The following is a 41,268-nucleotide window of genomic DNA, read 5'->3' as shown; positions in this document are numbered from 1 at the left end:
TGGCGTCCGCCGCCGGGCGGGTCCGTTCGCCCCAATCATCCCCACCCCCCACACACCCTGCTGCGGCGAGCAGGACGAGCCCGGAGTCAGGGCCCCGGGCCCTGGCCGCCGCGGGTCGGGGGTGGTTGAGGTCGGTGGTGTCGGCGCTGGTCATGCCGTCTCCCTGGGGCGGGGCCAGACGGTGATGACGTCGCCGTCGAGGGTGACGCGCCGGCGGGTGAACTGTTCGCGTACGAGGTTGAGGTCGTCGAGGTCGAAGTCGCCGCAGGCGTGCAGGACCCAGGCGTCGCCGATACGGCTCACGTCGAGGGTGGCTGCGGGCCAGCGGTAGGGTAAGCAGTCTTCGTCGGTGCGAACGCTGATTACGGTGTTGTTCACCTGGCATCCCTGAAGCTCGCGTGTTTGCAAGGGAGATGGGGGTCGCATCTACTTCACGGCGGCAATCTAAAGCTTCGCGTGAGCAAAGTTCAAGGGTTTTTGGATGAAGCTGGCATCTTTTCGGTGGCCTGCCCGCCCAAGGCGGTGACGGGCTGCCGGGGGCAGGCGGCATCGGGCTGCCGGCGTATGGGCATCCGTCCGGAACGGGCAGCAGCCGCCGTGCCCTCGTGACCAGGCGGGCATCCGTTCACAAGGGACGCACCCGGCTGCGGGCCACCGCGACGGGCTCCGTCCTCTCAGGGGGACAGTCCGGGACCGGCCTGACGGCTGACCGCACGGGCCGCCTCGGGCAACGGCTGCCCGTCGCCGTGCCGGTGCGGCCCAGGACTTGGGACTCGGCGTCAGCAGGCGTACCCCTCGGCCGGTCCCCGTCCTCTGCAAGGAACTGCTGGTGGCGGATCTCGCATTCGGCTGCGGCCGCAGTTGCGTGAACAGCGCACTGGGCAGCGGGTGGTTTCCCTTGCCCGGTCGGTAGGCTCACGTCATGACGGATCACGGCATCGAGTTCCCGGTCTTCCGACTTCACGTCGTGCCGGCGGTTCTCGCCCTCGCGAGTCCGTCGTGGCAGCGCGATGTCTGGCTGCGGCCGGAGGAGTTCGAGGACCTGGACTACGTGGTCACTGTGCTGTTCGACGACTTCTGCAACGCAGACGATCCCGCGCCGTGGCTGGGCAAGAGCCTGCGGACCGAGGGGGAAGTCGCGCTCATGAAGGAGCTGGGCGAGGTCTACACGACCGTGCAGGAAGCGGTAGGCCGTGGTGCCCCGGACGAGGTCTATCTGGACGTCCCGGCCTGGGGCAACGTGGTCGCAGTCGCCGGCAGGCTGGCTCAGGTGATGGTCACCAACGACCTTCAGGCTGCGGCTCTCCTGCATGGACAGCTCAACCTCCCTCACCGTCACAGGCTCACTGAAGGGGCACCGTCGGCTGAGTGAGGATGCGAGTGCGGACAAAACGCGGCCGCGCCCGTACCGTCAACCGGCTGCGGGCCAAGCTGCTCGGGTACTGCCCGCCGTGGAACGTGCCTTCGGCTGCAAGACCTCCGCGGAGGCCCTGGTCCTGCTGGCAGTGCCTGACCCCGGCGGCCCTTCGGCGCGTCGGGAAGAACCAGCTGGCGGCCTGGTTGAAGAACCGCCTTCGGCCGGGTCGGCATCGGGGACTGTCGATCCGGGGCGACGTGGCGTCGGGGCATCTGCCCGGTCGGGCTCGCGCCTCTGCCCAGCCTCGCCAGGGGAGATGACCGCGATGACTGTCTTGCCCACCGCCTGTCCCACCTCATCCCGTTTCACGTTCCAGGGCAGGCGGCCGCCGTAGTGCTGCACCCGCGACAGTCCGCGGTCTTTCGGGTGAACAGGGGAGGTGGCGGTGTCGAAGTCACAGAAGGCCGGGGTCGGCGTCCTCGGCCTCGATTCACAGTTCTTCCGTCTCACCGTCAGCCGCAGGCGGAGAGGCTGGGGGATCTGCCAGCTGAGCTGCAGCCGAGCAAGCAGGCGGATACTCGCCAGCGGACACCGGTGGTGACCGTGGCTGACCCTTGCATCTGGCACGGTTGTGGCGCGAACCCCAGCCGGCGACAGTCAGCCGCGACGGCGGGTGCGCTGGCCGAGGCGCTCCGGTGGCTCGCTGCACCCCCACCATACGAGTGTGGATACGTTCATTTACCACCTTCGTGCGTTGTCAGCTTACTTGTCACATGTCGATGTCCGAGCAAGAGCCCCGCTCCGGTGTGACGCGCTACGTGTTACGACGCTCAGGAGGCACCGGGGTGCGGTACGCCATCATGCTCTCTGTCACTTTCTACGCCCTTTTCAATGGGTTCGCCGCCGTCGGGCTGGTGTTCGACGGCGGGCTTCACTGGAGGATGGCGCTCTGGTCTCTCGCCTGGTTCGCCGTCGCCGCGTTCGGGCTGGCCGTGACTGGGCCGGTCGGGCGGACCTTCGCGATGCGTATCCAACCCGTTCTGGGCTTGCCGACGGACCTCCCGACCATGACGTTCGTCCTGTACCTGCGCTCCTTCGGGATCGACCGGGAACTCGGTGATCCGAGGAGGGCGTTGGGCGCGAGATTCTGGCTGCCGAACGGGGAAATCCTGGGCTATAACGTCGCCAACGCCGCGGCCGCCGAAGAAGAGAAGTTCGCTCGATTCTTCCGCCGCTTCGGCAAATTGTTCACGATCGGCCACCCCGGTGACAAATATCCGCCACTTGGTATTGATCGGTCCTACCTCAAAACGGATGAATGGAAATCCGAGGTGAGCGAACTGATCCGACGTGCACGCCTGGTTCTCCTCGTGGCCGGAACTTCGCATGAAAAGGAATCCGCAGAAGGCACGCTATGGGAGTTCATGGAAGCCGTGAAGACCCTGCCGCCGTCCCGTCTGCTCCTTCTGGTGTGCACGGGACCGGACGCGTACCACCGGTTCCGCGACGCCGCCGCGGAATATTTTGCCGAGCGGGGCGAGGAGTCGCGCCGGGAAGGTGCTGCGTCGTCGCGTATGCCGGCACTGCCGCACTATCCGCCCCTGCGGTCGCCGCGGCTGCGGAGAGGGCCACAGCCGCTGCGCGGGGTGATCAGGTTCGCCGACGACTGGACCCCGGAGTTCGTGCTGTTCGACCCGACCGTCGAGAACGGCTGGACTGCTCAACGCAGATGGCGCGCCACGGTCAGCGCGCAGGTGGACCCACTCCTGGAGCAGTTGGAGGAACGGCTGCCGGGCCGCGCCGTGCAGCCTGACACCTTTCGCCGCGGATTCGTAACGGCTCTGGCCGCGATGGCCGCTTCGACGATCACGGTGCCGATCTACGTCATGAGACATGATCCGGTCACCGTGCGCGGCGCGGTCCTCGCCCTTGTGGTGCTGTTCGCTGTGGGATTCATCCGGACATTCGTGTCGCTGGAGCGAAACAGAGTCGCGCACGATGTCAGGGTCTTGATGAATCCCGAGGAGCAGAAAACGTACCCTGGCAGGTGAAACACCAGCGGGCGGACAGCCCCCACTCCCGCCGGTGTCGCCCAGGAAGTCTTCGCGCTGCTGGTCACCTATCAGGTCCTGCGACTGGCGATGGCGGACGCCACCGCCACCCGACCCGGGACCGACCGGGCCAGCTTCTCCATCGCTCTGAACACCGCCCGCGATCTGGTCGTCCAAGCCGCAGGCGTGTTCAGCGGCGCCGTGATCGACCTCGTCGGCACCATTGGCCGACGCATTCTGGCCGCCCTCATACCCGACCGCCGCATCCGCACCCGTCCACGCGTCGTAGCGCGAACCGTGGACTCTGGACGGAAGCCTCTGCATAGACGTCGACGAAGATCGACATCTCCGGGCGGATCGATGGCACCGCAGAACTTCACCAACTGTTCGCGCTGCTGCTTGAGCGCGGAGGTGTTGCGGTTGACGACTACTCCGCCCACCCCTGGACTCTGCAGGAAATTGAGTCCGGGACCGTGATCGACGGCCTACGCTTCTTTGACTTCCGCACCTACCGCGCACTCCACGGCAAGCGCTGAGACGGCAGGCTCGGTCATCACTGCGCCAGACCCTTCTACCTGCTTATTCGCAGGTCGGCGCGTGATTTGTGTTCCGTCGGTGTCCGTGGTTGTGCGGGGGAACCCGTCGCTGTTGCCGCCAGGAGCCGGGTGGCGGTGCTGGTGCCTTTTCTCGCGCCGCCGGTCACCGCGGAGTTTGTCGGGCCACCGTGTATGCGGTGGGGCCGGTAAGCCCTGCACCTGTGCCGTCGAGCATGTCCAGGACCTCGAAGCCGGCGCCCTCCGCGCAGCGTTCGAGCTCCTGGGGGAACAGGACGCGTCTGCGGATCTCGTCTCGGGCCTCCTCGCCCGTGGGGAGCGTCCACTGCCGGTGCAGGGCGTTGATCTGAGTGCGCAGGTCCCAGGTGTGGCGGAGGGTGACGGTCGCGGATCCCGTCGGGGTGTCGACCGTGACGGTGGTCGGCTCGGTCCGGGTGATCGGGGCGACGGGGGAGCACAGCACGAGCAGCGCTCCTGGCCGGGCGTGGGCGGCGAACGTGGTGAAGACCTGGCTGATCGACTCGTTGTCGTGCACGTAGGCGAGGCTGTTGCCCATGCAGGTCACCACGTCCATGCGGCTGCCGAGTCGCGCGGTGCGCATGTCGCCCGTGCGGATGTCCAGCCCGGGCCGGGTCCGGCGGGCGTAGTCGACCATGCCGGGCTGGAGGTCCACGCCGGTGCACTCGAAGCGCTTCGCGAGGATCTCCAGGTCGCGGCCGGTACCGCATCCGAAGTCGATCAGGGTCCGGGCGTCCGGCCGGTGCAGCTCGATCAGGGTCTGGCACATTTGTGCGCTCGTGCTGTCGGACTGGACCGCGTCGTAGAGTGCCGGGTCGCGGTACAGGAGGTTGGTGGCTTCCACGTGCTCGGCTTCCGTCTCGGGGCTGGTCATCTGAGGCTTCGCAGTCCGACCTCCAGGGCGAGCACATCGCACAGCAGGTCGGGGACGACCGGCGCGGAGTCGGCGTGCGTCCGCGCCTTGGCGAGAGCGTTGCCGTCAACGTAGCCGAGGTCCACCAGGATGGACTCCTTCAGCATGCCGTCCAGGACCGGCAGGCCGTAGGAACGTAAACCCTTCTCCAGGACGGCCAGGAAGTTCTCCGGTTCGGCCGACGCGGCCACCCAGTCGGGCAGCCCGGTCCGCCGGATCCGCTCGCGGAACAACGCCTTGCCGCGCTTGTGCTCATGTGGCAGCTGCTCCATGAACCGCACGATCCGCGGGTGCGCGAGCGGGCTCACCGGCCAGATCCCGGCCCGCAGGAATCCGGGGTTGTGCATCCCGAACGCCATCAGGGTCGGTACGGGCAGCACGGGGATGGGGGCCAGCTGCTCGTTGACTTCGGCGAGCGCTCGGACTGCTGTGCCGCCGAGCCACGGCACAGGTTGGGACGTTGGCAGTCTGGCCTGCGTCCGGCAGTGGCAGGCGTTGATCCCGTCCCTGCCGCTGCCCGTGAGCATGATCTCGCACTGCCGGGCGGCTGCCTGCTCGCGCACGACATCGAACCCCTCCTGGTAGAAGGCTCCCGCCGGATCGTGCGGCTTGCGCAGGGCGCGTACGCCTCCGGGGCAGAAGGGCGGGTGCTGCATGGCGGGAGTGGCCGTGTCCCGGAAGCCGCAGTGCTCCACAAGGGCCCGACGCCGCTCGCGCTGCTGTGGATGGCGGCAACCAGGTCGGCGAGATGTCGGCCGGCCGCGGAGTCGGGTGCGGGGCGCTGATCGTGGCGGGTGCCGCTTGGGGGCGGGCGCCGCCGAAGACGCCGTCCGGCACGTCCTCGGCGAGCAAGCGCATCGATGGACACGGTCACGAGCGGTCCTCCTTTGCTGTCGATGGACTGTGCAGCGTGGTGCGCGTCGCGGCATGCGGGAGCGCGAGCCCGGTCTTGCGACAACCGTCGTCGGGCAGGGGGAGGCGGCCGCGACGGCAGCTCGCGGGGTTCGGCATCGACACGCTCCCGCACTTGTGCGGATCGTCCCTTCCTGTGGTCAGCCCGGCGCGGCCTGCGCGTCCGGGGGGCTTCTCGGGCGAGGCTGCCTGTCAGCGTGCGGGCTGTTGCCTCCGAGGCCGGGTTCCGTGCTGCGGATCGCGCACTGTGATCGTCAGCAGCGGCGCTATGGGGGGCTTTACCGGTCAGTCCCGCGTGGTGAGGGCGGCGTGGAGTGTGGTGTCGATCAGGGCATCGGTGGCGTCGTCGGGACGCGTGAGGGCTGGTGACAGTGAGAGCCCCAGCCGCAGGCGTTCGCGCGGAGGCAGGGCTGATCCTAGGGAGCGGCCCAGTTGCTGGGCGGTGTGCTGCGGCTGGTGGGTGAGGGCGGGCAGGTCACGCAAGGTGGCTTCCAGGATCTGCAGTCCCTGGTGCCGTCGGGGCTGGTGCTGGAGCAGCTCTGCCCAGAGCTCGCCGAGCGTGTCTGCGTTCCGGGGATCTTGGGCCGCCAGCACGGCGCAGAGCAGGCGGCCGGTTGTTGCGTCGCGGGTCTGCAGCACGGTCAGTGCGGCGTCGAGGTGGCGTTCTTTATGCCGCGTGGTGTGCTGGCGGTGCCGGTTCATGACCTGGTGGGCGAGCGGCCGGAGCACCGCACCGGCGTCATGGCCGTTTTCCCTGAGGGCTGCGGCGAGTGCGGCGAGTGCAGCCGTCGCCTTCTCGGCCTGCTGCGAGCGGTCGAGCATGCGCAGCAGGGTGCTGACGGCGTCCGTCGGGAAACGCACGCCGAGCGGCCCGCTGAACGACGCCGCGGTTGTCGCGTGCAGTTGAGGTTCGGGTGCGTCGGCCCAGTCCCGGACAAGGGACAGGGCTTTCGCGGCGAGTTGGTCGTCGAGGGACATGCAGTGGACTGCCAGGACGGCCGTGGACTGGCCGCCGGGGCCTGCGGAACCTGCCGCCCAGGGGGTGAGGTAGTTCTCGGCGACCTCGTCGGAGGCGAGCCGGGCGAGCAGGGCGAGCCCGGAGGCGATGGACAACTGCATCAGTCGCGGCCGGGTCTGGCCGGCCAAGAGCGTCAGCCATTCCCGCACGCTGTGCCAGTACGCCGTCGAGCCTCTGGCCCACAGCTCCTCCATCACCCGCTGCCGGTAGTGCGGGTGCGGGAAGACGAGTGGGAAATGGTCGGGTGCGCCGCCCGTTCGCGGTGCGAGCAGCGTGTTCAAGGACGAGGGGGGCAGGCCGTCGGCGTCGTGCTGGAGGGCCTTGGCCGATTCGTCGCGTGTGGCCGGTGCAGAGAGGGTGGCGGCCATGCTTTCCTCCAGGCGCTTCATGCAGGTCACGAAGTCCTGGTGGCTCAGACCGGTGGTAAAGGCCAGCGTGGTGACCTCGATCCACTCGTGCGCAGAGCGCGTCTTGTCGAACCAGTCGCGCACAGGCTGGGCTTGGGCGGCTGTGTGCTCCTGCCAGACCTCTTCAGGGTCTGCGCCGTACGCGATCCGGTCGGCCGCTGCGGCGATCTGTGCGATCCGGCATCCGGCGGGCATGCACGAGACAGCCCTTTCGACGGTGTCTTCGACGCAGCCTGCTCCCAGGAGGCGAACGCGCAGGACGGTCGTCAAGTCGGGGAGCTGCCAGGGCAGGTGGCGTACGGATCGCAGGGTTTCACTGCCTGGCTGATCCGCGGCGGTGACCACGAGGTAGGCGCCGCGGTCGCGCACCGTGTCGCTGACCCGACGCCAGGCGTACTCTGCGGTTGAGGCCGAGTCCTCCTGCCTGTAGTCGCTGAGCAGATAGCCGACGCCGTGCTGGAACGCCAGGCGCCCGTCAGCCAGCTCTTCCAAGCTGCTGTCGGGGGAGAGCTCAATGCATTCCCTACGCTCCGTGACCGTGTTGAGCAGGGCCACGGCTGCCGACCGTTTGCCCGTGCCTGCCGGCCCGGTGAGTACTACTACATGGTCCTGCCGGAGGGCTTGTGCGGCGTCCTCGAAGCAGTCGGGCTGAACGTACCGCGCCAGGAGAGTGTCCACCGCATGGGAATCCAGGGGGCCGACCGTGCGGCCGACGGGCTCGGCTTTGACGATGCCGAGGGTAGCTCCGGAAGCGTCAAAAGGGCCGTACAGGTACGGGATGATGGGGTCATCGTCAGGGAACTCAAACGGAAACGTGGCCATGTGGCCAGTGTGCGCGGGGAGTGCGCGCAGGACTTCCTGCCCGTCTTCCGGGCCCTCGCATTCCGAGGCACTCCTGCTTCGGGCGTGCAGGAACCGGCTGCTGTCGCTGAGTTCTTCGATGTCTCGCGGTAGTGGTGGAACAGCCACTGTGTCCAGGGCCCTGATGCGTTCCAAGAGTTCTTCATCCGCCATGAGCTCGTCCATGCCGGCAGAAGGTTCCTCGTCCTCGGCCAGATGAAGGATCCGCCAGTAATGCAGCATGGTTCCGGTGATCTCTCCGCCGCCGATCGCACGAGGCCGGCTGACTTCGAAGCCTTCGTTGACGATGGGCATCAGCGGATCTCCCTGTCCTTCTCCACCAGCGCATCCAGCTTCTTCTTCGCCCGGCACAGCCGGACTCTCACCGCCCCGGGGGAGACGTTGAGTTTGGTGGCCTGATCCTCCTTGCTGTACCCGTACGCATCCATGAGGATCAGTAACTGATCGTCCGCGGGCAACTGAGCGATCAGCTCATACAATCGCGCCAGTTCTACGCAGCCTTCCGGCCTGCTCGCAGCCGATTCCGGGAGAACCGAGATCTCCCCCGACGGGTCGCAGAGCGCTTCCCTGCCCTGCTGCTTCCGCTTGCGCCAGTAGTCAAGGAACCGTTTGCAGACCCGGTCCCAGAGGTACCCATGCGGATCTCTGATGTTGCACCATTGCCGAGCGGTCTCCGCATATGCGATCGATAGAATATCCTCCGCGTCATGCTGTGAGATCTGCCCCTTCTTGATCAGACGGCGCAGAGTTCTCCCGTAGGAAGCTCGATAGAATGCGGCGAACTCATCGGGCCTCTCAGGTGCTTCATCGCTCACCGCTCCCTGACTCCGTCATCTGCTGCTCGGTCCGGCTGCACGGAGACTACGCGGGCGTGCAGGAGGAGCCCGTACAGACCCGCTCGTAGGGACAGGACGCACGGCACCCGCCGGTTGTTACAGGGCTCGACGCCGAATTTGCGTGCCACGACTACAGGCACATGCGCCCGTGCTCCGGTGGCGTAACGCACCGACCGCGATCTTCGTCTGTCTCTGAGTCCGCACGAAGCGGTGCCGTACGCAGAGCCGTTGGAGGCCATCGCCATGTCCACACTCGCACTGCTCGTCGTTCTTCTCCTGGTAGTGGTCTGCCTCATGGGCTTCGCCGGCCTGGCACTTCTGGTGCACCGCCACCCGTCCTGGGCCGAGCCTGTGGTGGTGGCCTTCGCGGGCGTGACGCTGCTCTGCGCGGCCGCGAGTGTGATCGTCGCCCGGTGACCTGCTCTGGAGCACCTGTGTCATGTTCGGGCCGTGCCGGGCCCAGCGTGCTGGTCGCTTTGACCAGGGCGAGCGGATGGAGTGTTCGGGGCGGCCGCGGGACGCGTTCAGAGTTCGGTCCATGATGGCGGCGCCGAGGGGGACGTGTGGGCGAGTGCCGCGGCGTGGGGGTGTTCGCGGTCATGGCCTGCAGGTCGTGGATGCGGTAGTTGAGGGTGTGGCGGGTGGCGCCTGTGAGGATGAAGAGGATGCGTGGGTAGACGGGGTAGCGGCGCAGCAATGCCGGCCGGGTTGTTGGGGTTGGTAGGTGTGCAGGCGGGCGTAGTCGAGGAGTTTGGTGGCGAGGCGCTCCCTGCTCATGGCGACGGGCTGCGATCAGTGGCGGTCGTCGTGGTGGCGGACGTCATGCGCGAACCCGGCCCATCCGGATCCCGATAACGCAACCTGGACTGCGACCGTCGGTGAAATTCTCGGGCACTCCACTCCCAGGTGTCCAAGGACTTCATTCGCGCTGCACCAGCTCCGGCACTTCATGGTCGCAGGATGAAATGGTGGATCAATAAGGGGGCACGCGAGATCCGTGCGGTGCGTGTGTAGTCGAGTGGTGATGCATTGTCCTGACCGATTGCTGCGAGCATCGCGGTTGTGCGCTACGCTTCCACGGGCGTCGATGGGGAGGCACAAACAATTTTGCTTGTGGTCGCACTCTACTGTTTCTATTTCTTCGGTCGACAGAATCCGGGGGAGTCATGGGGGAAATCATCCGGTTCCGGGTGTTGAGGAATCCCACGGAAGGCTGCGGTTCCTCTCCGCGTGTGCCGGTGCCTGATCCACGCAGGAATTCAGAATTTCTTGCATCTCTTCTGCGTGTGGCCGGACCGGACGTCCCGCGCGAGGACGGATACAGCGCTAGTCTTGATGCCGTCGTGACAGAGGCTCGGAGGGCCGGTGGTTTCGATCCTTACGGAGACCGCACGGTCAGGGCCGCCCGTGTGATCTCCGAGCTGGCGAAATGGCTGGCATGCCATCTTGCCGCCTCGCCGGCCGAGGCCAGGAGATGGCTGGTCGGTGTGCTCGCCGAGCACGATTTCGACGAGGTGTCGCCACGGAGCGTTTTCAGTCAGATTGTATCGGTCGGTGACTGGGCGGCTCTTTTGGCGTTGCTCGAGGACCGGGTGCTGTTCAGGCTGGCCGGGACGAGCGTGAAGGCGTTGCAGAGCGGCACCGTGGTGGTTTCGGCGGACGATGCAGCCGCCCTCGGTACGGCATTGGCGGAGCTGCGTGTGGCCGTCCTTGTGGGCGCCCTCCACGCCGGCGCGCACGCGCGCACCCGCTCGGAGCTCGACGACTGGCTGACGTGTCCCGTGAGCCTGCCCAGCCCTCCGTTCCCGCTCCTGCCGCGCGCGAAGACCGCGGGACCGCCGGTCATCGCGGACCTGCACGTGGTCCGGGACGAGTGGTCCCGTTACGTCGCCGGCGAGCTGGCCTTCATCGAGAACGTCATGCCCGGCGAGGAGCGGGAGCGAGCGACACGCACCACGAACCGCACCGAGACAGTCGCGGAGACGGAGACTGTGGATGTCTCACGGTCGCGTGAGGAGACGTACGAGTCCGAGCGGACGACCGAGGCGGACGAGACCAGCCGGCAGACCTCTTTGGAAATCGGGCTGCAGTTCAACAACGACCTGTCGGTGAAGTACGGCACGGTGGAGAACAACACGCAGATCGGCGCATCGTTGGCGTTCTCTCGCACGGATGCCCGGAGGCGGGCTGTCGAAATAGCGCGGGAATCGGGACGGCGAGCCATTGAGGAAACCGAGCGCCGCATACGTCGCCTTCGCAGGGAGACCAGAGAGACCACGGTCAGGGAACTCGATGCCCATCGTCTCAACAATGCAACGGACGAACCCGTCCGAGGTGTCTATCGCTGGGTCGAAAAGGTTCAGAGGTATCAGATTTTCACCTATCCGCACCGACTTCAGCTCGAGTTCTTCCTCCCGCAGCCCGGGAAGTTTCTGCGGGGACTGATCGACGAGCGGACTATGACCTCTCAGACGGTCCCGGTCCCGGATCCTCTCCATCTCACGCACGACGGAACGCCCCAAGGGAACCCGGTTTCCCCGCGCACCATCGACCGCGACAACTATCTGCAGATCGGTGCCGCGCTCGGAATTGCCGATCTTCCCGTCCCGCCGGACAGGGAACTCATCGTCACGGAATCTCTCTCCATAAGCAGCGGCAACCGCGACGACGACACGGACAACTGGGAACTGCTTCCCTTCCCCCCGGTCGCTTCGGGCACGAAGGACATTCAGGTCCCGGAAGGGTACGTAGCGGTGTCCTGGAGCGCCTCGGCAGCGGCTGCCCCTGAGCTGGCAAAGTGGCGGGACTTCACCGATAACAGCGACGACGGCGTCGAGGAAAAGATCGGCTATCACTCGATCGTCGCGGCCGTCACCGTCGGAGCGAGTAACGTGCTGATCCGCAACCGGGTGATGCTGAGACGAACGAAGCCTCTGCCGGACGTCCAGTCGTTCAACACGGTGCACGTGGGCGCCGCGGACTACCGCGACCGCTGGCTGGCCGAGAACGCCTTCTGGCGCGACGAATCGGGCAATCCGGCATCCCACACCGCCTTCGCCGAACCGCTGATCGGCAAGCTGAGCTTTGGGGCGACTCTTGGGGGCTCCTACAACGGCACAGTCTCCGTCACATTGCGCTGTGTCCCCGCTCAGCAGGCGATAGAGAGCTGGGCGATGGAGGTGTACGGCACACTCCGCGGGGCCGTCGCAGCACGGAAGGCGCAGATCGAGGCCGCGACCTCGGCGAACATCAGCGAGAACGGCGAAGTGATCCGCCGCTCGATATCCCCCACGGTTCGCAAGTCCTTGATTCGTACGGAACTGAAACGCCAAGTGATCGAGTGCCTGCTGGCCCAGCACTTCAGCGGCTTCGACGACGCCCCGACAGGACCCGACACGCAGGGTGTCAGCCGCCCGCTCCATCAGTTCGACCAGGCGGTCGGTCATGCTGTGCTCATCCAGTTCTTCGAGCAGTCGTTCGAGTGGGACAACCTGATGCACGTCCTGTATCCGACCTACTGGGCCCCCTCGAAGGACTGGAAGCGGGTCGTGGAATTCCAGTCCACGGATCTGGAACTCACGGAGTTCCTGGAATCGGGCGGCGCACGGGTGCTCGCACCGGCGCGTCCCGGATTCGAGTCAGCTGTCTACACGTTTCTCGAACTCGGGCTGATCGTCCCCGGGGGTGTGGTGCTATGCGGGGACCGGACTCCCTCGCTGTCTGTGGCCCAGGAGATCATGTCGCTCACCAGGCCGCCACAGGACGGGGTGCCGGGCGAGTCCTGGGAGGCCGTCGTCCCGACATCGCTGCTCTGGCTCGACACCGAACTGACCCTGCTGATCAGGAACACCGAGGCGCAGCTCGACCCGCCGGCAGGGCTCAAGCGGTGAGCGGCGACAGCACGTCGTACGCAGAACAGTACTTAACCGGGTCGTATGATCCGCCGATCTCGCACACTCAGGTGCGCCGGTTGGCGATCGAAGGCGGCGGGGGAAAGGGGAACGCGTATCTGGGTGCCCTCTACGCGCTCGACCAGCTTGACATCCTGGGCCAGTTGAAGACCGTCGCGGGTTCCTCCGCCGGGGCCATCACCGCCCTGGCTCTCGCCCTGGGCATGCGCCCCTGCGATGTGTACGCCTTCATGTCGTCGACGAACTTCGCACGCTTCTTCGACGAGCAATCGGACGCGATCCCCACACCCGCGAGGCCATATGACCGTCCGCCGCCCCCGCAGCGGGCCGGCCGACTGGTGACCCAAGCCTCCTGGGAACAGGCGATGTTCCCCGTAACCTGGGCCGGCCGCATCCTCGACGCGCTGCGCAGAGCCCTGAGAGGGGCGGGGACGACCATACTGTCGACCGTCCTCGCAGCTTTCTATCGCGTGGAAGATGCGGCTTACGCGCTCGCCACCCTCGGAATCGGCCCGATGGGGCCGCTGCGGTCTATCGGCGTCCCGGCAAGGTTTCCGTCCACGACAGCGACACCGGCCAGTACGCCTCCGCCGCAGCGTCCACTGAAGACCCAGGTGATCGAGCAACTGCTCGGCTCGATGCCCGAATACCTGACCTCGCTGTCACTCGACATGGGAATCTTCTCCGGGGAGGCCGCGCGCGACTGCCTCGCCCAGCTCATCACTGAGCGGGTGGGCCGGAACACGGATCTCATGACCGGCTCCTCGCGAGCCGGTACGGCGGTCGACGGCCGCACCCTGACCTTCGCTCAGCTGGACACCTTCTGCACCGCCAGAAAGTACCCCTTGCTGCGGGTCACCGGATCCGAATTGTGCTCGCTGCGCACCGTGGTCTTCTCCGGTGACACCACGCCGAACTTCCCGGTGGCCGATGCCGTGAGAATCTCCATGGGGCTGCCGTTCGTCTACAAGCCCTACTCGATCAGGTCCACGGGGCAGGGTCTCCCTCCGTGCGGCGTTTACGTCGACGGGGGCGTATTCAGTAACCTTCCCCTCCTTGCGTACTCGGACACGGAGGCGGCGGAGACCCTCGGGCTGCGACTGGAGATCGAGGCGCCCACGCGCATCGATGGCTTCCTAGGATTCCTGGGACAGCTGGCCAAGGCATCGGTGCTCGCCGGTGAATCCTCCGTGACGAGCGCCCGGGCCGCCCGGAGCATCCGCCTCGACACCGAGCCGATCGGTCTGTTCGACTTCAGCACGGACCAGGCGACACTGAAAACGGTGTCCGTCCGGGCTCACCTGACGACGATGCTCTTCTTCAGCCAGCACCACCGCTTCGCTCCCGTGGACCTGCGGACGGGCGAGGCTCTGCCGGAGACGCTCGCGAAGGAAGCCACTCGCGCGGCGTGGGACGATCTGAACGAATCCGTGAAACGGCGCAACTCCGCATCCGGATGTGTTTTCGGCGAGTAGTGCACACGGATTCCCGGGGGCGAGCAGCTCATTCGCGGGACTGTTCGCCTCAACTCCGTTGGCCGTTGTGCAATCAGGAGCATCGGGAGAGCAGCGGGTGTATGGCGTGTTCAAAGGTGTGTGCCAGCCGCCCGCCGGGCGCACTCGCGCCCTCCGCGGACCCCTGACCTGCACAGCGGATCCGTGCCCCGCCCGCCCTCCGCGAGACCCTCGCACGTGCGGGGTTCGCACGAGACCCCGCGACGACGACCGGGTCGTCCCCGCGCATATGCGGGAGCAACTCTCCGTGGTGGCGGGCAGGTGAAGCGCTGCAGCACGGGCTGCTCACGACGCATGGCGGACGGCGGGTCATTTCGTCGGCCCCAAGGTCTGCCGGTAGCGGTGGTTGACGCCGTAGCCGCGTTCCCGGTCGACGGCATGGATGGCGGCGGCGAGGTCGGTGAGGTGTCGTCCCGCTGCAGGGTCGGGTGTGGGGCGCATTTTGCGGCGGGTGTTGCGGGGCCGGGCGCCGCCGAAGGTGCCGTCGGGCACGCCTTCGGCGATCAACTGGTCGGCGAACTTCTTCACGGGCGGTCTCCGTTGCCGGCGATGCACTGTGTCGTGTCGTGTGCGTCGCGGCGTGAGAGGTCGGATGCCGGTCTTCAACCGGCTGCTGCGCGTCAGGCGGCAGGGGCCGTCGGGTGGCTGGCCGCACTGTGGCGGTGCGTGGTCCGCTCGGGCAGGCGGAGCTGTTCGCGGCGGGGTGCTTTGTTGTTTCTGCCGCGCGGAGCTGGGCTTTGGCGGGTGTGAGTTCGGCGGCCCCACCGGTGCTGCACGGGGCTGTTCTCCGCGCCTGCGGGGGAGGACGGACCCGGCCCGTACGGAAGCGTCATCCGCAGGACACGCTGCCGCCTGCTCCCGCGGGGGTGCCCCTATGGGTTTGGTCAAGCTGATGGGGCGGGTTGGGGTTCGTAGAAGGTGCCGTCGCGGAGCATCGCGAAGAGCACGTCGGTTCGTCGTCTGGCGAGGCGGAGGAGGGCTTGGGTGTGGTGCTTGCCCTGGCTGATCTTCTTGTCGTAGTAGGTGCGGGAGGCGGGGTCGGCCAGGGCTGCGAACGCGGAGAGGAAGAAGGCCCGTTTGAGCTGCTTGTTTCCGCGCCGGGACGGTTGTTCGCCGCGGATCGAGGAGCCCGAGCTGCGGGTTGCTGGGGCGAGGCCGGCGTAGGCGGCGAGGTGGGCGGCGGACGGGAAGCCGGACCCGTCGCCGACGTCGATGAGGATGCGTGCTCCGGTCCTGACGCCGATCCCCGGCATGGACGTCAGGACCTTGGAAAGAGGGTGTGCCTCCAGCAGTTCCTCGATCCTCGAAGCGAGGAGTTTCCGCTGTTCAAGCACCGCTTGGAGCGAGGTGGCGAGGCTGGGAACGATCAGCGATGCCGCGTCCGTGCCCGGGACGACGACCGTCTGTTCGTCCAGCGCGGTGAAGATGTCCTCGACCAGGCGCTCGGCCATGCGCGGTGCCTTCGGACGTATCAATGTGATCAGTCGGCGTCGTCCGGCCTTGCGGATCTGCGCCGGGGAACCGAACTGGTCGAGGAGTTTGAGCACGGCCGGATGCTGCACTCTCGGCCCCAGGACCCGCTCCAGCGACGGATGGATCTGCGTGAGCAGGCCCCCAGCTCAACAATCGAGCACGGGCCTGGATGTGGGGCAGACCCGCACCGCTCACCCGCCGGCTTCGCTGCCGGTACACGTGCACTGTTTGAGGAATCCAGCTCTAGAAGGGATGCCACCGGATGATCACTGCAGTTCGAAGCAAGCCAGGCCGTCGCCTGCGAGCAGGAGCAGGGCGCGGCCTGCAGGGGAGGCATGGGCGGGGATCGTGGTCAGGCTCGCCACGTGGCCTCCGAGAGGGATACGTAGGACTGCCTCCCAGGTCTCCAGATCCCAGAGGACGAGGGTCTTGTCTGTGTCCGCTGAGGCGAGGTAGCGCGGCTCGCCGCCGATCTCGACCAGCGCCACGTCGGTGACCGCACCGGTGTGTTCTCTCAGGCTGTCGAGGAAGGCGGGCTCGATCGGGTCCCAGAGCCGGATGATGTGATCGGCGCCCGCGGAGATGAGGTTGAGGCTGTCGTCCGGCCAGCGCAGGGGAAGGATCCTCCTGGCGGGGTGAGTCTGCCGCGCGAGGTCGTGGAGGTGGGTGCCGGCGATGGGGTCGTAGACGCTGATGGTCTCGTTGCGCTCGTAGGAGGCCGCGAGGAGCGTGCGGCCGTCCGGGGCGGAGAAGGGCGCGAGCTCGTAGATCAACTCGTTCCCGCCGTCGATCCTCTGGAGCACGGCGAAGGTTTCGGGATCCCAGATGAGGATGTTGCCGTCGGATGCGGAGGCCAGGAGTTGGCGTCCGTCCTCGCCGGGCAGGACAGCCAGCGCTGTGACCATCATCTCGTGTCCGGTGAAGGTATCGCGCTGGGTCATGGTGGCCGGGTCCCAGATACGGACGAGTTCGTCGTCTTCGCCGGCGGTCGCCAGCAGGGTCTCGCCTTCGGACGAGCGGAATGCCGCGCAATCCCAGATTCCGGATGTTCCGGGGTCCTGCCAGGAGGTGGTCACCTCGCCCGTCACCGGATCCCAGATCCTGATCGTGTTGTCGTCACCCGTCGTGCAGACGCGGACGGTGCCGTCGTGGGCGGTGAACGGGGTGCAGGTCCTGATCAGCCAGGGCTGCTCTGCGTCCGGCGGGATCTGCGGGGCCGAGGTGTCGCGTATCGTCACCGAGTCCCAGCCGCCGATGACGAGGCGGGCACCGTCATCGCGGGGAAGCCGGGTGAGCGCCTGGGCGCCCCCCGGATCGCCGACGATGAGGCCGTCCATGGCGACCGTGTCCAAGTTCCAGAGCGCTATGGCCCAGATGCCGTCGTGGGCTGCGGCCAGAACCAGGGCGCCGTCGGGCCGGGAGAGGAACAGGAGCGCCGCCGGGGTCCTCCAGGGCCAGCGCAGGGTCAACCGGTGGGTGTCCGAGACCGGGCCGGCCGAGCTGGTTGTGACGGCGAGGAGCGGACGGCCCTGCCCGTCGTCGAAGGCGACGATGAACCGGACCTCCGATGCCCGGTCACCGCGTGCGGGTGGCCGTCCGGATCGGCGAAGACGGCGAGGGCCGCCGCCTTCCCGTACCTGTGTTGTGAGCGTCTGCTGGGAAGGATCCGGAGGCGGGAGGCCGTGACCGGGTCCCAGATCTCGACGGAACCGTCGGTGCCGCTGACCGCGAGCGGGCGGCGCGTAGCAGGTCCCGTGCGAGCAGGGGGGTGAGGAGGCGGTCGGTGGGCCCGTTGCCGCCGGGGCAGATCCACACGATCATGCGGGTGTCCATGGCGGTGCGGATGTCGTAGACGCCGTCGCCCTGGCCGAGGAAGGCGCGGGTGACGGGGTTCGCTGCGAGCCGGGCGAGGGGGTTGAGGACGACGGCGTACGCGTCCGGGGCCAGGGTCGGGAACACCGTCTGCCACCACGCCCGGGTCTCCGCATCGAGCCGGCCGGCGACGGCGGTCAGTGCGGCATGCCGGAAGCCGGGGTCGGTGAGCAGGGCGCGGATGTGGAAGAGGGTGGCCTGGTCTTCGGGCCTTCCGGCCCGGCAGGCGGTCTGGTTGACGGCGGCCAGGACGGTGAGGGCGGCGGTGAGGAGGGTCAGCGCGCGGGGTGCGGAGGCGTCGTCCCAGGCCAGCGCGGAGGCGAACGCGTCGGCGGCGGCTTCGACGGCCTCGTGCGGCTGCTGGCCGTAGTGCAGGCCGAGCGGGTTCCACGAACTCACCCGCGGCCGGGACCCGAGGGCGTTCAGATCGACCAGCGCGATGCGGTCCATCAACTGCTCGTGGGCGAGGAAGGGGGCGGCCCGCGGCCAGGAGTCGCGGTGCGGGTCGACGAACACGAGCCCGCCCCCCGCGTGGGCCCAGCCGATCGCCTGGGCGAGGGCGCGTTCGGTTTTCCCGCCGCCGGCCTTGCCGACCCCGACCTCGAACAGCGTCTCGGCGGCGTAGGTGGCGACGGGGCGGCGGCGGCCGTCCGGGCCGTGGTGGATGCCCTGCAGCAGGAGATCGGGGTCGCCGAAGGTGAAGGTGGGCAGGTCGGCGGCCAGGACCGGCAGCCGACAGTGCACGGTCGGCGGCTTCAGCAGCCCGGTCAGCTCTTCCAGCCGCGTCCAGTTGGGGCGCGGCGGCCGGCAGTGGCCGTAGTGCCAGCGGCGTTCGAAGCCGCGGCGGGTGGGCCAGCGGTCCGCACCCAGCCGCCACGGCCCCGCCCGCCACCCCCGCATCGCCCACCTGGACCGGCCCCCGAACACATCCAGCCCGGCCTGGATCTGCGCCAGCCGCGCCTCGGCGCGGCCTTCCGTGTTCGACGCGCACATCACCAGCAGCTGCACCCGCACCAGATGATCGTCCTCGGCGAGCTTGCCCAACGCCTCCCCGGCATCCACCCGACGCGGCACCGGCGGCATCACCAGCCTGCGCCCCCCACCCGCACCGGCCCTCCGGTCGGACAGCAGTTGCTGCAGCTGCCACGTCAGGGAGTCCTCGACGCGTCCCGCGTCCTGCCGCACCCACGACGCCGCCCGCCGCGCCTCGCGTTGTTCGCGCCGCCGTGCCGCAGCCATCAGCTGCATCCTTCGGGCCCGCAGCACCCATTTCGGGGCACGCTGGACGGCCAGGCGGATCTCGGCGAGGTCCCCGAGCTCGGCCCGCAGGTCTGCCACGGCGTCGACGAGCGGCTGCAGCGGATCCGGGACGAGGGGGACGTCGCGCAGCGGGGCGGTGGGTTTGCCGCGCAGCACGAACTCCGCCCGAACCGTGTGGATGCGCGGCGCATCGGTGATCCGCCCGGCCCTGGTCACGGCGACGTCGGGCCCGAACGGCGTGACCGACAACAGGCGTTCACCGCCGGCCGGGCCCTCGATCCGATACCGCAGCGCACGCGTCCCGTCCGCCCGCAGCCGCACCTGCACACACTTCGCCCGCCGGGGCACCCACCACGGCATCGACGTCGACGCCCGCGCCAGCTGCACACCCCGCCGGAAGATCTCCTCCAGGCCGGGATCGAAATGCCGCGACGCCACCAGCTCCAACGCCATCCGCTGCGCCGACGCCCGCGCCGCCAGACGGCGCACCACCAGCTCCCCGGCCGCCCAGGCGACGCCGATGGCCAGGGCGAGGAGGTACCAGTGGCCGTAGAGCCAGTCGACCGCATCCACCAGCCCGACGACGAGGCCGATGACATCGGGGACACCGAGCGCCTGGCTTGTCGGATGCGGGGCTGTTGCCGTGGCGTTCACGCTGCTGCTCCCTTCGTCATCGTGCGGGCGAAAGAGACGCCGGTGAGGTGGCCGTTGCTGTGGGTGCCGCCGCGGTCGGGGCCCGCCCACATCGGACGCGTCACCGCCCCGCGGTCCCTGGTCCCACGGCGCGAGATGCCGTCCTGGACCCGGACGCGGGTGGCGAACGCGGGTGCCATCGGCCGGTCCCGGCCCGCGACTCGAAGGCGGGGTACGTGCTGGTCGCCCGGTCTGCGGGTCGCAGACCCTGGACCGCGGCGTCGTTCTAGGCTGGCGTTGGAGCCGGTCGGGATCAGAGGTGGGCGGGCAGCATGTCGCGGGACGGGCAGGGGGATCTGGCTGCGGCGCAGCGTGCGCACTGGCAGTACACCTATGGTGAGCATCCCGGCATGTACGGGGCTGAGCCGTCGGAGGCGGCGGTCCACGCTGCCGGAGTGTTCCGGGCGGCCGGTGCCCGCGAGGTGCTGGAACTGGGCGCCGGGCACGGCCGTGACGCGCTGTACTTCGCCCGTGAGGGCTTGTTGGTGACGGCCGCCGACTTCAGCCCGGTGGGGCTGGAGCAGCTGCGCGCAGCCGCGGCCGGCCAGGGGATGGCGGGGCGGGTGACCACGGTGGTCCACGATGTGCGTGAACCGTTTCCTGTCGCGGATGCCTCGGTGGACGGCGTGTTCGCGCACATGCTGCTGTGCATGGCCCTGTCCACCGCAGAACTCCACGCCCTGGTCGGCGAGGTCCGGCGCGTGCTGCGCCCGGGCGGCGTCTTCGTCTACACCGTCCGTCACACGGGGGACGCGCACTACGGGGCCGGCACCGGTCACGGGGACGGCATCTGGGAGCACGGCGGCTTCGCCGTGCACTACTTCTCCCGGCCGCTGGTCGATGCCCTGGCCGACGGCTGGCGCCTGGAGGAGGTGCATCCCTTCGAGGAGGGCGGCCTGCCCCGCAGGCTGTGGCGCATCACCCAGCGCCTGCCGCAGTGACCGGGGCGTTGCAGGCGGCGTGTAGTCCCATCCCGTGACCGAGGGACCGTCGTGAGGGCCGGGCAGAGCCCGTTCGGGACTCGCCGTGCCCCAGGCTGCCAGGGCGGAGCCGGTCCTGGTAGTGCCGGGCCGGGCGCGTTCGCGGCAGGCGGTACTGACAGTGGTGTCTGCCATCGTGAGTCCTATGGGTGAGTTGGTGGACCGGGTGGACGAACGTGATGTGGTGCTGGGTGTGGTGGACCGGGAGGAGGCGGTCCGCAGCCGGTGGCTGCACCGGATTGCGACGGTGGTCTGCCGCGATGGTGAGGGCCGGTTCCTCGTCCACCGCCGCCCTGCTGGTATGAGGCGTTTCCCGGGGCAGGTGAACTGGATGCTCGGGGGAGCGGCGGGTGTGGGCGAGTCGTACGAAGAGGCCGCCGCACGGGAGTTGGCGGAGGAGCTGGGCGTGACAGTCCGGCCGCGTTTCGTGTTCAAGTTCCTGTGCGACGGGGTGATCAGCCCGTACTGGCTCGCCGTCCACGAGGCCGTCATCACGCAAGCCCTGCGGCCCGACCCGGAGGAGATCGCCTGGCACGCCTGGCTGACAGAGCCCGAACTGGCGGATATGGCCGGGCGGCCGGACTTCGTCGCGGACGCCCGCGAGGCCTTCGCCCGCTACCGCGCCCTCCCCGCCCACCCCGGCGCGAGCTGAGCCACGGACGCGGCGCGCCCGACCGCGACCGCGCCCTGGCGGTCCGGCACCGGGCTACTGCAAGCCAGTGGTCGTGGCGACGTCGCCACGGTGGGCCGGCCGGAGGGCGTGGCGGTTGCGGCGGGCGGACCGGTGTCGCGTGCGGCCTGCGATGTCGCCAGAGCTTGCGGCTGTGGGCCGCTCGGCATGTCCAGCAAGGGGTCCCGGTGACGGTCAGCAGCCGTGTGGCGAGCACCAGAGCACGCAGCGGGCGTTGTCCATGGGCGATGTATGTAGGTGTGGTCATAGCAGCCGTGCGCCTCCCGCGTAGCCGGACATGGAGCTGACCGGGTCCAGGCGCACGAGGGTGCCGGGGCGGGCGGCGTTGATCATGCGGCCGCTGCCGGTGTAGATGCCGACGTGGTGGATGGTCGCGTCGCGTCCGGGCGTGTGGGCGAAGAAGACGAGGTCACCCGGCTCGAGTGCGGCGATACCCAGTCCGGCGGGGATGCGGCGGCCGACGCCTGCTTGTGCGGCTGCGGTGCGGGGCAGGCGGATCCCGGCGCGGGCGTAGGCGTAGACGGTCAGCCCGGAGCAGTCGAAGCCGTTGACCGTGGTGCCGGTTCTGCCGCCGGGGGAGCAGCAGATCCCGTAGGAGGGCCCGCTGGCGTTGCCGCCGCCCCACGAGTAGGGCACCCCGCGCTGGGCGAGCGCGGCCTCGAGGACCGTACGGACCGTCCCGGAGACGCCTGCCAGGCCGGGGTCGTTGGCGGCCCGGGTGTACTGCGCGATCCACCCCAGCACGTCGGCGACGTAGGTGGCGGAGTGGTTGTACGCGAGAATCGCGGCCTCGAGCTGCGGCTGCCTGGTGAGGTCGCGGCCGTTGCCGCACAGGTAGACCGCGGCACCGAGGGCGGCGTCGTCGGCGTTGTGCGGGTCGGCGACCTGGTCCCCGTTGGCGTCCTGGCCGGTGGTCTCCCAGGTGGAGGGCAGGAACTGGAACGGCCCCACGGCGCGTTCGCCGGTGGCGGTGCCGTCCCAGCGACCCCGGTCGGTGTCGGGGAAGGCGGTGGTGTTGCCGCCCTGCCCGGAGCCGTTGAGGAGGACCCCGTAGATCTTCGGACGGATGTCACCGCTGGCGGTGATGCTGTGTCCCACGGCGTGGTTGGACTCGATCTTCGCGATCCCTGCCAGGACGGGCCAGCGCATGCCCCGGCACCGCGGCACATACCGGCCCACCCGCTGGACCGCGTGCTTGTAGGCGGTGAGCATCCTCGGCGGGATGTCCGCCGAACTCCCGCCTCCGGCAACCGAACCGCCCGTGCCCGCCTGGGCCTGGAGTGCGGTGTAGGCGGTGATGGCGTTGCCCATGGGCACGGCGCAGGATGCCGCCGCGCCGGCCAGCAGCACGGTCGCGCATGCCCAGCGGGTGATACGCCGTCGCGTGCGGCTCATCAGTCCTCTCCTTCCGCGTCCGGGGGTTCGGGCCGGCGGTGGCGCCCGCCCGTCGACCGTGGGGGCCGTGGCGGCCGCGGTGGGGTGGGTGGGGGCTGGTTGCCGGGGTCGGTGCGGCGCAGCAGTTCCCGGAAGCGCTCCTCGGCCTGGCGGCGGGCGTCGCTGCGCGGTGTCCGCCGCCCTGGCAGAGCGGAGCCGGCTGGTCGTGCGCTGCTCTGAGGTGGTGGCGCCGTCGGGCCAGGGTCCGGCCGGCGTGGAGGCAGTGGTGTGCTGGTGGGGTCGGGCGGGGGAGGGGACGGGGGCCGTGGTGTGCTGCCTGGCAGGCGGGGAGGCGGCGCAGGGTTTGCGTTGCTTCGGCCCGGTTGCGCCGTCGGCCGGGCCCGTGGCGGTGCGGGCCGGGGCTGCGTCGGCGGGCGCCGGGTCCGGCCGACTGTGTTGGGGTGGGTCGGCGGGGCGGGCAGGGGGGAGTTGCTGTTCGGGCCGGAGGCGGGTAGGACCGGGGCTGGGTTGGGTATGCGGCGGCTGGTGAAGGGGGCCGGCCCGCTGTGGTCGCCGCCGTCCCGGACGGCGCGGGCGGTATTCCGTGCGGCGTCGCCCCAGGCACGCCCGTCCTCCCGGACGGCGTTGCCCCAGACCCGTACCTGCTGGCGGGCGTCGTGGGCGTACCGGCTGGCACCGGCCCGCGCGCGGCGTGCGGTGGTGGGCAGGCCGGCGGTGGTTGCGTAGGCGGTGCGGGTGGTGCGGTTGAGGATGCGGTAGCCGCGGAAACGCACCAGCCGGTTGTGCGCCCGTGTGGCGAGCAGGGTGCGGTCGGTGTTCTGGTCGTGGAGCACTGTGCCGGTGGTGCGGTCGACGATCTGTCCGTCCTCGTCGCGGTGCCGGTCGCCCGGCCCCCGCGGCCGCAGCGGACCACCCGGACCGCCACCGCCCGGGCCGCCCGGACCTCCTGGCCCGCCCGGTGCTCCGGGTGCGGTGGGGTTGTCGTCGCCGTCGGTGGTAGGCCGCTGCCACCGCGCGAGCTGCTCGCGGTCGGGGCGCCGTCCGATGAGGAGCCAGTGGCCGCCGCGTGCTGCGAGGCGTGCGCCGAGTCCTGCGACGGCGGCTCCCGCGGTGAGCGGGGCGAGTCCGCGGCTGGCTTCGGCGCTGGCGTCGGACAGCAGGCGTCCGGTGTTGACGGGCATACCCGTCCCGTCCGCCATCGAGGCGAGCGCGCCCATCAGCCGCTGCCGCGTCCCGAGAAGCCCGAACCCGCCCCTGCCCCCGGTGAGCGCGCGCATTCCGCCCGGTGAACCGGCCAGTGCCGTGGGGGTGTTCATGGCGAGGGCGGCGCCGAGTTCGGAGGTGTCGCCGGGCAGGTGGGTGCCGCCGATCTTCACGTACCGCATCCTCATCGCCATCCGCCGGCCGAACCCGGAGATCCCCGCCAGCAGCCTGCGGTGCAGAGCCGCGCCGACCACCGCCATCGCGACGATGAGGAGCATCCGTTCGACCATCAGGTCGGGGCCGTCGGTGATGGTGGCGTCCACGGCGATCGCGAAGAACGGGATGAACGCACACACCCCGACCACCGTGAGGCAGGCGATGCCCCACAGCGACAGCCACTTCCACACCGACTGCCGGGCCGGGCCGGGCAGCATCGCCGCCACGAATGCCACCCCGGCCGCGGCCGCGGCGCCCGCGCAGGCTGCCTGGGTGCCGAGGAGCACGAGCGCGGAGGACAGCATCATCCCGGCGATGAACAGGGCGGCGACCAGGAGCAGGAGGGCGCCGCCGATCCGCCACCAGGTCGGCTTCCCGGCGTAGGCGGCGCTGGCCTTTCCGACGTCGCCGGCCTTGTTCAGGTCGGCGAGGAACGCGGCGAACTCGCGGTCCTCCTCACTGACCACCGCGTTGGAGGCGTCCAGCAGTTCCCCGCCCGGCGTGAGCGCGGGCAGGTCGCCGGCCGCGCTGTCTCCGGCGCGCTCGCTCTCGCAGTACTTCCTCGCCGGTTTCGCCACCAGCCGGCACGGGTCGTCCTCGCCACCGTCGCTGGCGTGGGCTTGGTAGCCGCCGGTGACCCATTTCAGGTGGACGGCGTAGGCCTTGCGGTCGGCAGGTTTGCCGGGGTCGAGGATGCGCCCGTACTGCAGCAGCATGTACGGCTTCACGACCAGCGCGTTCGTGATCGAGTCCTGCAGCGGCCGCGCCACCTCCGCCGCCGGCACCGACCCCTCACCCTCACGCTCGAGGCACCTGATCTCCTGCCGTCCCGCCATCCCGTCGCACGGACCTCGACTGGCGAGTTTGCCGCCCCAGTCGTAGGAGTTGACCGACCGCTCCGCCACCTCCGCCGCCACCCGCGCCGACTGTCCCAACGGCCCGTCCGCGGCGAGCAGGGTGTCCGGGCGGATCAGGGTGGAGGCGGCGAACGCCGCGATCAGCAGCGTGAGCACCATCTCGCCGAGCCCGCGGCCGATGCGGCCGCGCACGAGCATGAAGCCGGTGAACACGAACGACCACGCCAGCAGCAGCCCCTTGAGACCGAGGGTGTCGACGACGATCGTGTTGTAGGTGTCGGCAGCCTTCTGCGCGGGCGCGACCAGCAGTTTCAGCAGCGGGAAGCGGAACGCGACCTCGACCGCCCACCCGGCCAGCCCGACCAGCAGCCGGATCAGCATGAACAGCCCGGACAGGGCGAAGGCCAGGGACTGGGTCCTGAGGCTGACGATGGAGCCGCCCTCTGCGTTCAGCTCGTACCCGTCGATCGGTACCCCCTCGGACGAGGAGATGTTCAACGGCGCGAGCAGGTCACCGGTCGCGTTGCCGTCGGCGGCGTGGACGACCTGCGCGTTGACCATCACGAAGAACACCGTGAGCAGCAGGACCGAGCCAATCGAGCGGAGGGATCCGCGGTCTGGACGCATCTCTCAGCCCTGCCTTCGTCCGGCCGTTACCCGGCAGCGCAGACCGGCGAGCAGGACGAGGCCCACGGCAGGAACGGCCGGCAGCCAGGAAGCGCCCCCGTTCTGGCGGCCGTCGTCCGCGTGGGCGGCTGCATGGCGTTCGCATGCTTCACCGGCCGCGCCCACAACCAGCGCGCATGCCGGGGACTGCTGGTGCTGGTCGGTGGGGTTGAAGGCTTTGTCGGTGTGTGGCCACCAGGCCTGCGGCAGGCCGGTGGCGAGGATCAGCGTGAGCATCCCGACTGCCGCACAGCTGAGGGCAAGGGCCAGGAGCCTTGCCGTGGTGAACTGGTGTAGGGACCGTAAGGAGGAGTTCATGACGGACGCTCCTCGGACCCGGCGGCGCCCTTGCCGCCACGCCGGCTTCGGCCGCGCGGCCTCCGGGCGGGTGGCGTGGCGGTGGGTGGTTTGGGTGTGCCGGGGGTGGTGGTGATGGAGTCGGTGATGCGGGGAACAGCGGGGATGATGACCTTGATCCGGCCGGTGTTCTGCCGGGGGCAGGTCAGCAGGAACTCGCCCTCGCGGCCGCGCTGGCCGACGGGGGACAGGCCGGTGGTGACGAGCCGTACGAGTTCGCCGTCGCCTGGGTCGAGGCCGATGAAGTCGAGGCCGCGGCGGGCGCGTTCGCGGTCGGTGGTGCGGGCGAGCGCCCGGTAGGCCATCAGGCCGCGGTCGGGGCCGAGTTCGTCGGCGTCGTGGGATCCGGCGATGAGTCCGGCGCCGTGTTTGCGGCCGTCGTGGAGGATCTCGTGCACCAGGGCGGTGCCCTCGGCCGAGCTGGTGAGCCAGTACAGCTCGTCCAGCACCACCGCAGTGAAGCGGCCCGGGTCCTCGAAGGCCGTCTGCCGGGCGATCGCGGCGATCAGGTAGAGCACGGCGCGGCCGATCAGGGCTTCCAGCGGCTGCTGGTGCAGCACCTCCGGCTTGTCGAACGCGGCCTTCGGCGGCAGCTTCAGCCCCGTCGTCGTGATCACGATCATGTCGCTGCTGCCGGAGGCATCGAGCCGCAGCGGCGGCAGGCCGGGTTCGAACACCATCGCGGCGAGCGGGTTGTCGGCGACGACCCGGATCAGTCCGGCGAGGGTGGCGGCGGCGTCCTGCCGCCTGCCCGCCTTGCGCCCGGCCATCTCGTCGAGGACGTCCAGCACCCGGGACATGGACGGCCGCCTGCCGGCGGCGGCCTGTTCGACGGCGTGGTGGAGGACGCCGCCGCTGGTGCTCATCGCGGCGATGCCCAGCTGCAGGGTGAGGTAGGACAGCGCATAGTGGCGGCCCTCCGCCCCGGGAAACAGCCGCAGCGGATCGATGGACACCTCCGCCCGGGCCGCGTCGACGACCTGGCAGCGGTCGCGGGCGGCGCTCCGGGCGAACGCGGCCCATTCCCGCACCGGGGTGCGGTCGATGCAGATCGCGCAGCCGCCACGCGCCCACACCGCCTCCGCGATCAGCTTCTGCAGCACGCTCTTCCCGGCGCCGAGATCACCGACGATGCCCATGGAGGCGGATGCGTCCTGTTTCGGGGCGTCGGCGACGTTGATCATGACAGGGCGGGTGGTGCCGCAGTCCAGGTCGATACCGAGGAACATGCCGTCGGGGTCGCCGACCTCTGTGGTGGTGAAGGCACCGACAGGGCCCAGTCCTCGCTGACCTGGTGCTGGGTGAACTCCCGCACCACACCCGGCCGCACGGCACCGGGCAGGCCGAGCGTGAACAGGGCCTCCTGCAGACCTGCAGGGCGTACGGCCCGGTAGTCGGCGCCGGCGAGGAGCGCGGTGAGCGCGCGGGCCCGCGCATCACACACCGAAGCGGTCGACCCCCACACGCTGAGCACGGTCACCGACTGCACCTCCACCTCCACGCTGGTGCGGGACAGGCGGGCATCGAGCTCGCCGAGATCGCGGGCCGCGTCGGTCAGGGAGGCGGGCATGCCGGTGGGGCGGGCGTCGTACTGGTCGGCCTGGTCGACGAGCTCGTTCTTCTTGCGCCGCACCTGATCCCGCGCCGTCTCCGCCGGCACCAGCGTCAGATCGACCGCGTAGTCGACGGGAAAGTCCAGCAACTCCAGCTGCGCGAACAGATCCGCCGCCTCCAGCCCGACCGCGGGCGGGCACTCCGCCAGCACCAGCTGCGCCTGATAGCTGGTTCCGGTCTCGGTCTCGACCTGCAGCCATCGCCGTGCGAGTGGCGACGACGACCTCTGCCGCCACCAAGAGCTGCGGCCCGAGCGGGTCACGGCGTCCGCGGCCGTCGGCTCGTCCGTCTCGAAGCTGACGCCGCCTTCGTGCAGGCGGACTTGGCCGAGGTCGGCGTAGCTGGGGGAGCGCAGCACCCCGCCCCGGACCTGCCCGCCGTACCGGTCGCTGGTCTCGGCTTCGGTGAGCAGGGGTTCGGGCAGGCCGCGGTGCAGGGCGTGCTGGATGTGGTGGCCATCCGGTAGTGCGCCGGTACCGCGCAAAGCCAGCCTGTCCACCCGCGTCTGCATCCACGCCCATGCCAGATGCAGAACGACGCTGCCACCTGGGAGACCGTCACCGTCAAGGCCCGGCGGGAGGTGGCCTGGCGCTGCCCCGACTGCGGTTTGCGGTTCACGAAACGGATCCTCGATATGGTCAATATGTGCGACTGCCCGGAGTGCGAACCGAAACGACGCGCTGAGTGGGAGGCGGAGTACGCCCGCTATCAGACGACGCCGGTCGCGGAGGTGCCCGAGCTGCTCGCCGCCTGGGACGACGAGGCGGATCCCCGGACCGTGATGGTCGCGGACTACGGGCCGCAGCGCCAGCTACGCTGCCCGCGAGGACACCGAGCCCGCCAGTCTCCACTCACGTATCTGCGTAACGGCTGCCCGTCCTGCCGCGGGCAGGACACACGCGCGGAACGTCTCGAGGCGATCGAGGCCGATCCCGAGGCCCACAGACTCAACGCCGAAATCGCCGCACAATGGCACCCGACCAAGAACGGGAAGACTCAGCTGCCAAAGGTGTCACCTGGTTCGCGCAAGCTCGTGTGGTGGCGGAATCCAGACTGCGGCCACGAGTGGCAAGAGACACCGGTCCGCCGAGAGCAGGGCCAGCGCCTGCGATGCCCGGAATGCCGTACGATCCTCGACTCACTCGCCTACCACTTCCCCGACGTGGCGGCGGAGTGGTCGCCAGCCAATCCGCTGTCCGCGTGGCAGGTGCGCCCGACCGGCCAGACCTTGTTCACACCTGCCTGGATCTGCTCCGCAAACCCGGATCACGCGTGGCAGGCGGCCCTGTCCTCACGCGTGAACGGCAGTGGCTGCCCCGAGTGCCGGGAGCACGGCAAGTCCCGTGTGGAGCTTGACCATTGGGCAGCCGCCGAGCGCGTCTTCGGCCGGGCATCGTCCGGCCAGTCAGTGCGGCACGAGGCGTTCGTCCGCCGTGCGAACTGGCTCGTTGACATCACGGCCGAGACGGCCGGCGAGCAGAAGCTTGCCATTGAGTACGACGGCTCCTACTGGCACGCGGATAAGGCCGACCTCGACATCGAGAAGTCCCGTGACCTGCTGACCGCCGGATATCTGGTGGCCAGGCTGCGCGAGCATCCACTGCCACCGCTCCCGATCGATGACCCGAACTACGCGGAGTTCGTCGTGTACTCAGCGATGCCTACGCCTGATGAGACGATCGAGCGGGTGAGAGAGTGGGCGAACAGACGGGACGAGGGGCAGGCCCCGTGCTGAGGCCTGTTGCGGGTGAGGTGACCGCCGTCTCCTCACTCTATGAGGGCCTCAAACGGCCGTCTCCGCAGCCACTCGTTCGAGACAGGCTGTCCGTGGATCCACCCGTAAGAGCATCAACGTGGCGCTATGAAAATGGATCCAACACCCCCAGGGGTTCGTGCCTGGCCTTGACGTCTGTTGATCTCCACGATCCGTCAGTGCTCAGGAGGAGTGCGGGGATGCGGCTGCCTTCTCCCTGCACCTGTCATGCAAGTTTAGGCGTCCCCCCAAGGCGCGCTTCGCCGAGGCGGCAGCGGTGGAGATGCTTGCCGGGTGCCAGCGCTCTTGGCGAGCGTGGCCACAGCATCGGCGACTTGGGCGAGGAGCGTGTCGGCATAGGCCAGGACGTAGGCGGCCGTCCCGCTGAGGACATCCTGGGCATGGTTGGAGAGTGCCAAGGGGGCGCCTGGAGGTTGTCCGCCGTGAGCTTGGCGTGCCTGGTCTTGCTGTTGCTCAGCAGCACCTGAAAGTGTGGCCGCCCTGCCGTCCTCCAGCCGCTTTGCGTGGACTCTGGAACCATTGTTCCGTCGAACGGCGAAGACCTTGAAAGACGACGCCCCGGCTGCGGAGAGCAGCCAGGGCCTTGACGCATCGGTCGGGTTAGCCGAGCGTTCCGGCGAGTTCGCCGTTCTCTGCTTCCTCGGCTGTGAGTTGCAGGGTGCCGCGGTGCGAGACTTCCACCTTGTAGAATTTCTCGCCCTTGGGCACGTCATCGATGGCGATGTCGAACGTGCACGTGCCGAAGGTGATCGACTCGCTCTCGCCAAGACTTCCGGTGGCGATGACGTCTCCGCTCGCCCCGTAGACGGTAACGGAGGTTCCCTCGCTGATGTCGTCGTAGCCGCCGCTTCCTTCGCAGCCGGAACCTGTCTCGGATCCTCCTTCGAGGAGAGTGAACTCCCCTTCGAGGGTGAAGGTAGCGGGGGCGCCGCCTACGTTTGCAGTGATGGCCCAGATACCGCCCATGACTGCTGCACCCAGGAACGCGCCGATGACTCCTGCGACGAGAGGTCTGACGCGCTGTGCTGGTGCTGGTACGGGCGGGGTGGGTGGTGGCGCGGGAGGCTCGGCTGGCAGTGGCGGTTCTTCGGGTGCCTGCGGAACGGTGTCTGACATGCTCCCCCCAGGGATGAGATGGAGCGGCAGGCTATCGCCGAGATGATGTTGTTTGGGGAGGGTTGGATGCGCCTTCACCGATTCGAGATCGAGGCTGGCTCACCCGTCGTCGCCGTCCTCGCATTCTGCGCTGTGCAGGGTCGTCCGGGGTCCCCACAGGTATTTATCAATGGCAGCTCCTATAGATCGTCAAGCGGCTTGAGTGGCCTGTCGCTGGCGGAGTCGGCTCTCTGCGGGTGCCGTGCGGCGGCTGGGCTGCGCGATCCGGTCCGTCCGTGCAATGACCGGTCTGTCGGGCGCGCGTGCGCCTGGCGAGCGTGCCGGCACCGCGGCCCTCCTGTCTAATCTGAGGCATGGCCGCGGTGATCGCCTGCTGGGTTGGTCGCTACCCCAGGTACTCGGTCATGAGGTCTGCGCAGTGGATGAACCAGGGCCAGACGGTGCCGTTGGCGGCGTGGAGGACGGAGCGTCGCAGGACCTGGACGTACATGGCGAGTTCGGCCGGATCGTCGCCGTCCTGGAGGAACGCTGTGACGATCTCCAGGGGGCGGGGGTTGTGCACGAACCAGGTGGCGTTTTGGGGTTGGGCGGGGTCGAGTTTGGTGACGTTGAGAGGGGCCTGGTTCTGGTCCGGGCGGGGGTTGAGGCCGTAGAAGACGGTGTCGCTGTGCTGGACGAGTCTGCTGAAGCGTCAGAAACGAGGAAGAGCAACGCGAGCGAACCCCCCGCACACCGGCCCGGCGCCTCGCTGCTGCGCGCATCACCGAGACTCTATTGCGATCAGTGCAATTTTCTGCGATCGTCGCATTTATGGATCTGATCGGTGACATCACAGCCATCCGTACCCCCGCGCCGCAGCCCGGCGACGTCACACCTGACGAGCTCTACGCCGACGTCCGCGAGCAGGCCGAGCGCGCCCGCGCCCAGGACGCGGCCGACCTCCAGGCCCAGTGCGACGGCCTCGAGGAAGACCCTCTGCTCCTGGCGCTCGGCAGCGCCCGCGCCCGGCGGGAGGCCGCCGACCGGGAGATCCGTCTCCTGCTCGCCTACGGACGCGAGTTCCACGGCAACCGCCCCTACAAGCTCGACCCACTCGCCGCAGCGAGCGGGATGACTCCCTCCGGCATCCGCACCGCATACGGCAGCGGTGAGATCGAGGCCGTGGCCCGGCAGGTCAACCGCGCGCCCGACGGCCGTCGCCACACAGACCGGGACCGGCAATGACCGCACACCACGAACGCTCGGAACAGCAGTGCGCCTGCCCGCGCCCCTGGCCCGCCCTGGCCACGGTCATCGAAGAACACGCCTGGACGGTCGAGCCCGCACCCGCGCACACCCCCTCGTCCGCGCTCTACCTTGCCCACTGCACCGGCTGCGGCGCCCCCTACCCAGGACCGTGGAGACGACTGGCCCCCTGCCCAGGGCGCTTGAACCCTGACCGCCACGCCGGTGCTGCTGACAGCTCGCAGAACATCCCCGCTCGCGCGGAACGTACGAGTTCACGGCATCCATGAACCGCTCGCCGTACGGAAATCCACCGCTGGCGCGGAGCGCACGGGCGGTGTACTGCCGCCCGGTACGTCTGCCCCGGGACACCTCCGCTCACGCGGAGCCGACCGGACCTCGACGCGGGTGTAGAAGGCGTAGTTCGGAACACCTCCGCTCGCGCGGAGCCGACCTGTTCGAGATCGAAATGGACAAGGTCAAATGCGGAACACCTCCGCTCGCGCGGAGCGCACCCGACCCAGGACGAGATCGCGGACGCCTACTTCGGGACACCTCCGCTCGCGCGGAGCGCACGCCACGCGTCCGGCATCGAGCCCGGCGCGATGTTGTCGATCGGGACACCTCCGCTCACGCGGAGAGGACATCTCAGCCGGGGCCCGGGTGACCGGGAAGTTCGGACACCTCCGCCGGCGCGGAGAGGACGGCGCACTGATCGACGTGCCCGGCATCAAGACCGGGACACCTCCGCCGACGCGGAGAGGACCTACTTGGGCGTGGCTGACAGTCTCCCAGAGCCGGAACACCTCCGCTGGCGCGGAGAGGACCCGGAGATGGACTTCTTGGCGTCCGGCCAGAACGGAACACCTCCGCTGGCGCGGAGAGGACGTGGTGCCCGCGGCACCTCCGGAAGCGGCAGTCGGAACACCTCCGCTGGCGCGGAGAAGAGTTCCGCTTGGCGGATGACCCGGATCTCGGCGTCGGGACACCTCCGCTGGCGCGGAGCGCACATGGGGCCCAGCAACGAGGCCGACTACAAGGACGGGACACCTCCGCTCGCGCGGAGCGCACTTTCAGATCAGCCGGTCCGCGCACCCCGGGTTCGGGACACCTCCGCTCGCGCGGAGCGCACACCGCGTCGGCCGAGTCCTCGGCCAGGTCATCCGGGACACCTCCGCTCGCGCGGAGCGCACACCACGTCCGACACCGCCCCCACGGAGCCGGCCGGGACACCTCCGCTCGCGCGGAGCGCACGACCACTCCAGGCCGCGGACCTGTTCGGAGTACGGGACACCTCCGCTCGCGCGGAGCGCACTGCCCGCCGCCTGACACGTGTCAGCCCCGCAGCGGGACACCTCCGCTCGCGCGGAGCGCACCCCGAGATCTCCCCGAACCGGTCCTGCGACCGCGGGACACCTCCGCTCGCGCGGAGAGGACCTGTAGACGCTCACGATCGTGTTGACGGTGAGCGGAACACCTCCGCTCGCGCGGAGAGGACTCGAGCCAGTGCAGGACGAACACCCCGTCGGGCGGAACACCTCCGCTCGAGCGGGGGTGTCCCGGGGTTCGCGACGGCCAGGGTGCTGGGGCCAATGTCCACTCCGCGTGAGCGGAGGTGCCCCGCAGGCTATGTCGTCTCGCTCGCCCGACAAGAGGTCAAACGCCTCCGGGCCGAGAACGGCCAGCTACGGCAACAAGCCCGCGTTCACCTCAGCCAACAGGTTGAGCGGCTCGGCACCCATGACCTGGTCGACCGCGTCAACGAGCTCACCGAGGAGAACTTGCGGCTGTCCACCGCGGAACGGCAGGCAACCACCCAGATCGCGGAACTACGGCAGCGAGTCACCGAGCTTGAGGACGATCTTGCCGCCGCCCGCACCAGCCTCCGCCGCATGTTCCGCGACGAGAACCGCCCACCACCGACCCCCTAAATGGCCGTCATACGGGGCCGTCGGATACTTGCCGGCATGTCCCTTACTCCAGATGATGAGATCCGCAGCCGCGAGGAACTGGCCGCTTTCGTCCGCAAGCTGCACCAGGACTTCCTGCAGCAAGGCGATGCGTGGGAGAACAACACACTCGCCGCTTTCCTGGAAGCCCTCGCCGCGTGGGTGCACGACTCCCCAGGCTTCTATCAGAACTTCGGCAAAGAGCTTCCAACAGGCGGTGACTGGACCTTCATCGCCCGCGCGCTCCAAGCAGCCAAGGTCTACGAGTAACCAGTACCCGACTTCCATCGGCTCGCCTCGCACCACCTACATGCCTTACGTCCCTCACGCTGCCACGGGGCTCTGAGCTGCAGTGAAGGCGTTTGAACCCGAGATGACCGTGGTCGTAGTCGCCTACATCGAAGTCTGATCCCGCACTTTGCACCCGGACCTGTGAGCGCGCTGAACTGCCGTACCGCAGGGAACTTCACGCGGTCGGCCTGCCCAGCACCTATGTGCCGGCTGCGCAGGATTGCGAAGCGGGCACATGGGCGGGCTGGGTGTTGTGCTCCGGGCAGGGCGCGCACGGGAAGCCGGTACCTGTCTGGAGGGGCGGGGGCGACCGGTTTCACGTGGGGCGGGTGCGCGGGTGCAGGTGGTGGAGGCGGACTCCGGCGGCCTCGGTGACGGCGAGGAGGGTGCCGTCGGGGGAGAACGCGACGCTCAGGACGGCGGTGTTGGGCTCGTGGGCGAGGCGGTCGGCGACCGGGAGGCCGGTGGCCGGGTCCCACAGCCGTACGCCGCCGCGGACGCTGCTGGTCGCCAGGAGCGTGCTGTCGGGGGAGAACCACAGGCCTTTGACGTCGCCGGTGTAGCCGTCGAGCGGCCGGCCGCTCTGCTCGCGCAGGCTGTAGGGGTCCCACAGGTGTACCGCGCCGCCGGAGGCCGCGGCGAGCACGGTCCCGTCCGGCGAGAACTCCATCGCGTCGACTTTCTCGCCGGACACCCCCAGGGGTTTGCCGACCACGCGCAGGGTGGCCGGATCCCACAGCTCGATGCCGCAGACCTCGGAGGCGGTTGCGACCAGGTCGCCGTCCGGGGCCACGCTGACCAGGGTGATCCTCTCCGGCCTGTCGCGCTCGTAACTGCGGTGCTGGCGGTCCTTTACCTGCCGCGCGTACGGGCTCGTGCCGTCTCGGCCGGTCCCCTGGTACTGGACGTGGAGCCTGCTGCCGATCGCGAAGGCCTGGCACGTCCAGTCGGAGGAATGCCCGATCCCGGTGACGGTGTCGCCGGGTTGCCGCACCATGGTGCGGGTGATCGTTTCGTAGTCGTGCCCGTTGGCCCAGGGGCTGCGGATCTCCACCGTTCCGTGTCCGTCGGGGAGCGTCACCCAGACGGCGATGGAGCCGTCACGGCCGATCTGGACGAACCCGCGCTCACGGACCTGGCTCCGTGCCGCGGTGAGCCGGTCCATCCATGAGGTGTCCGTCATCGGGTCCCCGGTGTCCAGGTCCACGACGGCCTCCCCCGTCCTCGTGCCGGCGACGTACAGGTGGACGGGGTCCTCCCCGAAGAGCTCGATACGCATCGGCAGGCCGGTCAGCCCCGAGAGCAGGCGGCTTTCTCCCAGCCGGCCGCGGGGCGGGGACCCGGCCCGGACCGCTTTGCGGGCCCGCACCGCCCGCGCCCGGGCCCCGTGCCAGGCCCCGTACCGGTCCGACGGGACACGGCACGCCCCCAGCAGCTGGTCGAGCTGGAGAGACTGCGGGATCGCACCGGCCCGCCAGTTCGCCAGGCTGTTCTCCGCGACCGCGGCCAGCTTCGCCAACGAGGCCGCCGACCCCGTGCGCAGCAGCGCCCCGTCGAGCAGCGCCACTAACGCCGCGGTGAACTCCTGCGGCGTGCCCACGTCCTCCAGGTCCCCCACAGTGCCCCTCCTCCTGGGTTGCGCCGCAAGTTGCGCCCCAACCTGCCCGCGAGTCTAGAGCTGCGTCCGCACCCCCACCTGCGGTTTCCCTCAGCTCCACAACGTGCGGCGCGACTTCCTGCAGCATTCGCGGTCCTGCGGCGGCGCCCGCCTATCAAGGAGGGAAACCGGCGGCGCCCGCCGCCGGGAACAGCCCGCATCCCGGGGGACGCCATGACCTTCATCCAGCTGCTCCTCGAGCAGTTCGCCGTCGGCCTCGCGGCCGGCCTGCCCTCCGCGCTCGCCGCGGCCCTCGCCCCGCCGGCCGTCCGCCGCCTCCTGCGGCGCCGGCGCGCCCGCCGGGGAGGCGAGGAGGCCGAGTGATCCGCTGGAGGCCGGGGCGGGGATCTCGGTGTCGACCGTGTCGTCGATGTAGGTCTCGTGACAGCGGTGCACCGCACCTTCGCCGTCCCACGCGGTGGGGCGACGCGAGCACTGGCCGTGGATGGCCATCCAATACGCGGGCAACGCCCCGCTGCCGGCCGCGACCGCCACGCTGGAGGTAGCGCAGGCGGCGGGCATGATCCCGGGTCAGACGGCGTGGGACGACGCACAGATCGGCCAGCAGCCTCAGCCGGCCCGCTGCGCGCTCTTCTCCCTCGTTTTCGCCCGGCCCGGGTGTCCTTCCCATGGCGGGGCGTGTCCTGTCCGGCCGTCAGGCGGGCGAACAGGACCGCGTTGGCGGCGAGCGGGGACGCGGACCGTACGGAGGGGTTCGGGTTCCAGGGCCCGCGCCGGCCTTGCCGGGATGCCGATGCGCCGCCCTGCTCATTCCGGCCGCCGGACGCCTGTGGGAGTTGCCCACAGGCGGACCTGGCCGTCGTGGCAGCTGCTGGTGGCGAGGAGGGTGCTGTCTGGTGAGAACGCTACCCCCGCCACCCCGCGAGTGTGGCCGGTGAGGGGTTTGCCGACGGGTCGGCGGGTGGCCGGATCCCATAGCCGGACCACAACACCGTCGCGGCTGCTGGTGGCGAGGAGAGTGCTGTCGGGGAAGAACGCCACCCCCGTGACCCTGTCTTTAGGGCTGGTGAGGGGGTGGCCGACGGGCTGTTGGGTGTTCCAGAGCCGGAGCCGGCCGTCGTGGCTGTTGGTGGCGAGGATGCTGCTGTCGGGGGAGAACGCCAGGCCTACCACCCTGGTTTTGTGGCCGGTGAGGGGTTCGCCGACAGGCTGGCGGGTGACCGGATCCCACAGCCGGAGCGTGCCGTCCTCGCCGCTGGTGGCGAGGAGGGTGCCGTCGGGTGAGAACGCCACCGCGTACACCTCGCTGGTGTGGCCGGTGAGGGGTTGGCTGGCGGGCTGGAGGGTGGCTCGGTTCCAGAGCCGGGCGGTGCTGTCGTAGCTGCCGGTGGCGAGGAGGGTGCCGTCGGGTGAGAACGCCACCGCGTACACCGTGCCGGTGTCGCCGGTGAGGGGTTCGCCGACGGGCTGGCAGGTGGTGGGGTTCCACAGCCGGGCGGTGCCGTCGTAGCTGCCGGTGGCGAGGAGTGTGCCGTCGGGGGAGAACGCCACCGACCACACCGCGCTCCTGTGGCCGGTGAGGGGTTCGCCGACGGGCTGGCAGGTGGTGGGGTTCCAGAGCCGGATGGTGCCGTCGTGGCCGGTGGTGGCGAGGATGCTGCTGTTGGGGGAGAACGCCACCGCAAACACCCAGCCGGTGTGGCCGGTGAGGGGTTCGCCGACGGGCTGGCAGGTGGTGGGGTTCCAGAGCCGGACGGTGCCGTCGCGGCTGCCGGTGGCGAGGAGGGTGCCGTCGGGGGAGAACGCCACCGCCAACACCCCGCTGGTGTGGCCGGTGAGGGGTTCGCCGACGGGCTGGCAGGTGGTGGGGTTCCAGAGCCGGACGGTGCCGTCGTTGCTGGCGGTGGCGAGGAGGGTGCCGTCGGGTGAGAACGCCACCCCGCGCACCCAGCTGGTGTGGCCGGTGAGGGGTTCGCCGACGGGCTGGCGGGTGGCTCGGTTCCAGAGCCGGACGGTGCCGTCCTCGCCGGTGGTGGCGAGGATGCTGCTGTCGGGTGAGAACGCCACCGCGTACACCCCGCCGGTGTGGCCGGTGAGGGGTTCGCCGGCGGGCTGGAAGGTGGGTGGGGCGCCCAGCCCTCGCAGTCGCAGCGGAGCAGTGCTGCGGGTGGTGGCAGGGGCTGCGTAGGTGTGTCTGGCGGCCGGTTGTCTGTCCGGCTGTTCGGTCTGTACCGGGGTCGCATGCTCTGCCGTTGTCTGCCGGGGCACCGCGGGCGATTCGGTGCTCTCAGAGGCCGCAGGCACCACGGGAGATGGTGTGCTGGCTGTGCGTTGGCGTGGGGGGCGGGCTTTGGTGGTGGCCTCCCAGCGCGCGTGCCAGATGTCGAGTTCGGGGGCGTCCTCGGCCGGCGGGTCACAGGGCCTGCCGGTGCGGGGGTCCCAGGACATGAGGGTGCGCACCAGCCACAGCAGTCTGTCCCGGCTGGCGTAGCCGCCGTTGAACAGGCCGCTGAGGGTGGAGGGGGCGAGGGAGACACCCTCGTCGGTGAACAGGTGCTGGGCGTGTTTCTCGATCGTGCGCAGGGAGGGGTTGCCTGCCCGGATCCTGAGGCCCGCCAGTTGGTCGGCCTGCTGGTGGAGGAGTTCTTCGTAGCTGCCGGTGGTGTCCGGTAATGCCATGTGCCTGGTTCCCCGTCGTCGTGCCTTGGCAGGCCAGGCTAGGCCGTATCGGGCGTACAGCGCTGAACTTCCCGGAACACTCCTGAACACCCTTGGACGCGTGATCGTGTTCCGCCGAACACAGCGCTTGTTCGCTGCTGGGCGCGCAGTGATCGGACTTCTGCGGGGTTGTTCGGTCTGTGCAGGTCAGGGCCTTGCGCGGTGCACATTCGAGGGCATGACGAACTCTCAGAACCCGCAGCCGTTCCTGTCCCTTCACACCGCCGTTGTCCTGCTGATCGCTTTCGTGATCGGCACTGTCATGGGTGTCCTGGCCGCCCTCGCCGGCGCCCCGGTGCCCGCGGCCGTGGCCGCGGGCATCACCAGCGCCGGTGCCACCGTCGTCCCGCTGCGCAGCCTCGTCCGCTGACCGTGTTCGCCGACCTGCTGGGCGAGCATGCTCGCCGGGTGGTTCGACTGCCTGGAGCCGTCCTGGCACCGGCCACCCGGCAGGCGCGGGTGGCCGGTGCCAGGACGGTCCGGCGGCGGTGGTGCCGGGGGACTCGCGCGCGTTCGGCGTGCACGTGCCGTGGCGCCCTCCGAGGGGGTGCTGTACGGAAGTTGTCCGCGGCCGCGGGCCCCTCGGCCGGGGGGCTTCCGCCCTGATCGTGGACACGGATGGCGGCAGCCCGGAAGGCTGCCGCCATGAGCTCTCGACGCTTTGTCTTCCTCGATCCAGACGGCATCAGTGGTGGCGGCTGGTTGCATGTGGTGGTCGAGGCGAGGACCGGAGTCTTCTACCAACAGCAGTACGGCGGAACCGCCTGTCGGCAGGGGCAGGTGGAGGGCTTTCTGGTGCCGCTGTTCGGCCCTGATGAGCTGGACGCCCTTCGCGAGCTGTTCGAGAAGGACTTCCGTGGTGCCGGCACCTGGAACCACGCGTGGCCGGATGACGAGCGGGACAGGCTCCGCGAGATCATCGGAACCATCCGCTACTGGGCGTGCGACGGGACCACTGAGGAGCTGCGTGGCCTGCGGTTGGACGAGAGCCGGGTTCGAGAGGTCGACGAGGCGTGGGTTCCGGTGATCACGCCGGACGGCCCTGGCGTGCTGGTGTGGTTCAACTCGGACTGAGCTTGCGCGGTCAACCGTCCGCCCGCAGCCAGAGGATCAGTGCAGCGATGACGACCCCGGCCCGGTAGCGATCTGCCAGTTTGTCGAACCTGGTGGCCACGGCGCGGAACTGCTTCAGCCGCGCGAAGCACCGCTCGACGACGTTCCGCCCCCGGTAGGCGGTCTTGTCGAAGGCCGGTGGCCGACCGCCCCTGCGCGGCGGGCTCGGTTGGCGATCTGGTCCCGGCGCTCGGGGATGGTCGCTTTGATGTTCCGGCGCCGCAGCAGGTTGCGAATCTTCCTGGACGAATAGGCTAGGGCCTGTTCTAGAAGGCGTCGCAAGCGCCTCTGGTTGGCCGTCCGGGGAAGCTGCGGGCGGCCAACCACAGGATGAGGTCGCGAGCGATCGTGCCGATGCTGGTCTCGGTGATCACGTTGTGTTCGCGACGGCTCGCGTCGCGGCGGACGATCTCGTATCCGCCCTCGTCGTGGACGGCGACCGAGACGTACCAGACCGGATTGTCCTCGTCGGGCTGGATGACGACGAACGTGTTGTCGGTGTCGTTGAGGTCGTCGACCAGCATGAAGATGGCGTCCTCGGATGGGTCGTCGATGCGGTCGCCGTTCTCGCTGTCGGCGCAGTAGTAGTCAGCGGCCACCGATCTCTCCCCTTGTGCGACGCCCGACCCGGGCTCGCGGTCAGCATGGCACGCAAGCCCGACACCATGGGACCTCACAGCCACAGCATGTAGCGGCCGCCGGGCAGACCGTCAGACGCTGGTGGCGGTATCTCCTGATCCAACTCCTGACTCCTCTCCTGATGCATCTCCTGATCGAGTCTCCGGGCCGCTCTCGCGATACCGCAGGTCACGACGGGGGTTCGGGTGTGGTCGGGGTCGGACATCCCCCTCAGAGCACCCCACGACCGCTTCACCCCGGAAGAGGAAGGTTGGGAAGGGAGGGCGGGCGGGACGTGGGGAGCGCTGCGGGGGATCGGGGCCGGCTTCTTCCTGTGCGGCGCTTGGCGGAGCGTCGCGCGCGCCGGGCACGCCGTGCCGGATGTTGCGCTGGAGGTTGCGCCAAGAAGTTGCGCTAGGTGTTGCGGTAGAGGTTGCGCAGCCCTCCAGCGCGCTCTCGCGTCCTTGCAGGTCAACCCCCGGAAAATGGTGGTCTGCTGGCTGGACATCCCCCTCTGCACACCCCCTGCGCTCGCCAGACCAGAGAAGAAGGGAGGGAAAGGGCGGGCGGGGCGGGCGGGTGCGTGCCGCCGGGGGATCGGGGCCGGTCTCTTCTGTCTCGCGCGTCGGCGGGGCCTCCGCGCTGGGCGGGCCGGTCGGGTGCGGAGGACCGCCCGGCGGGCCCACAGGGGCCTTCCGGAGGCGCTGAGCGGGTCACGGGTGCAGGGCTTGGATGATGCCGAAGGCGATGGCGGTGAAGACACCGAGCGCGACCAGGGCGAGGCTGATGGGCTCGCGCAGGCCGGGGCGGCGGTGGGCGAGGTAGCCGAGGCCGCCGGCGAGGGCGAGGCCGGCGACGGCCAGGAGCAGCGCGACGAACACGGTGAGCGCGGCGAAGACGGACACAGGTTCCCCTGGGGGTTCGGGCACGCGGCAGTGCCGCGTGCGGCCGGAGTGCGGAAGCCGCGCGGGACGCTCGGGCCGGGCCGGAGCGGGTTGTGGCGGCGTGCTTCAACGCTCCGGGCTGGTGCCCGGTTGCCGGAAGAGGGGCGAAGGGCGGCAAGGCCCGCAATGTTGCGCACCTCTGCGGGGCGGCGGTGTTGCGGCGGCAGGCAACCTGGAGAAGCGGCGGGGGGGGGGGGGGGGGGGGGGGGGGGGGGGGGGGGGGGGGGGGGGGGGGGGGGGGGGGGGGGGGGGGGGGGGGGGGGGGGGGGGGGGG

Annotated in this window: 31 protein-coding genes, 4 pseudogenes and 1 CRISPR repeat array; of the genes and pseudogenes, 14 read left to right on the top strand and 21 right to left on the bottom strand. The window is 69.6% G+C overall.

The window, feature by feature from the left end; all coding sequences use genetic code 11:
* Positions 1–150: 150 nt before the first annotated feature.
* Complete coding sequence (locus ACZ6SQ_RS36545; RefSeq protein ID WP_469570017.1) at positions 151–378, bottom strand: hypothetical protein; 228 nt, start codon at positions 376–378, stop codon at positions 151–153.
* 544 nt (positions 379–922) lie between these two features.
* Between ACZ6SQ_RS36545 and ACZ6SQ_RS36540 the strand changes: the two genes are divergently transcribed.
* Together ACZ6SQ_RS36540 and ACZ6SQ_RS36535 are read left to right on the top strand one after the other, a co-directional pair.
* Entirely contained in the window at positions 923–1,372 is a 450-nt protein-coding gene (locus ACZ6SQ_RS36540; protein WP_469570015.1) for an SCO4402 family protein, read from the top strand.
* 830 nt (positions 1,373–2,202) lie between these two features.
* Positions 2,203–3,408, top strand: a complete 1,206-nt coding sequence (locus ACZ6SQ_RS36535) for a hypothetical protein (protein ID WP_469570013.1) — start codon at positions 2,203–2,205, stop codon at positions 3,406–3,408.
* Positions 3,409–4,107: 699 nt separating this feature from the next.
* Here ACZ6SQ_RS36535 and ACZ6SQ_RS36530 read toward each other — a convergent pair.
* The 4 genes from ACZ6SQ_RS36530 to ACZ6SQ_RS36515 form a co-directional block, all read right to left on the bottom strand.
* Positions 4,108–4,854, bottom strand: coding sequence for a class I SAM-dependent methyltransferase (locus tag ACZ6SQ_RS36530; protein WP_469570011.1), 747 nt, complete (start codon positions 4,852–4,854; stop codon positions 4,108–4,110).
* Positions 4,851–5,549 (bottom strand): hypothetical protein, encoded by a 699-nt coding sequence (locus ACZ6SQ_RS36525; RefSeq protein ID WP_469570009.1) that lies wholly within the window; start codon positions 5,547–5,549, stop codon positions 4,851–4,853. Before ACZ6SQ_RS36525 ends, ACZ6SQ_RS36530 begins: the two co-directional genes overlap by 4 nt.
* 541 nt (positions 5,550–6,090) lie before the next feature.
* The gene (locus ACZ6SQ_RS36520) at positions 6,091–8,385 is read right to left on the bottom strand and encodes an nSTAND3 domain-containing NTPase (RefSeq protein WP_469570005.1); all 2,295 of its coding nucleotides are present in this window, start codon (positions 8,383–8,385) and stop codon (positions 6,091–6,093) included.
* Positions 8,385–8,906 carry an RNA polymerase sigma factor gene (locus ACZ6SQ_RS36515; protein WP_469570002.1) on the bottom strand — a complete coding sequence of 174 codons (522 nt, stop codon included), beginning with the start codon at positions 8,904–8,906 and terminating at the stop codon, positions 8,385–8,387. The genes ACZ6SQ_RS36520 and ACZ6SQ_RS36515 overlap by 1 nt, the downstream gene beginning before the upstream one ends.
* 264 nt (positions 8,907–9,170) lie before the next feature.
* On the opposite strand from ACZ6SQ_RS36515, the gene ACZ6SQ_RS36510 reads away from it, so the two are divergent.
* The 3 genes from ACZ6SQ_RS36510 (at position 9,171) to ACZ6SQ_RS36500 (ending at position 14,313) form a co-directional block, all read left to right on the top strand.
* Positions 9,171–9,344, top strand: a complete 174-nt coding sequence (locus ACZ6SQ_RS36510; RefSeq protein ID WP_469570000.1) for a hypothetical protein — start codon at positions 9,171–9,173, stop codon at positions 9,342–9,344.
* Between the two features lie 749 nt (positions 9,345–10,093).
* Entirely contained in the window at positions 10,094–12,817 is a 2,724-nt protein-coding gene (locus ACZ6SQ_RS36505) for a hypothetical protein (protein ID WP_469569998.1), read from the top strand.
* Positions 12,814–14,313 (top strand): patatin-like phospholipase family protein, encoded by a 1,500-nt coding sequence (locus ACZ6SQ_RS36500; RefSeq protein WP_469569995.1) that lies wholly within the window; start codon positions 12,814–12,816, stop codon positions 14,311–14,313. Before ACZ6SQ_RS36505 ends, ACZ6SQ_RS36500 begins: the two co-directional genes overlap by 4 nt.
* A gap of 348 nt (positions 14,314–14,661) precedes the next feature.
* Here ACZ6SQ_RS36500 and ACZ6SQ_RS36495 read toward each other — a convergent pair whose 3' ends face one another.
* From ACZ6SQ_RS36495 to ACZ6SQ_RS36475, 5 genes and pseudogenes are all read right to left on the bottom strand, one after another.
* Positions 14,662–14,880 (bottom strand): hypothetical protein, encoded by a 219-nt coding sequence (locus ACZ6SQ_RS36495; RefSeq protein WP_469569992.1) that lies wholly within the window; start codon positions 14,878–14,880, stop codon positions 14,662–14,664.
* Between the two features lie 356 nt (positions 14,881–15,236).
* Positions 15,237–15,965: pseudogene (locus tag ACZ6SQ_RS36490) on the bottom strand (transposase); the annotation flags it as partial.
* A gap of 126 nt (positions 15,966–16,091) precedes the next feature.
* Positions 16,092–17,294, bottom strand: a complete 1,203-nt coding sequence (locus tag ACZ6SQ_RS36485) for a WD40 repeat domain-containing protein (RefSeq protein ID WP_469569990.1) — start codon at positions 17,292–17,294, stop codon at positions 16,092–16,094.
* 106 nt (positions 17,295–17,400) lie between these two features.
* Positions 17,401–19,611, bottom strand: a complete 2,211-nt coding sequence (locus ACZ6SQ_RS36480; protein WP_469569988.1) for an ATP/GTP-binding protein — start codon at positions 19,609–19,611, stop codon at positions 17,401–17,403.
* The gene (locus ACZ6SQ_RS36475; RefSeq protein ID WP_469569986.1) at positions 19,608–19,790 is read right to left on the bottom strand and encodes a hypothetical protein; all 183 of its coding nucleotides are present in this window, start codon (positions 19,788–19,790) and stop codon (positions 19,608–19,610) included. Before ACZ6SQ_RS36475 ends, ACZ6SQ_RS36480 begins: the two co-directional genes overlap by 4 nt.
* A 132-nt stretch (positions 19,791–19,922) precedes the next feature.
* Here ACZ6SQ_RS36475 and ACZ6SQ_RS36470 point away from each other — a divergent pair, with 132 nt between their 5' ends.
* Positions 19,923–20,591, top strand: coding sequence for a class I SAM-dependent methyltransferase (locus ACZ6SQ_RS36470; RefSeq protein ID WP_469569984.1), 669 nt, complete (start codon positions 19,923–19,925; stop codon positions 20,589–20,591).
* A 184-nt stretch (positions 20,592–20,775) separates the two neighbouring features.
* The gene (locus ACZ6SQ_RS36465; protein WP_469569982.1) at positions 20,776–21,282 is read left to right on the top strand and encodes an NUDIX domain-containing protein; all 507 of its coding nucleotides are present in this window, start codon (positions 20,776–20,778) and stop codon (positions 21,280–21,282) included.
* Positions 21,283–21,564: 282 nt separating this feature from the next.
* On the opposite strand, the gene ACZ6SQ_RS36460 is transcribed toward ACZ6SQ_RS36465, so the two are convergent.
* From ACZ6SQ_RS36460 to ACZ6SQ_RS36445, 4 genes and pseudogenes are all read right to left on the bottom strand, one after another.
* Positions 21,565–22,716, bottom strand: coding sequence for a C40 family peptidase (locus ACZ6SQ_RS36460; RefSeq protein WP_469569979.1), 1,152 nt, complete (start codon positions 22,714–22,716; stop codon positions 21,565–21,567).
* Positions 22,716–25,619, bottom strand: a complete 2,904-nt coding sequence (locus ACZ6SQ_RS36455; RefSeq protein WP_469569977.1) for a hypothetical protein — start codon at positions 25,617–25,619, stop codon at positions 22,716–22,718. Before ACZ6SQ_RS36455 ends, ACZ6SQ_RS36460 begins: the two co-directional genes overlap by 1 nt.
* 3 nt (positions 25,620–25,622) lie before the next feature.
* Positions 25,623–25,976 (bottom strand): hypothetical protein, encoded by a 354-nt coding sequence (locus ACZ6SQ_RS36450; protein ID WP_469569975.1) that lies wholly within the window; start codon positions 25,974–25,976, stop codon positions 25,623–25,625.
* Positions 25,973–28,077: pseudogene (locus ACZ6SQ_RS36445) on the bottom strand (ATP-binding protein); the annotation flags it as partial. The pseudogene ACZ6SQ_RS36445 and the gene ACZ6SQ_RS36450, both read right to left, overlap by 4 nt.
* A 78-nt stretch (positions 28,078–28,155) precedes the next feature.
* On the opposite strand from ACZ6SQ_RS36445, the gene ACZ6SQ_RS36440 reads away from it, so the two are divergent.
* Positions 28,156–29,364 (top strand): zinc-ribbon domain-containing protein, encoded by a 1,209-nt coding sequence (locus ACZ6SQ_RS36440; protein WP_469569973.1) that lies wholly within the window; start codon positions 28,156–28,158, stop codon positions 29,362–29,364.
* 639 nt (positions 29,365–30,003) lie between these two features.
* Here ACZ6SQ_RS36440 and ACZ6SQ_RS36435 read toward each other — a convergent pair.
* Positions 30,004–30,369 (bottom strand): hypothetical protein, encoded by a 366-nt coding sequence (locus tag ACZ6SQ_RS36435; RefSeq protein ID WP_469569971.1) that lies wholly within the window; start codon positions 30,367–30,369, stop codon positions 30,004–30,006.
* 535 nt (positions 30,370–30,904) lie between these two features.
* Positions 30,905–31,171 (bottom strand): annotated as a pseudogene (locus tag ACZ6SQ_RS36430) (RNaseH domain-containing protein); the annotation flags it as partial.
* A gap of 158 nt (positions 31,172–31,329) precedes the next feature.
* Between ACZ6SQ_RS36430 and ACZ6SQ_RS36425 the strand changes: the two are divergent.
* From ACZ6SQ_RS36425 to ACZ6SQ_RS36415, 3 genes are all read left to right on the top strand, one after another.
* Positions 31,330–31,743 (top strand): hypothetical protein, encoded by a 414-nt coding sequence (locus ACZ6SQ_RS36425; RefSeq protein ID WP_469569968.1) that lies wholly within the window; start codon positions 31,330–31,332, stop codon positions 31,741–31,743.
* Positions 31,744–32,723: 980 nt separating this feature from the next.
* A CRISPR array of direct repeats spans positions 32,724–33,241; the repeat unit is 29 nt; unit sequence CGGGACACCTCCGCTCGCGCGGAGCGCAC.
* 94 nt (positions 33,242–33,335) lie between these two features.
* Positions 33,336–33,674 (top strand): hypothetical protein, encoded by a 339-nt coding sequence (locus tag ACZ6SQ_RS36420; RefSeq protein ID WP_469569966.1) that lies wholly within the window; start codon positions 33,336–33,338, stop codon positions 33,672–33,674.
* Positions 33,675–33,710: 36 nt separating this feature from the next.
* Entirely contained in the window at positions 33,711–33,962 is a 252-nt protein-coding gene (locus ACZ6SQ_RS36415; protein ID WP_469569963.1) for a DUF7660 family protein, read from the top strand.
* A gap of 337 nt (positions 33,963–34,299) precedes the next feature.
* Here the strand turns inward: ACZ6SQ_RS36415 and ACZ6SQ_RS36410 are convergent, their stop codons facing one another.
* Positions 34,300–35,601 (bottom strand): WD40 repeat domain-containing protein, encoded by a 1,302-nt coding sequence (locus ACZ6SQ_RS36410; protein WP_469569961.1) that lies wholly within the window; start codon positions 35,599–35,601, stop codon positions 34,300–34,302.
* Between the two features lie 213 nt (positions 35,602–35,814).
* Between ACZ6SQ_RS36410 and ACZ6SQ_RS36405 the strand changes: the two genes are divergently transcribed.
* Entirely contained in the window at positions 35,815–35,964 is a 150-nt protein-coding gene (locus ACZ6SQ_RS36405) for a hypothetical protein (RefSeq protein WP_469569959.1), read from the top strand.
* A 444-nt stretch (positions 35,965–36,408) separates the two neighbouring features.
* Here ACZ6SQ_RS36405 and ACZ6SQ_RS36400 read toward each other — a convergent pair whose 3' ends face one another.
* Positions 36,409–38,280, bottom strand: coding sequence for a WD40 domain-containing protein (locus ACZ6SQ_RS36400; protein WP_469569958.1), 1,872 nt, complete (start codon positions 38,278–38,280; stop codon positions 36,409–36,411).
* Between the two features lie 217 nt (positions 38,281–38,497).
* On the opposite strand from ACZ6SQ_RS36400, the gene ACZ6SQ_RS36395 reads away from it, so the two are divergent.
* Together ACZ6SQ_RS36395 and ACZ6SQ_RS36390 are read left to right on the top strand one after the other, a co-directional pair.
* Positions 38,498–38,689 (top strand): hypothetical protein, encoded by a 192-nt coding sequence (locus ACZ6SQ_RS36395; protein WP_469569956.1) that lies wholly within the window; start codon positions 38,498–38,500, stop codon positions 38,687–38,689.
* Between the two features lie 275 nt (positions 38,690–38,964).
* Positions 38,965–39,393 carry a DUF6210 family protein gene (locus tag ACZ6SQ_RS36390; RefSeq protein WP_469569954.1) on the top strand — a complete coding sequence of 143 codons (429 nt, stop codon included), beginning with the start codon at positions 38,965–38,967 and terminating at the stop codon, positions 39,391–39,393.
* A gap of 10 nt (positions 39,394–39,403) precedes the next feature.
* Here the strand turns inward: ACZ6SQ_RS36390 and ACZ6SQ_RS36385 are convergent.
* The 3 genes and pseudogenes from ACZ6SQ_RS36385 to ACZ6SQ_RS36375 all read right to left on the bottom strand — a co-directional run.
* Positions 39,404–39,687 (bottom strand): annotated as a pseudogene (locus ACZ6SQ_RS36385) (transposase); the annotation flags it as partial.
* An 11-nt stretch (positions 39,688–39,698) separates the two neighbouring features.
* On the bottom strand, positions 39,699–40,031 hold the full coding sequence (locus ACZ6SQ_RS36380; protein WP_469569952.1) for a hypothetical protein: 333 nt from the start codon (positions 40,029–40,031) through the stop codon (positions 39,699–39,701).
* Positions 40,032–40,763: 732 nt separating this feature from the next.
* The gene (locus ACZ6SQ_RS36375; RefSeq protein WP_469569949.1) at positions 40,764–40,955 is read right to left on the bottom strand and encodes a hypothetical protein; all 192 of its coding nucleotides are present in this window, start codon (positions 40,953–40,955) and stop codon (positions 40,764–40,766) included.
* Between the last annotated feature and the right edge of the window lie 313 nt (positions 40,956–41,268).

It is taken from the genome of Streptomyces sp. NPDC048600 (assembly GCF_055587025.1).
Note: the sequence above shows the minus strand (reverse complement) of the source record. Positions and strands in the feature narration are given on the sequence as shown.

What these genes read in the sequence shown, in the direction of transcription:
- ACZ6SQ_RS36540 (WP_469570015.1), top strand. Translation starts at nt 923, where the DNA reads ATGACGGATCACGGCATCGAGTTCCCGGTCTTCCGACTTCACGTCGTG.
- ACZ6SQ_RS36530 (WP_469570011.1), bottom strand. Translation starts at nt 4,854, where the DNA reads ATGACCAGCCCCGAGACGGAAGCCGAGCACGTGGAAGCCACCAACCTC.
- ACZ6SQ_RS36525 (WP_469570009.1), bottom strand. Translation starts at nt 5,549, where the DNA reads ATGCAGCACCCGCCCTTCTGCCCCGGAGGCGTACGCGCCCTGCGCAAG.
- ACZ6SQ_RS36520 (WP_469570005.1), bottom strand. Translation starts at nt 8,385, where the DNA reads ATGCCCATCGTCAACGAAGGCTTCGAAGTCAGCCGGCCTCGTGCGATC.
- ACZ6SQ_RS36510 (WP_469570000.1), top strand. Translation starts at nt 9,171, where the DNA reads ATGTCCACACTCGCACTGCTCGTCGTTCTTCTCCTGGTAGTGGTCTGC.
- ACZ6SQ_RS36505 (WP_469569998.1), top strand. Translation starts at nt 10,094, where the DNA reads ATGGGGGAAATCATCCGGTTCCGGGTGTTGAGGAATCCCACGGAAGGC.
- ACZ6SQ_RS36475 (WP_469569986.1), bottom strand. Translation starts at nt 19,790, where the DNA reads ATGGCACCCGCGTTCGCCACCCGCGTCCGGGTCCAGGACGGCATCTCG.
- ACZ6SQ_RS36470 (WP_469569984.1), top strand. Translation starts at nt 19,923, where the DNA reads ATGTCGCGGGACGGGCAGGGGGATCTGGCTGCGGCGCAGCGTGCGCAC.
- ACZ6SQ_RS36465 (WP_469569982.1), top strand. Translation starts at nt 20,776, where the DNA reads ATGGGTGAGTTGGTGGACCGGGTGGACGAACGTGATGTGGTGCTGGGT.
- ACZ6SQ_RS36460 (WP_469569979.1), bottom strand. Translation starts at nt 22,716, where the DNA reads ATGAGCCGCACGCGACGGCGTATCACCCGCTGGGCATGCGCGACCGTG.
- ACZ6SQ_RS36455 (WP_469569977.1), bottom strand. Translation starts at nt 25,619, where the DNA reads ATGCGTCCAGACCGCGGATCCCTCCGCTCGATTGGCTCGGTCCTGCTG.
- ACZ6SQ_RS36450 (WP_469569975.1), bottom strand. Translation starts at nt 25,976, where the DNA reads ATGAACTCCTCCTTACGGTCCCTACACCAGTTCACCACGGCAAGGCTC.
- ACZ6SQ_RS36440 (WP_469569973.1), top strand. Translation starts at nt 28,156, where the DNA reads ATGCAGAACGACGCTGCCACCTGGGAGACCGTCACCGTCAAGGCCCGG.
- ACZ6SQ_RS36435 (WP_469569971.1), bottom strand. Translation starts at nt 30,369, where the DNA reads ATGGGCGGTATCTGGGCCATCACTGCAAACGTAGGCGGCGCCCCCGCT.
- ACZ6SQ_RS36425 (WP_469569968.1), top strand. Translation starts at nt 31,330, where the DNA reads ATGGATCTGATCGGTGACATCACAGCCATCCGTACCCCCGCGCCGCAG.
- ACZ6SQ_RS36420 (WP_469569966.1), top strand. Translation starts at nt 33,336, where the DNA reads ATGTCCACTCCGCGTGAGCGGAGGTGCCCCGCAGGCTATGTCGTCTCG.
- ACZ6SQ_RS36415 (WP_469569963.1), top strand. Translation starts at nt 33,711, where the DNA reads ATGTCCCTTACTCCAGATGATGAGATCCGCAGCCGCGAGGAACTGGCC.
- ACZ6SQ_RS36405 (WP_469569959.1), top strand. Translation starts at nt 35,815, where the DNA reads ATGACCTTCATCCAGCTGCTCCTCGAGCAGTTCGCCGTCGGCCTCGCG.
- ACZ6SQ_RS36400 (WP_469569958.1), bottom strand. Translation starts at nt 38,280, where the DNA reads ATGGCATTACCGGACACCACCGGCAGCTACGAAGAACTCCTCCACCAG.
- ACZ6SQ_RS36395 (WP_469569956.1), top strand. Translation starts at nt 38,498, where the DNA reads ATGACGAACTCTCAGAACCCGCAGCCGTTCCTGTCCCTTCACACCGCC.
- ACZ6SQ_RS36390 (WP_469569954.1), top strand. Translation starts at nt 38,965, where the DNA reads ATGAGCTCTCGACGCTTTGTCTTCCTCGATCCAGACGGCATCAGTGGT.